Origin of the sequence: Dyella sp. C11, from assembly GCF_003121485.1 — a bacterium.
In the GTDB taxonomy this organism is placed as follows: domain Bacteria; phylum Pseudomonadota; class Gammaproteobacteria; order Xanthomonadales; family Rhodanobacteraceae; genus Dyella.
The window spans coordinates 54,874-101,110 of record NZ_QAVX01000019.1 but is presented as its reverse complement, the minus strand read 5'-3'; the positions used below and the strand labels follow the sequence as shown (position 1 = coordinate 101,110).

General features: G+C 62.0%; 42 protein-coding genes, 1 pseudogene and 2 riboswitches (1 of these 45 cut by a window edge). Of the genes and pseudogenes, 21 read left to right on the top strand and 22 right to left on the bottom strand.

All coding sequences use genetic code 11. The features are described from left to right. Positions 1-873 precede the first annotated feature (873 nt). The 6 genes from DK366_RS16690 to DK366_RS16660 all read left to right on the top strand — a co-directional run bounded on the left by DK366_RS16690 (position 874) and on the right by DK366_RS16660 (position 8,435). On the top strand, positions 874-1,251 hold the full coding sequence (locus DK366_RS16690) for a DUF2946 family protein (protein WP_109126689.1): 378 nt from the start codon (positions 874-876) through the stop codon (positions 1,249-1,251). Between the two features lie 166 nt (positions 1,252-1,417). Beyond that, entirely contained in the window at positions 1,418-2,812 is a 1,395-nt protein-coding gene (locus DK366_RS16685) for a PepSY domain-containing protein (RefSeq protein ID WP_109126704.1), read from the top strand. A gap of 193 nt (positions 2,813-3,005) precedes the next feature. Further along, the gene (locus DK366_RS16680; protein WP_198651610.1) at positions 3,006-3,968 is read left to right on the top strand and encodes a transporter; all 963 of its coding nucleotides are present in this window, start codon (positions 3,006-3,008) and stop codon (positions 3,966-3,968) included. 98 nt (positions 3,969-4,066) lie between these two features. Further along, complete coding sequence (locus tag DK366_RS16675; RefSeq protein ID WP_232821088.1) at positions 4,067-4,564, top strand: peroxiredoxin family protein; 498 nt, start codon at positions 4,067-4,069, stop codon at positions 4,562-4,564. A gap of 611 nt (positions 4,565-5,175) precedes the next feature. Continuing rightward, on the top strand, positions 5,176-7,491 hold the full coding sequence (locus DK366_RS16665; protein WP_109126702.1) for a TonB-dependent siderophore receptor: 2,316 nt from the start codon (positions 5,176-5,178) through the stop codon (positions 7,489-7,491). A 14-nt stretch (positions 7,492-7,505) separates the two neighbouring features. Further along, positions 7,506-8,435, top strand: a complete 930-nt coding sequence (locus tag DK366_RS16660; protein ID WP_232821087.1) for an alpha/beta hydrolase — start codon at positions 7,506-7,508, stop codon at positions 8,433-8,435. A gap of 156 nt (positions 8,436-8,591) precedes the next feature. Here DK366_RS16660 and DK366_RS16655 read toward each other — a convergent pair whose 3' ends face one another. From DK366_RS16655 to msuE, 3 genes and pseudogenes are all read right to left on the bottom strand, one after another. Beyond that, entirely contained in the window at positions 8,592-9,620 is a 1,029-nt protein-coding gene (locus tag DK366_RS16655; RefSeq protein ID WP_109126685.1) for a methionine synthase, read from the bottom strand. Between the two features lie 28 nt (positions 9,621-9,648). Then, positions 9,649-10,632: pseudogene (locus tag DK366_RS16650) on the bottom strand (DUF1852 domain-containing protein). A 267-nt stretch (positions 10,633-10,899) separates the two neighbouring features. After that, positions 10,900-11,481 carry an FMN reductase gene (gene msuE, locus DK366_RS16645; protein ID WP_109126701.1) on the bottom strand — a complete coding sequence of 194 codons (582 nt, stop codon included), beginning with the start codon at positions 11,479-11,481 and terminating at the stop codon, positions 10,900-10,902. A gap of 232 nt (positions 11,482-11,713) precedes the next feature. Between msuE and DK366_RS16640 the strand changes: the two genes are divergently transcribed. The 3 genes from DK366_RS16640 (at position 11,714) to metE (ending at position 16,548) form a co-directional block, all read left to right on the top strand. Then, a complete protein-coding gene (locus DK366_RS16640; RefSeq protein ID WP_109126684.1) occupies positions 11,714-12,616 on the top strand; it encodes a LysR family transcriptional regulator in 903 nt (300 codons plus the stop codon). Between the two features lie 39 nt (positions 12,617-12,655). Then, on the top strand, positions 12,656-13,573 hold the full coding sequence (locus DK366_RS16635) for a methylenetetrahydrofolate reductase (RefSeq protein WP_109126700.1): 918 nt from the start codon (positions 12,656-12,658) through the stop codon (positions 13,571-13,573). A 247-nt stretch (positions 13,574-13,820) separates the two neighbouring features. After that, positions 13,821-14,054, top strand: a riboswitch (cobalamin riboswitch). 202 nt (positions 14,055-14,256) lie between these two features. After that, positions 14,257-16,548, top strand: coding sequence for a 5-methyltetrahydropteroyltriglutamate--homocysteine S-methyltransferase (gene metE, locus DK366_RS16630; protein ID WP_109126683.1), 2,292 nt, complete (start codon positions 14,257-14,259; stop codon positions 16,546-16,548). 41 nt (positions 16,549-16,589) lie between these two features. On the opposite strand, the gene DK366_RS16625 is transcribed toward metE, so the two are convergent. From DK366_RS16625 to DK366_RS16585, 9 genes are all read right to left on the bottom strand, one after another. Next, positions 16,590-16,808: a hypothetical protein gene (locus DK366_RS16625; protein ID WP_109126682.1), complete on the bottom strand. Its 219-nt coding sequence runs from the start codon at positions 16,806-16,808 to the stop codon at positions 16,590-16,592. A gap of 30 nt (positions 16,809-16,838) precedes the next feature. Further along, a complete protein-coding gene (locus DK366_RS16620) occupies positions 16,839-17,501 on the bottom strand; it encodes an epoxyqueuosine reductase QueH (RefSeq protein ID WP_109126681.1) in 663 nt (220 codons plus the stop codon). After that, on the bottom strand, positions 17,498-18,388 hold the full coding sequence (gene mmsB / locus DK366_RS16615; RefSeq protein WP_109126680.1) for a 3-hydroxyisobutyrate dehydrogenase: 891 nt from the start codon (positions 18,386-18,388) through the stop codon (positions 17,498-17,500). Before mmsB ends, DK366_RS16620 begins: the two co-directional genes overlap by 4 nt. Further along, positions 18,385-19,566, bottom strand: coding sequence for an enoyl-CoA hydratase/isomerase family protein (locus DK366_RS16610; protein WP_109126679.1), 1,182 nt, complete (start codon positions 19,564-19,566; stop codon positions 18,385-18,387). Before DK366_RS16610 ends, mmsB begins: the two co-directional genes overlap by 4 nt. Next, positions 19,563-20,357: an enoyl-CoA hydratase gene (locus DK366_RS16605; RefSeq protein ID WP_109126678.1), complete on the bottom strand. Its 795-nt coding sequence runs from the start codon at positions 20,355-20,357 to the stop codon at positions 19,563-19,565. Before DK366_RS16605 ends, DK366_RS16610 begins: the two co-directional genes overlap by 4 nt. After that, on the bottom strand, positions 20,354-21,532 hold the full coding sequence (locus DK366_RS16600; protein WP_109126677.1) for an acyl-CoA dehydrogenase family protein: 1,179 nt from the start codon (positions 21,530-21,532) through the stop codon (positions 20,354-20,356). Before DK366_RS16600 ends, DK366_RS16605 begins: the two co-directional genes overlap by 4 nt. Positions 21,533-21,544: 12 nt before the next feature. Next, positions 21,545-23,068: a CoA-acylating methylmalonate-semialdehyde dehydrogenase gene (locus DK366_RS16595; protein WP_109126676.1), complete on the bottom strand. Its 1,524-nt coding sequence runs from the start codon at positions 23,066-23,068 to the stop codon at positions 21,545-21,547. A 128-nt stretch (positions 23,069-23,196) separates the two neighbouring features. Next, a riboswitch (cobalamin riboswitch) is annotated at positions 23,197-23,414 on the bottom strand. A 108-nt stretch (positions 23,415-23,522) separates the two neighbouring features. Further along, positions 23,523-24,557 (bottom strand): AraC family transcriptional regulator, encoded by a 1,035-nt coding sequence (locus DK366_RS16590; protein WP_109126699.1) that lies wholly within the window; start codon positions 24,555-24,557, stop codon positions 23,523-23,525. Between the two features lie 90 nt (positions 24,558-24,647). Next, entirely contained in the window at positions 24,648-25,712 is a 1,065-nt protein-coding gene (locus tag DK366_RS16585; protein WP_109126675.1) for an NAD-dependent epimerase/dehydratase family protein, read from the bottom strand. 329 nt (positions 25,713-26,041) lie between these two features. On the opposite strand from DK366_RS16585, the gene DK366_RS21305 reads away from it, so the two are divergent. Continuing rightward, the gene (locus DK366_RS21305) at positions 26,042-26,209 is read left to right on the top strand and encodes a hypothetical protein (protein WP_157956596.1); all 168 of its coding nucleotides are present in this window, start codon (positions 26,042-26,044) and stop codon (positions 26,207-26,209) included. A 290-nt stretch (positions 26,210-26,499) separates the two neighbouring features. Continuing rightward, complete coding sequence (locus DK366_RS16580) at positions 26,500-27,942, top strand: DUF1254 domain-containing protein (protein ID WP_198651608.1); 1,443 nt, start codon at positions 26,500-26,502, stop codon at positions 27,940-27,942. A gap of 42 nt (positions 27,943-27,984) precedes the next feature. On the opposite strand, the gene DK366_RS16575 is transcribed toward DK366_RS16580, so the two are convergent. Further along, a complete protein-coding gene (locus tag DK366_RS16575) occupies positions 27,985-29,391 on the bottom strand; it encodes a DUF1254 domain-containing protein (protein WP_109126673.1) in 1,407 nt (468 codons plus the stop codon). Between the two features lie 352 nt (positions 29,392-29,743). On the opposite strand from DK366_RS16575, the gene DK366_RS16570 reads away from it, so the two are divergent. From DK366_RS16570 to DK366_RS16555, 4 genes are all read left to right on the top strand, one after another. Then, the gene (locus DK366_RS16570; protein ID WP_109126672.1) at positions 29,744-30,193 is read left to right on the top strand and encodes a GNAT family N-acetyltransferase; all 450 of its coding nucleotides are present in this window, start codon (positions 29,744-29,746) and stop codon (positions 30,191-30,193) included. A gap of 113 nt (positions 30,194-30,306) precedes the next feature. Then, complete coding sequence (gene motA / locus DK366_RS16565) at positions 30,307-31,182, top strand: flagellar motor stator protein MotA (RefSeq protein WP_109126671.1); 876 nt, start codon at positions 30,307-30,309, stop codon at positions 31,180-31,182. After that, positions 31,179-32,219, top strand: coding sequence for a flagellar motor protein MotB (gene motB / locus DK366_RS16560; protein WP_109126670.1), 1,041 nt, complete (start codon positions 31,179-31,181; stop codon positions 32,217-32,219). The genes motA and motB overlap by 4 nt, the downstream gene beginning before the upstream one ends. Before the next feature lie 361 nt (positions 32,220-32,580). Then, positions 32,581-33,807 (top strand): MFS transporter, encoded by a 1,227-nt coding sequence (locus DK366_RS16555; protein WP_198651607.1) that lies wholly within the window; start codon positions 32,581-32,583, stop codon positions 33,805-33,807. 36 nt (positions 33,808-33,843) lie between these two features. Here the strand turns inward: DK366_RS16555 and DK366_RS16550 are convergent, their stop codons facing one another. Both DK366_RS16550 and DK366_RS16545 read right to left on the bottom strand, forming a co-directional pair. Further along, positions 33,844-34,305 (bottom strand): GNAT family N-acetyltransferase, encoded by a 462-nt coding sequence (locus DK366_RS16550; RefSeq protein ID WP_109126669.1) that lies wholly within the window; start codon positions 34,303-34,305, stop codon positions 33,844-33,846. Between the two features lie 16 nt (positions 34,306-34,321). Next, entirely contained in the window at positions 34,322-34,765 is a 444-nt protein-coding gene (locus DK366_RS16545; RefSeq protein WP_198651606.1) for a GNAT family N-acetyltransferase, read from the bottom strand. Between the two features lie 238 nt (positions 34,766-35,003). Between DK366_RS16545 and msrA the strand changes: the two genes are divergently transcribed. Further along, entirely contained in the window at positions 35,004-35,513 is a 510-nt protein-coding gene (gene msrA, locus DK366_RS16540; RefSeq protein ID WP_109126667.1) for a peptide-methionine (S)-S-oxide reductase MsrA, read from the top strand. Between the two features lie 206 nt (positions 35,514-35,719). Here msrA and DK366_RS16535 read toward each other — a convergent pair whose 3' ends face one another. From DK366_RS16535 to DK366_RS16520, 4 genes are all read right to left on the bottom strand, one after another. Next, positions 35,720-36,481 carry a hypothetical protein gene (locus tag DK366_RS16535; RefSeq protein WP_109126666.1) on the bottom strand — a complete coding sequence of 254 codons (762 nt, stop codon included), beginning with the start codon at positions 36,479-36,481 and terminating at the stop codon, positions 35,720-35,722. Between the two features lie 66 nt (positions 36,482-36,547). Further along, positions 36,548-37,495, bottom strand: coding sequence for a Dyp-type peroxidase (locus DK366_RS16530; RefSeq protein ID WP_232821086.1), 948 nt, complete (start codon positions 37,493-37,495; stop codon positions 36,548-36,550). 98 nt (positions 37,496-37,593) lie between these two features. Continuing rightward, positions 37,594-38,646: an alpha/beta hydrolase gene (locus DK366_RS16525; protein ID WP_109126665.1), complete on the bottom strand. Its 1,053-nt coding sequence runs from the start codon at positions 38,644-38,646 to the stop codon at positions 37,594-37,596. A 141-nt stretch (positions 38,647-38,787) separates the two neighbouring features. Further along, complete coding sequence (locus DK366_RS16520; RefSeq protein ID WP_109126664.1) at positions 38,788-39,642, bottom strand: LysR family transcriptional regulator; 855 nt, start codon at positions 39,640-39,642, stop codon at positions 38,788-38,790. A gap of 116 nt (positions 39,643-39,758) precedes the next feature. On the opposite strand from DK366_RS16520, the gene DK366_RS16515 reads away from it, so the two are divergent. Continuing rightward, positions 39,759-40,754, top strand: coding sequence for a zinc-dependent alcohol dehydrogenase family protein (locus tag DK366_RS16515; protein WP_198651605.1), 996 nt, complete (start codon positions 39,759-39,761; stop codon positions 40,752-40,754). Positions 40,755-40,809: 55 nt separating this feature from the next. Here DK366_RS16515 and DK366_RS16510 read toward each other — a convergent pair whose 3' ends face one another. Continuing rightward, complete coding sequence (locus tag DK366_RS16510) at positions 40,810-41,088, bottom strand: hypothetical protein (protein ID WP_109126663.1); 279 nt, start codon at positions 41,086-41,088, stop codon at positions 40,810-40,812. A gap of 107 nt (positions 41,089-41,195) precedes the next feature. Then, positions 41,196-41,777 (bottom strand): hypothetical protein, encoded by a 582-nt coding sequence (locus DK366_RS16505; RefSeq protein ID WP_157956595.1) that lies wholly within the window; start codon positions 41,775-41,777, stop codon positions 41,196-41,198. Between the two features lie 274 nt (positions 41,778-42,051). Between DK366_RS16505 and DK366_RS16500 the strand changes: the two genes are divergently transcribed. The 4 genes from DK366_RS16500 (at position 42,052) to DK366_RS16485 (ending at position 45,712) form a co-directional block, all read left to right on the top strand. After that, on the top strand, positions 42,052-42,882 hold the full coding sequence (locus DK366_RS16500; protein ID WP_255412604.1) for an SAM-dependent methyltransferase: 831 nt from the start codon (positions 42,052-42,054) through the stop codon (positions 42,880-42,882). Positions 42,883-43,009: 127 nt separating this feature from the next. Next, entirely contained in the window at positions 43,010-43,288 is a 279-nt protein-coding gene (locus DK366_RS16495) for a hypothetical protein (RefSeq protein WP_109126660.1), read from the top strand. 11 nt (positions 43,289-43,299) lie between these two features. Continuing rightward, positions 43,300-45,084: a GGDEF domain-containing protein gene (locus DK366_RS16490; RefSeq protein WP_109126659.1), complete on the top strand. Its 1,785-nt coding sequence runs from the start codon at positions 43,300-43,302 to the stop codon at positions 45,082-45,084. Positions 45,085-45,301: 217 nt separating this feature from the next. Continuing rightward, positions 45,302-45,712, top strand: coding sequence for a VOC family protein (locus DK366_RS16485; protein WP_109126658.1), 411 nt, complete (start codon positions 45,302-45,304; stop codon positions 45,710-45,712). A 40-nt stretch (positions 45,713-45,752) separates the two neighbouring features. Here DK366_RS16485 and DK366_RS16480 read toward each other — a convergent pair whose 3' ends face one another. Then, positions 45,753-46,237 carry the 3' portion of a DUF899 family protein gene (locus tag DK366_RS16480; protein ID WP_109126657.1) on the bottom strand. It continues 226 nt past the right edge of the window, so 485 of the gene's 711 nt are visible here — the last part of the coding sequence; its start codon lies beyond the right edge, outside the window — the gene reads right to left on this strand; the stop codon is at positions 45,753-45,755.

The following is a 46,237-nucleotide window of genomic DNA, read 5'->3' as shown; positions in this document are numbered from 1 at the left end:
TTACGGCGCATGGCCATGGGCAACACTCCTCACGCTTGCGCGTCTATAGTGTGTTGCGTTGACCGGCTGAAGTCGCAGTCGAAAGCGGACATGCTGACTGGTGACTTCATCCCGACTATATGTAAGGGGATTTGGCACGTAAGCGACCGGCCACGCCGCTTGCATCCCATCATCCGGACCGTCGATAAAGTTCAGCCCAAATTAGTCATCCTAAGTCACGCGCATCTATGCATTTGCGGTCTTCTGTTGCTCCGCAGTGGCATTTGACAAATTTGTCATATCAGGGCGCGATAAGGTCTTAATCAATGCGGGTGTCGCGGTTCAAGGGGGCAGATCATGATTTCCTGTCCCATGGAGCCCTTGCGTCTCGTCGCACGCATACTGCAGGAAGGGAGTACAGATGGCCTATCGCGGGCGCAAGCCTTGCTCGCTGGGCATATCCTCCGGGATGTAGCTCGGGCAGTGGAGGACGATAGCCATGGAGATCTGTCAGCCATACTTAATTCCATGGCTTGTGTTATGGGCGATGGAGCCATCTCACCCTCCCTGGCCTTCCTGCTAGAACGTGCTGCTCTGGATGCGCTTGTTCAAATGGATTCGCTGTCTGCGGAGGTGAGCCCGATTTCTGCTGGCTAAGAAATTCGGTGCCGTAAATGACACGGGTCCCAATCCATGACGTCGCTTGTGGCTAGCCTAGAAGAGCAACAGCAGCGAAAGTGACTCTGTTCTACTCCACCGGGGACTAAGCCCGTTTGGCTGGGGCTTCGACGCGTGAGCTAGTGACAGATTGTCTCCTGCGCGTTTTCCGTGGCCTCAGATATGGCATGATCCCTGGACCCTGGTCCAATGTTTGCCAGGTAACGGAATTCCGCTTTGCACCTCAGACGCTTCCAGCATCGGTTGATCACCTGGCTGGCCCTGGTTGCCCTGGGGTTGCTGCTGGTTGCGCCCGCGATTTCGCAGGTGCGGATGTCGATGGAGCCCATGCTGGATATGGGCGCGTCGTGTGCCGGACACGGCATGGACCACGCGCACGGCATGCCTTCCATGCCCAAGCATCCTGGCAACGGGGAGGCGTGCGGTTACTGCGTGCTGCTGGGCCAGAGCCCGGCGTTGACGGCGACGTTTGTCGCGATGGTTCATCGCGTTGGGGCAATGCTTCCCGAGCCTGCCGCCTCGTTGGCGGCTTCCCCCCTGCTCAGATCGCTGCCGCTGCATGTGCGCGGCCCTCCTGCCTTGATCCCGCTGTGACCTAAACACCGCTACGGCGGAACACAGTGCATTGAGACGGCACTCCGGTGTCGTCTGAGCGTGCGCGCTATGGGCGCGGCGTTCTTCATGGGATTGCCAACATGTATCGCCTTCCACGCCGCCTTGCGCCACGCGCGCAGAGGCGCCCTGCGTCATGGGTATGTCCATGACGCGGACCCATCGCGCTGACTCACACCGCCGCAACGCTTACCGATTGCTGTGGCGCTGGCACTTCTACGCGGGCGTATTCTGCCTGCCTTTCGTGTTGTGGCTTGCCTGCACGGGCCTGATCTATCTGTTCAAGCCGCAGGTTGAGCCCTGGCTGGATCGCGCGTATGCCCACGTCACCGATGCTCCGGCCAAACCCGCGTCGGCGCAGGTTGAAGCCGCGCTCGCAGCTGTCCCAGGCACGGTACTCAACGCGTACGAAGCTCCCGCTTCACCTCATGCGGCGGCCCGCATCCTGCTGGGTAAAGGCAGCGAGTTGACGCGCGTCTACGTGGACCCTTCCAGCCTTCGCGTGCTTCATGTCGTGCGTGAAAGCGATCGCTTCATGCGGATCATTTTCTACCTGCACGGCGAGATGATGCTCGGCACTACGGGCTCCATGGTGGTTGAGCTGGCCGCCTCGTGGACCATCCTTCTGCTGCTCACTGGTTTGTATCTGTGGTGGCCACGGGGGCGTCGTCTGGCCGGCGTGTTCTATCCGCGGCTGGGACAGAGCGGGCGCGTGTTCTGGCGCGACCTGCATGCCGTCACGGGTGTATGGGTTTCCTTCTTCGCGTTGTTCCTGCTTGTCTCGGGACTGCCGTGGGCCAAATCCTGGGGCGGGCTGTTGCGCGACGCACGCCAATACATGGCTCACGCCGCCGTGGTGCAGGACTGGACCATCGGCAGCGCGGATGAACGCAAGCGCATTGCCGCGTCGAACGCACCGCCCGACGAGCACGCGATGCACATGGGCATGGGTGCCATGCACGTTGGCGTGAGGCCGATGATCGACTACACGGCGCTGGATCGCGTGTTGCCAGCGGTGATCGCAGAGCGGCTCGCACCGCCGGTGCTTATCGCGCCGCCTTCGGCCAAGAAGCCGGTGTGGTCTGCGCGGTCGGATGCCGACAATCGCTCGTTGCGATCGGACCTGACGCTGGACCCGGTGCAAGGCCGCGTCATCCAGCGCGTCGATTTCGCGCAACGTCCGCTGTTGGATCGCCTGATCGGTTACGGCGTCGCCGTGCATGAAGGCGTGCTGTTCCCGCCACTCAATCAAATACTCAGTGCATTCACGGCATTGGGGCTGATCACCATGACCGTGAGCGCCACCGTGCTCTGGTGGCGGCGACGCCCCGTCGGGACCCTTGGCGCACCAGCCACGCAACATCCGCCGCGCTACGCAGGCGGTTTCGTCTTGCTGCTTTGTCTGCTGGGCGTCGTGCTGCCACTGCTCGGCGCCTCGATGCTGTTGGTCCTTTTACTGGAACGCGCTCTCTTGCGACGCCTGCCGGGGCCACGCCATTTCCTCGGACTCACACCCGTTGCCGAACTCAAGGCGACGCCATAGCGCGCCAGTCGCCATGAAACCATTCCCTATTGCCATACCGCCTTTGGATCACGCAACCATGATCACCCACGCTGCTTTCAACGCCAGGTCCAATCGCACGCGGATGCAACGTGCCGCGATAACCCTACCGCTTCTGCTCACCGCTGCCTTCGTGCCGCAGCTGGCCCTTGCTTGCGCAACATGCGGATGCACGTTGAGCACCGATGCTGCCACGGGCTATTCGACGGCCAGCGGATGGCGCGTCAATGTTGACTACACCTTCATCGACCAGGATCAACTGCGCCACGGCAACAGCAAGGCGACGCCTTCGCAGGTGGTCAACCAGCCGTCCGATCCGTCGCTAGGCGGCGGCGAAATCGAGAAGCAGACCATCAACCGCTACATCAACGTGGGCGCCACTTATCGATTCAACGCCGATTGGGGCGTGAGTTTCGTGGTGCCTTATGTGATGCGCGATCACGATACCTACGGCACGCAGCTGGCGCCTTACACGCCCGATGAGACGGCCCCCGATCAGGTCAGCAATGCGCACGTCGCTGGCCTTGGCGACATCAAGGTCATCGGCAGCTACCAGGGGTTTCTACCGACGCATAACCTGGGTGTGCAGTTCGGCATCAAGCTGCCGACCGGCCACTACGGCGGCGAAACTGACGATGGCGATTTCGTGGGACATCCCACGACATTCCACTCGGGTCCTGGTCTTGGTCAGTCACTGGATAGCAGCCTGCAAGCCGGCACGGGAAGCACCGATCTCATCGTCGGGGCCTACTACTACCAGCCCGTCAGCCAGAACTTCGACATGTTCGTGAATGGACAGTTCCAGGCAGCCGTGAGCGAGCGCATGGATCAGCCCGGCGCGAACTTCCGGCCCGGCAATCTCGCTTCTGCAAGCTTGGGTTTGCGCTATGAGGCGCACGCTAACTGGGTTCCGCAGGTGCAGATCAATGTCTTTCATCGGAGCGCTGACGATGGCGCCTTTGCCGATACGCCGGACACGGCCGGCACCGTGGCCTATGTGAGCCCCGGCATCAGTGCGAGCCTGACCAAGACGCTGCAGTTCTATGCATTCGTGCAGGTGCCGGTTTACAGCCATCTGCAGGGATACCAACTGTTCCCGCACTGGACGGGTACGGTCGGACTCAGCATGAAGCTTTGAAGGCGTAACGCCGTGCCAAGCCTCTCTACCTCCGTGCCACGCTGATCGATCTGACGGGTTCAATGCCGATGCGTTCCATGTACTTCTTGCGTCACGCCGTGCTTGCCTGCCTGGTGCTTCTGGCAGCGATGCCAGCTGCACGCGCCACTGATCTTCGCGTCGGTCAGCCAGCGCCCGCCATCACGCTCGACACGCTGGACGGCCAACACATTTCACTGGATGAACTACGTGGCAAGACGGTGATCCTCACCTTTTGGGCGACATGGTGCGAGCCATGTCGCGAGGAGCTGCCGCTGCTGTCCCGCTACGCGCAGGAGCACGAAAAGGACGGCCTGGTGGTGCTTGGCTTCAGCCTCGATACGCCCGATACGCTCCCTGAGGTCAAGCGCATCGCGGCGACGCTGAACTTTCCCGTGGGTTTGCTCGGCGATGCCCACGTGCCCGGATACGGCCGTATCTGGCGCTTGCCGGTGAGCTTTGTCATCGACAGCCGCGGCTTTCTCGTGCACGACGGCTGGAAGGAAAAAACACCTGAGATGACCCGGGCGCGACTGGAGAGCGTGGTCACCCCGCTCCTGGAGCGGAATTCCCCGTGAGACACCCTGGTTTATCTGCGTGCTGGCAACGATGTATGTGCGAGACCGCCTCCGCGCACGCATCTGACATGGCGCTATGCATGTTCCGCACATCCGGGCGGGTGAGTGTCCATGCGCCAGGAACGTTGCACCGGGAAGGTGCGGTTTGAACCGATCAAGCCGCGCCGGCCGGTATGTCGCATGGATGGCCTGGTGTGCGCTGGGCCTGATCGTGTTGGCGTCACCGCTCAGTCGCTTCCTCGAAGCCCATGCTGGACCGGCGATGTCGGCCGATTGCCCCATGGAGGGCATGGGCGACATGCCCAGGCCCCAGCATCCGCACACACCCGATTCGCTGGATCCCTGCGGCTATTGCGCCTTCTTTATTCATAGCCCGGCCCTCACCGGGTTCGCGGTCATCCATGTTTTGCCTGTAGATGCGCCTCACTTGGCGATGGTGTTCACGCCCTCCTCGACGCGGGCTGTGCACACGTTGCCTTGGCGCTCGCGCGGACCACCCCTGATCGGTTGACGACGGAAACAACGCAGCTTTCTTGATCGGGCTTGGCGTGCGCGTGGCGCGCACCGGCTTGGTTGGGGCACGCCTTCTCTTTCAAGTATCAGGGTTCAACATGTCTCAACCTTATTTTCCCTTGCGCACGGCATCGGCCGCGCAGCAGCTTTCTCTGGCTGATCGTTCATCGCCTTCCCATGGCACCCACCCGCCTATCTTCCGAAAGCCTGCGGCAAAAACGCTGCTGGGCCTGAGCGTCGCCGCCGCTTTGACGGCAGGCTACGGTTCCATCGTCCACGCCGCCGATGGCGTGCCTTCCGCGGACCAGACGCAACATTGCGCCTCGGCGAAAACGGACGACACCACTTGCCGGGGCAACGCGTCCACCGCCGCCAATGCACCCAGCGATAAACGGGTGAGCTGGACGAGTGAACCTGTCGTCGTCACGGCGACGGTCGGCAGCTACGCCGCGCCGGATTCCACGGCAGCGACACGCACGAACACGCCGCTTATCCAAGTACCGCAATCGGTGCAGGTCATCACGCAGTCGCTGATCGAAGACCAGGATCGCCACACACTGAGCGATGCCCTCGTCAACATCTCAGGCGTGACACCCACGCGCTCGGACGAGGTGCTGTTCATCCCGCCGATCGTGCGTGGATTTCCCGCCGAGGTTTATGTGGACGGCCTGCCGATCTTCGCCGGCAACCAGCAGGCGTTTGATCCCAATAGCCTGGTCGGCATCGAGCGGATCGAGGTGCTCAAGGGGCCCAGCGCCACGCTCTACGGCGGCGGCCTGGGTACGCCGCTCGGCGGCGTTATCAATCTGGAAACCCAACGCCCAAACGACACGCTGGGCGGATACGTGGCGATGCGCGCAGGCAGCTTCTCCACCTGGAATCCCTATGGCGACATCAACGTGCCGCTGGCGCAGAGTGTCGACGCCAGGTTGGCGGCCGACTATCAAAGCAACGACAGCTGGATCGACAAGGTCCATGGCAAGCGCTGGTCGTTGCAGCCCAGCATCTTGTTCAAGATTGACGACGCGACCGATCTGCTTCTGCAGGGACAGTTCAACCATCGCAGCGGCCTTGAATATTCCGGCCTTCCCGCCGATGAGGCGCTTCCGGGAAAGCTTGATCGCGATGCTTTTCCCGGCTCGCCGATCAACCAGCCCCTGACGAAAAACGATAGCCAGATGGGCACCGCTACGCTGCACCACGCCTTTTCCGATCGCGTGAAGCTGACCGTCACCGGGCGCTATTACACAAGCAAGGTCGATGAGAGCGGCAGCTTCGTCTACCCCGGCCTGGTGCCATCGGACGCCGTTCCGCCGATCTACGATGTCTTTCCCATATCAATGACTACCCGTACCGACGAGGCCACCCTCGACGCCAATCTCGCGGCCGAGGTCGACATGCTCGGCGGCACGCATGAACTGCTTGGCGGCGTGAACTACGACCGGACAACCTTCTACAGCGGCATGGGTCTGTTCGTCAGCGACAGCCCGTCGGGCACGATCAACCTGGCCGATCCGCAATACGATCTGAGCTATACGGCCCAGCTTCCGGTCAATTCCTTCGAGGATGATCGCTACGAAACCACTGCTGCTTATTTTCAGGATCAGGCGACGTACGGGCGTCTGCACCTGACCGGCGCCTTGCGTGTGACGTCGTTGAAATTCCTTGAAAACAGCAATATTGGCGTCGCCAACGATTCCACCTATACCCATGTCTCGCCGCGCATCGGCGCAACGTTCGACCTCGCGCGTGGCGTGGCGTTGTTCGCTGATTACGCCACTGCATTCCGCGCGCCCTTCGGGTTTATCGGCTTGCAGGTGCCCAAGCCGGAAACCTCCAGCAATGTCGAGGGTGGCATCAAACTGGCTCTCCCAGAAAGCCATCTGTCCGGCACGGTTGCGCTGTTTCGCCAGACGCACGATAACGTCGTGACGTCCGATCCCAATAACCCAGGCTTCTATCTGCAGAGCGGACGTCAAACGGCGCGCGGTGTGGAGGCGGATCTGGTGTGGGAGCCGACGCCGGCCTTCTCGCTGCTCACCAACTATGCGTATACCGACACGCGCGACGATGGGGTGGCCCCTGGTGATCAGCTCGCACGCGTGCCAAGGAACAGCGGACGCATCGCTGCGCGCTATCGGTTGCTCAACGGTCCAGCGAAGGGGCTTTCTTTCGGCATGGGCATCACTGCGTTCAGTTCGCGCGAACTGACGCTGCCCAACACCATCGCAGTGCCCGGCTATGCCGCGGTCGACGCACAAGCGGCATATGACATCGGCCGGTTCACTTGGGGTCTTTCCGTGGTCAATCTCACCGGGCGACGGGCCTGGGACCCTTATTCCTATATGGGTTACCCCGTGATCGCGCCCAATCAGCCGCGATCGGCTTATGTCACGCTCAAGGTGGGGTTCTGACGATGAAGACAATCATGAAGCAGTGGGCCGCGATGGCGAACCTCGGCGTCATCGCAGCGGTGTTGTCGACGGGAGCGATCGCGCAGACGACAAGCGATCAAGGAACGATCATTCCGCTCTACGCAAAGGGGCAAGTCACGCCGCTCGGCGTTCCGGAGACGCGGGACACGTTGGCTGAAACAGGCGAAACCATGATCTTCAACGTCAGCGACCCCACGCTGGAATTGTTCCGCCCTTCGCCGGGGCGCGCCAATGGTACGGCCATCATCATCGCTCCCGGGGGCGGCTTCGTCGGGCTGGGTTACGTGGGCGGCGGCACGGACATCGCGCGTCAGCTTGCACAGCGCGGCATCACTGCGCTGGTGCTCAAGTACCGCACGATCCGCAGTCCCAACACTGCGATGCACATGCCCGACGTCCACATGAAGGAGATGGAGACGATCATGGCCCGCGCAAAAAGCGGCCTGCCTGTGGAAGTGCCCACCTTCGCAGGCGAAAAGCATGCGGTGGAGGATGGCGAGCGTGCCATGACCATCGTGCGCAGCCACGCAGCCCAATGGGGTATCGATCCCAAGCGAGTGGGGTTTATCGGCTTTTCCGCCGGAGCGTTTCTCGCCGCCGATCTTGCCATCGGCGACAAGGCGACCCGGCCCGACGTCGTCGGTCTGTTCTATGGCGGACTACGCACGCCCGTGCCTGCCGACGCATCGCCTGCATTCATCGCAGCCGCCGCCGATGACGAATACATGCCCCACGACAGCGTGCAGATCTACACCGCGTGGCGCAAGGCAGGCGCACCTGCCGAACTTCACGTGTACGAGCACGGCGGTCATGGGTTCGAGCTTGCGTCCAAGGGAACCACGAGTGACCACTGGTTCGATGAGTTCATCTGGTGGATGCAGGCGCGCGAACTCATGGGGTTACCAGCGAATCAACCGAGGTAACGCGAAAACTATAGCGAAAGTACATCCTGGTCGGCGTTATGTCCCGGGTTGCTCCGCAAGGGTTTTCTAGCCAGTGCAATGCATCACAAATCATGGAAGCGGCATGTGATCTGCCGCTTCCATCGATTTGCGCTACTTGAAACACCGGTGGCGGCCTTAGGCCGAGAGTTCACGCCGAACAATTTCCGCACCGGCACTGAGAGCATTCAGCTTACCCCTTGCCACGCGCCGAGATAAGGGCGCCATGCCACAGTTCGTGGAGGGATAGAGCTTGTCGGCATCCACAAACCGAAGCGCCTTCCGCAAGGTATTGGCGACGTCATCCGGCGTTTCAATGCTATCGGTTGCCACGTCAATGGCACCCACCATCACCTTCTTGCCTCGAATGAGTTCGATCAGGTCGATGGGAACGTGCGAGTTGTGACATTCCAGCGAGATGATGTCGATGTTGGATTTCTGAAGCTTGGGAAATGATTCCTCATACTGGCGCCATTCGGACCCAAGCGTCTCTTTCCAATCCGTATTGGCCTTGATGCCGTAACCGTAGCAAATATGCACGGCTGTTTCGCATTTGAGGCCTTCGATAGCCCGCTCCAGCGCAGCAACACCCCAGTCATTCACTTCATCGAAGAACACATTGAAGGCGGGCTCATCGAACTGGATGATGTCGACGCCGGCAGCTTCCAGCTCCCTGGCTTCCTGGTTGAGAATTTTTGCGAACTCCCAGGCTAGCTTTTCGCGACTCTTGTAGTGGCGATCAAACAGTGTATCGATCATCGTCATCGGGCCCGGCAGAGCCCATTTGATGGGCTTTTTGGTTTGCTGCCGCAGAAACTTCGCATCTTCAACAAACACTGGCTTCTGGCGACTCACCGCACTTACGACGGTCGGCACGCTCGCATCATAGCGGTCACGAATCCGGACGGTCTCGCGCTTTTCGAAATCAACGCCTTCGAGATGCTCGATAAACGTGGTGACAAAGTGTTGGCGTGTCTGTTCGCCATCACTGACAATGTCGATGCCGGCCTGCTCTTGTTCGTGCAAGGAGAGGCGCAAGGCGTCCTGCTTGCCGTCAATCAATTCTTCGCCCTGCAATTTCCAGGGCGACCAAAGTTTTTCAGGTTGTGCGAGCCAGGATGGCTTGGGCAAGCTACCGGCCGTTGACGTGGGCAGTGTCTTCTTCACAGTGGATAATTCTTCGCAATTGGGTTGATCAGAGAGCGTAGTTCGCCGCCCATTGTTCGAGAACGCTTTTGTATGGCTTGATAAAGTGTTCCTCGGTAAACCGCCCTTGCTTGACGGCCAATTGGCTGCGCTCTTCCCGGTCGTAGACGATCTTCGTCAAGGAATAGTCCTGGTTGGTCAAGCTTGGCTGATAAACCGCGCCCGCCGCGGCGTTGGCGTTGTAGATTTCAGGGCGGTATATTTTTTGAAACGTCTCCATCGTGCTGATGATGCTGATCAGCTCGAGATTGGTGTAGTCGAAAAGCAGATCGCCAAGAAAGTAAAAGGCCAGCGGCGCGACACTGTTTCGCGGCATGAAGTAGCGAACCTGCAGGCCCATCTTTTTGAAATACTGATCCGTCGAAGAAAGCGCGTCCTGCTGATACTCAACGCCAAGGTTGGGGTGACGGTTCTCGGTGCGGCTGTAGGTTTTGCTGCTCGATGCGCTTATGCAGATAACGGGCGGCTTGTTGAAATTCTCCCTGTAGGCACTGGAATTTACGAAGTGCCTGAACAGCTTCCCATGCAGATCGCCAAAATTGCCTGGGGTGCTGAAAGTGGGCTTGCCGTTGTTGTGCTCTGGCAAAAGCACACTGAAGTCATAGTCGCGCACGTACGATGAAAAATTATTGCCGACGATGCCATCGATCCGCCCGCCGTTCTATCTATCAACGATGCTTGTCTTCAGTATCTCAATCAACGGAAACACATCATCGCCGCCGTTGGCACCGATGTTCATCTCAACGGAAATGATGTCGAGCTCGACGGCGTAGCGGTTACCTTTGGGGTTGTCCCAGTTCGCCAAGTCATTAAAGCGGTTGTCAATCATCCTGAGAGTGTTGCGCAAGTTCTCCTGGCGACTTTCGCCCCTGGCCAGGTTGGCAAAGTTGGTCGTCAGGCGTGTGCTGTCGGCCGGGCGATAGTTTTCGTCGAAACGAAGACTCTTGATGTGGAAGGCGAACTCGTTATTCATCGTGATCTGGCACCGTAAATTTCGCGAAAAAATCTGTATCCGATACCTCGTCGGATCCAGTGGCTTCAAATTTCTCCCTTGCCCTCCCGTTGGTAGTTCCAGCGGGTTCTCAAGGATCTTGCTCAGTGCTGCGCCCATTGCTCACGCGGGATGGGAGTCAGCCTTGAGCATGTCCCGAGCGCTTTGCCACCTCGACGATGGTCCGAATGCAGCGGTCTCTTATCGGCGCAGGCTGTTTGCTCGCGTCACGTTTGCCGAAACCATTTTTCAGGCCGAGACCGCGTTTTTGGCGGCTGTCGATCTTGGGTGGGGCGCCATTGGCAACATCGGCAAGGCGCGTTGAACCGCCAATTCGGCTCTCTGGATGAGCGCCTCGTTCTGCAACCGGTGTTCGACGTAATCCCTATCGGTCGCATAGACACCTAACGGCAAAGTACGAGCCTGGAAAAAACTGAAAAGCGGTCTCAACTGGTGGTCGATCATCAGGGCATGGCGCTCACTGCCACCCGTCGCCGCCAACAAAACCGGCTTGTCGATCAAGGCGTCCTGATCGATGAAGTCAAAGAAGTGCTTGAACAGCCCCGTGTAGGAGCCGCGGTAGACCGGGGTTGCCACCACCAGAACGTCGGCTTGCTCAACGGCCTTCAGCTCCTGCTCCAGTGATTCGGGCAGCTGGGAGCGCCAAACCGCCCCGGCCAGTCGTGGTGCAAGCTGTCCCAGTTCGATCAGGTGCTGTTCGCACGGGATTTCGTCGGCGATCAAGCTCAGCAGGTATTCGGCCAGGACGGCAGCCTTCGACGGCTGCTGCAGCCCGCCAGAAACAGCGACGACACGGAGGGGACGGGTCATTTTTGCTTTCTTATAGATGGATGTGCGTGGTGCCAAAACCCCAGAGGGCACCAAAGAGGCGCGGATAGAAGCGCGGTCTGTACCGACCAGGCTGATCCGCTGCGATTGCCCGAGTGGCCGAAGCTGGGTCGCTTTGGCCACTGCAACCGAGCAATCCGAATCGATCGTAGGGAGGAGCATCGATGAAGTACAATGGTTTTATTTCACCGATCCATGAATGTGAGTCATCTGAATGCTTGAGCGAATTCACCTCAGCATCGTCCAACAAGTCGAAAAGCAAGGGTCGTTGACGGCCGCGGCGGGCGTGCTCAACCTGACCCAGTCGGCCCTGAGTCACAGCATGAAGAAGCTGGAACAGCAGCTGGGTACGGACATATGGCTGCGTGAAGGCAGGAGTCTGCGTCTGACGCAGGCCGGCCAGTATCTACTGGCGGTGGCCAACCGCGTGCTGCCACAACTTGACCTGGCCGAAGAGCGCCTTGGCCAGTTTGCGCAGGGCGAGCGCGGCGCGCTGCGCATCGGCATGGAATGCCACCCCTGCTACCAGTGGCTGCTCAAGGTGGTGTCGCCCTATCTCGCGGCATGGCCCGACGTGGACGTGGACGTCAGGCAAAAATTCCAGTTCGGCGGCATCGGGGCACTCTTCGGCTACGAGATCGACCTTCTGGTTACGCCCGACCCGCTGTTCAAGCCGGGCCTGCGATTCGAGCCCGTGTTCGACTACGAGCAGGTGCTGGTCGTAGCCAAAGGCCATGCCTTGGCTTCGGAGGCATACGTAAAACCCCAGCAGCTGACCCGAGAGGTACTCATCAGCTATCCCGTGGACATCGAACGCCTGGATATCTACAGCCAGTTTCTTCTGCCAGCCGGTGTCACGCCCAGGCGCCATAAGGCCATCGAGACCACCGACATCATGCTGCAGATGGTGGCAAGTGGTCGCGGCGTGGCCGCCCTGCCGCGCTGGCTGGTCCAGGAATACGCCGTGAAGATGGACGTGGTGCCCGTGCGTCTTGGCTTGAACGGGATTGCCAAGCAGATCTTTTTAGGGGCGCGTGAGGCGGACATCGCCATCGACTACGTGCGCGCCTTCGTGGAAATGGCCCGCGAGCCTGCCGCCGCCATCGGCATCGCTTGAGGAATCGGCCTGATGAACACCCGCTTGGAACGCAAGCCCATGCCATCGCTTGGTGATGCTGATGTGGATTCTGCGGCTGCATCGACTCGCTTTGCGCGCAACATCATCGACGCGTATTCGTTAGAAGTGAGTGCGAAAAGCATCCCTGCGTTGACCGCAGTGGCTTCCCGCATCTTGCCCGCGACAGCGATTTCCATTCCCTATCTGCCGGGCGAGAGCGATGAAGCACGACTTGCCGCGGCGCGTGCCGTGCGCGAACTCGGCTTTGAGCCCATGCCCCATCTTTCCGCACGCCGTATTGCCTCTCGTGCCGAGTTCGAGCTGTTTATCGAGCGAGCGGTCGCCGAAGCCGGCGTTGAGCGTTGTCTCGTGATTGCTGGGGATTCGCCCCACCCCAAGGGGCCGTTTTCCGACAGTTCGTCGTTGATAGAAACGGGCGTGTTCGAACGCGCAGGCATGAAAGTCATCGGGATTGGCGGCCACCCGGAAGACCATGCCGTCATGAGCGCACCCGATCGCTGGAATGTACTCGAGCGCAAGTGTCACACCATCGAGAAGCGTGGCATGACGCCCCTGATCGTTACCCAATTTGCATTTGATGCTGACCCCTTGTTGGCCTGGGTGAAGACGTTGCGCGAGCGCGGCATGGAGCATCCCGTGCGGATAGGCGTACCGGGCCCCGCGGGCGTCGCAGTGCTTGCGCGCTATGCCGCGTTGTGCGGCGTGAGTGCGTGCGCTTCGATGTGGTCCAAGTACGGCATATCCATGGGCAAGCTGCTGGGAACGGCCGGGCCGGATCTGCTTGTCGATCGCCTGGCTGCCGGCCTGACAGAAGCGCATGGAGAAGTGAGCCTGCATTTTTTTCCATTCGGAGGCATCTCGCCATTCGTGAAATGGATTGAGCAATATCGCGCGCACGCCGCGCGCGCCATCGTCATGCCTACTTCCGCATCGTGACATCCTGCCAGCTGTAATCCGATAAAAGCGGCAGGCTCGGAACCGCCACGGCTTGTTGCCAGCATGATGGGCCACTTGGTTACGACCAAGCTGATGACCAAAGCTGCCTTCGCCCGCCATGCTGGCAGCTCTCTCTCGACGCCTCCAACAGGTCGGCCAGTTCCGCTCGCCATCTTTCGATTGCCTGATTGAGCGGCTTTTCAGAGGCCAATCGGGCCCCATGCTTGACGCCTCCACGCCATAGGACTATTTTCAGTTCGCTGGTGGTTAATATCTCTATATCTCGATATAGCGATATTATTAAAAGGGAAGCCGGTGCGGCCTGTATGGCCAATTCCGGCGCTGCCCCGCAGCGGTGTGTGGAAACGACCTTCGTGATGAGCACTGGCCCCTCAGGGTTGGGAAGCGACGAACAGTAGGCGAGCGGCGCGAGCCCTCATGTCCACGAGCCCGAAGACCTGCCCCAGCCAGGAAGCGAGTGCTTCCTGCTTGACTTGGAGCCTCCGCGGGGAGGCGGCCGGGGCTGAGTGCCACGCCTTCCCCGTGGTGCGATGTTCTGTGCGTCTGCCCGCCTGGCTTCGGTTCGCCCGCGGGGGCGAAGGTCGCTCGTGCGCCACGGCCCCTCCAGGCCGACGCACGATTCCTTCGTTCCTCATTCATCACGAATCGAGGAAACGCAGCAGATGACTATCGTTACCAATCTCGGCTTCCCACGCATGGGTGCCAAGCGTGAGCTGAAGCAAGCCTTGGAGGCGTTTTGGCAGGGTGACGTCCCGGCCTCGGCGCTGGAAGAAACGGCACGCGAACTACGCCATCGGCACTGGGAACTTCAGCGCAAGGCCGGCGCACACGTCGTCCCCTGCAATGACTTTTCCTTCTACGACCATGTGCTGGACACGGCCTATCTGGTTGACGCCATTCCCGACCGCTATCGCCATCTGGCCGATGCCGAACCCATCGCTGGTTACTTCGCGCTCGCACGCGGAACCCAGGGTGCGGGCATTGATCTGCACGCACTGGAGATGACCAAGTGGTTCGATACGAACTACCACTACATCGTGCCGGAGCTGCATGCGGATCAGACCTTCCGGCTGCGCACCAACAAGCCGGTGGACGAATTCCTGGAAGCGAAGTCACTAGGTTTCGACGCGCGCCCCGTACTGCTTGGACCGGTCAGTTTCCTGCTGCTCTCCAAGACCGTGGACGGCAGCGATCGGCTCCTGCTGCTGGATCGCCTGTTGCCGGTGTACGTCGAGATCCTCGCGCGTCTGAAGGAGGCCGGTGCCGAGTGGGTGCAGATCGACGAACCGTGCCTGGTGCTTGATCAGGATGGCGACGATTACGCGGCCTACCGCAAGGCCTACGCGGCCTTTGCATCGGCGGATCGCCCCCGCATTCTGCTGGCGACGTACTTCGGCGGCCTGGATGACAACCTGGCGCTGGTCAACGAACTTCCGGTCGATGGCCTGCATGTAGACCTTGTGCGCGCACCGTCGCAGATCGATGCCGTGCTGGACGCGCTGCCTGCTGACCGTGTCATTTCCATTGGCGTCGTGGACGGTCGCAACATCTGGCGTACGGATCTGGACCAAGCCTTGGCCGTGACTCGCAAGGTGCTGGAACGTGTGGGCAAGGATCGACTCTGGGTCGCTCCTTCGTGTTCGCTGCTTCATGTGCCTGTGGATGCTTCCCTCGAAAAGACGCTTTCGAGCGACATCCACTCGTGGCTGTCGTTCGCACGGCAGAAGATTGAAGAGCTGCGTACCGTCGTTGACGTCAGCAAGGGCCTGGTGACCGCCTGTGCCGCGCTCGATGTCGCCCGTGCTGCCGTGAGCGCCCGCCGCGCTTCGGCCAAGGTGCATCGTCCGGAAGTCAGTGCGCGTCTTGCCGCGCTGGCGCAGAAGGACACGCATCGCCAGTCCGCATACAAGGTTCGCCGCGATGGCCAGCAGACGCGTTTTGCCCTGCCGTTCTATCCCACCACGACCATTGGCTCGTTTCCGCAGACCAAGGAAGTACGTGAAGCGCGTTCCAGGCTGAAGTCCGGATCATGGTCGGTCACCGAATACGACGACTTCATCGCGCGCGAGACCGAGCAGTGCGTGCGTTTCCAGGAAGAGATCGGTCTGGATGTGCTGGTGCATGGCGAGTTCGAACGCAACGACATGGTCGAATATTTCGGAGAACAGCTCGATGGCTTTGTCTTCACCAAACATGGCTGGGTGCAGAGTTACGGTTCGCGCTGCGTCAAGCCGCCCATCATCTACGGTGACGTGCAGCGTCCGGCACCGATGACGGTGCGCTGGTCGGCCTATGCGCAGTCGCTGACCGAGCGTCCGATGAAGGGCATGCTCACCGGCCCGGTGACGGTGCTGCAGTGGTCTTTCGTTCGTGACGACCAGCCTCGCTCGACGACGTGCCGGCAGCTCGCCCTTGCACTGCGCGATGAAGTGCTGGATCTGGAGGCCGCGGGCATCGGCATCATCCAGATCGACGAACCAGCGCTACGCGAAGGCCTGCCGCTGCGCCGCAAGGACTGGGCGAACTACCTTGCCTGGGCAGTGGAGAGCTTCCGCATTACCGCAGCTGGCGTGGCGGATGACACGCAGATCCACACGCACATGTGCTACTCGGAGTTCAACGACATCATCGAGGCGGTTGCCGCCATGGATGCCGACGTCATCTCCATCGAGACTTCGCGTTCGCGCATGGAACTGCTGGATGCATTCGTGCGGTTCCAGTACCCCAACGAGATCGGCCCGGGTGTGTATGACATCCATTCGCCACGCGTGCCGGACATCGCGGAAATGGTGACGCTATTGGAGAAGGCCAGCGAGGTGCTCCGGCCCGAGCAGCTCTGGGTCAACCCCGATTGCGGCCTGAAGACGCGTGGATGGGACGAAACCCGCCAGGCGTTGAAGGCGCTGGTGGAATCAGCCCGGATTCTTCGAGAGCGGGTTGCGGTCGCTGCGTAACCCAAGACGAAACCGCCCTCGCCAGAGGGCGGTTTTCCTGCCTACGACGAGGCCTTGATGGCGTCGTCGAGCACCAGATGGTCTGGATACTTGCGCCTGACCAGGATGAAAGCTTCCCTTCGATTGCTGGCCCGGATGGGCTCCACGAAACCGATCTCGTTGGGATAGCCACCAGGCAATGCGCCTCGCTTGCTCAGTGCCTGATAGTCACTCTCACGTCCCTTGTGGACGACACTGACGAAATAAACGGCCTTGCTCATGTGCTCACTTCTGCTTTCGTGTCCCCTGGACTACGGCGTGCCCGGGTCATCATCGCCGTAGAACTTCACCCCGAGATGGATGCGCTCGCGCCCCTGGTCACGGCGATGGCGATTGGTGTCCCTGAGGGAATAGACGCAGCCGCAGTATTCCTGCTGATAGAAGCGCTCACGCTTGCTGATCTCGATCATGCGCTGGCTGCCGCCACCCTTGCGCCAATTGAAATCCCAGTAGACCAATCCCTCGTAAGGCTTTGCGGCGCGGTGGCCGCTGTCATTGATCTGCGCCATGTTCTTCCAGCGCGAGATGCCCAGCGAACTGGTGATCACGGGAAAGCCATGCTCATGGGCGTAGAGCGCCGTCCGCTCGAAGCGCATGTCGAAGCACATCGTGCATCGAATGCCACGCTCGGGTTCGTTCTCCATGCCCTTGGCGCGCGCGAACCAGTTGTCGGTGTCGTAGTCGGCGTCTATGAAGGGCACGCCATGCTTTTCGGCAAAGCGGATGTTCTCGTCCTTGCGCAGCAGGTATTCCTTCAAGGGATGGATGTTGGGGTTGTAGAAGAAGACCGTGTAGTCGATGCCAGACTCGACGAACGCCTCCATCAATTCGCCCGAGCACGGCGCACAGCACGAGTGCATCAACAATTTCTGGCCCGCGTTGGGCAGGACCAGTTTTTCGCGTGTCGTGCTCATTGATCCGGCGCCACCAGCTTCACCACGCTCGAAAAATCCAGGCCGCCACGCCCTGCCTTGCTGTTGAGGGCATACAGGTTGCGAGCCAGTTCGCCCAAGGGAATCGACGCGCCTACGCCCATGGCCGCTTCCGCGGCGAGACCGAGATCCTTCAGCATGAGGTCGTTGCCGAAACCGCCTGAGTAGCCGCGCGTCGCTGGCGCGTTTTCCAGCACGCCCGGCCAGGGGTTGCAAACCTCGGTGGCCCAGCTTCGACCGGTGCTGACCGCCATCATCTGCGAGAGCACGGCAGGGTCCAGGCCGTGAGCGGCGCCAAGTGCCAGGGCCTCGCCGGTGACCGCCATGATCACGCCGAGCGCCATGTTGTTGCAGAGCTTGGCGACCTGGCCGGCGCCGCTTCCACCCACATGAAACACGTTCTTGCCCATGGCCGAGAGAATCGGACGCGCCTTTTCCAGCGTTTGGGTATCACCGCCCACGATGAACGTCAGCGTGCCTGCTGCTGCGCCTGCCGTGCCGCCCGATACCGGCGCATCGAGCATCGCCAAACCACGGTCTGCTGCAGCCTTCGCAACCTTTTGGGCTGACGCAGGTGCGATGGTGCTGCAGTCAATGACAAGCGCACCGGCCGGGATGTGGGCCAGCAATGCGCCGTCGCCCAAGTAGAGGCCCTCCACATGCCGGCTGGCCGGAAGCATGGAAATGACGACTTCGGCGTTCGCTGCGGCGGCATTCGCGCTATCAGCGGCGGTCGCGCCGAGACCCACGGCCTGTTCGACGGCCGATGCCACCAGATCGAAAACGCGTACGTCGTGACCCGCCTTGATCAGGTTGGCCGCCATGGGGCCGCCCATGTGACCCAGGCCAATGAATGCAATTCGGCTCATTGTTTTTGTGCTCCATGATGTTCATTGCCGAGATTGACGAGCGGATGCTCGCCTTCCGGCCAAGGGGCTTCGAAAAAAGTGCTGGCCCATGTCGTCGTTGCCTCGGACAGTCCAACCGGGCGCCAATGAGGGTGGCGATCCTTGTCGATCAGCAGCGCCCGAATGCCTTCCGCGAAGTCGCCATGTGCTGCGCAATGAAGCGAGGCGATGTACTCCATGCGGAACACGTCCGCCAATGTCAGCGAAGCGGCACGGCGTTGCAGTTCAAAAGCCAACCGTGCCGATCCCGGAGAACCGGCAGCCAGCGTGTCGCGGGCAGAGACCAGCCAGGGATCATTGGTCGCCATGACTCGAATCGCGCCAACAACCTCGTCCAGGTCGTGCCAGGCGCACATGGCCTGGACCTGTTCCCTGTGTTGCTGCAGAGGGCCCGCGTCGAGCGATGTCGTCCGTGCTTCAAGCAACTGCGTCAGGGTCTGGGCATTGGCGGTGCTGTCGTTCGACCAGTCCGTGCTCAACAACGATGCGAACACTTCGTCACGCTTGCCGCTTTCGACATATACGTCTGCGAGGCCGGCATGGATGGCATCGCTGGCGTTGAGCGGCGCACCCGTCAGGGCAAGGAACAGACCGACGCGGCCGGGAATGCGCTGCAGCAGCCAGCTGCCGCCGACGTCCGGGTAAAGGCCAATGGTGATTTCCGGAAACGCCAGCTTGGAGCGTTCTGTCACCACGCGATGGCTGGCGCCCGCCATCAGCCCGATACCGCCGCCCATCACGATGCCGTGCCCCCAGCACAAGATGGGCTTGGGGTAGGTGTGGATACGGTAGTCGAGTCGATACTCGACGGCGAAGAAATTGGAGGCGTAGGCATTCTCACGAATGTCGCGGCAACCCGCTTCCCGATAATCGACCATGGAACGGTAGAGGCTGTGCAGGTCGCCACCCGCGCAGAACGCCTTCTCGCCCGCGCCTTGAAGGACAACCAAGGCGATGTTTTTGTCGTCTGCCCACGCGTGAAGCTTGTTGTCGAGCAGACGGGCCATGTCGAGCGACAGGCCATTGAGCGTCTTGGGCGAGTTCAGCGTGGCGATGCCAATACGCTTGCCGTTGGCGGTCTCCCGTTCCTCGAAAAGCACGGGAGCTTCGTCTTGAACGATCGGGTCGGCGGCGTTCATGCGTTTTTCCATGCCGGCGCGCGCTTTTCGAGAAACGCGTTCACGCCTTCGCGTTGGTCCGCACTGTCGAAGAGATCGACGAATGCTTCGCGCTCCTGCACCAGCGCAGTGGCATGTGTCTGGTGGCGCGTGGCCTGAACCAGCTTTTTGCAGGCCGCCAGGCTCATGGGGCTTTGCTTCTCGGCCTGGTGTGCCCAAGCGATGGCTTTCGCCTTGCCTTCGCCCTTGGGAACCACTTCCTCGACCAGCCCGATGCGCTGGGCAGTCGTGGCGTCGATGCGCTCGCCGAGCAGCATCATGCGCTTGGCCCAACCCTCGCCAACCAGCCGGGCCAGGTTCTGGGTGCCACCGGCACACGGCAGGAGACCCACTGTCGCTTCCGGCAATGCCATCTGCGCGTGTTCCTCTGCGATGCGCAGATCGCATGCCAGGGCGCACTCAAGGCCACCGCCCATGGCATAGCCGTTGATCGCGGCAATGCTGACGCCACGAAAAGCGGATAGCGTTTCAAATGCCTCGCCGAAACGGCGCGCGGCCTCGCGTGCCACCGCCTTGTCGCCATCGGCAAACTGCTTGAGATCCGCACCTGCCGAGAAGAACTTCTCGCCGTCGCCCGTGATCACCATGGCGTAGATGTTCCGGTCGGCATCCAGGTCACGCACCAGATCCCGCAATGCGGAAAGGCTTTCGCGTGTCCACGTATGGGCCGGAGGGTTGGTCAGCGTGACGACGGCGACGTGGCCGTCAATGGCCAAATGCAGTCCGGTGTAGTGCTTGCCCGCGTGACTCATCGCAGTTCCTCTTCGGTATTGAGCAGGTGGCGCGCCACGATGACGCGCATGATTTCGTTGGTGCCTTCCAGGATCTGGTGCACGCGGCAGTCGCGCAGAAGACGTTCCACGGGGTATTCGCGGATGTAGCCGTAGCCGCCGTGGATTTGCAGCGCGTCGTTGCAGATCGCGAAGCCTGCATCGGTGGCAAAGCGCTTGGCCATGGCGCACCAGATGGTGGCGTCGTGGCTGCCGGCATCGAGCTTGCGTGCGGCGGTATGCACCATCTGCCGTGCGGCGACGAGATCGGTTGCCATGTCCGCCAGCTTGAATTGCAGTGCCTGGAATTCGGCCAGCTTCTTGCCGAACTGACGACGCTCGCCCATGTAGCGGCGGGCGGCGTCCAATGCGCCTTGCGCTGCGCCCAGCGAACACGCAGCGATGTTGAGCCTTCCGCCATCCAGACCCTTCATGGCGATCTTGAAGCCATCGCCTTCTCGGCCAAGCAGATGATCTGCAGACACGCGTACACCATCGAACGAGACGCTGCGCGTCGGCTGGCTATGCCACCCCAGCTTTTCCTCGTTGCGCCCATAGCCGATGCCTTGCGCATCCGCCGGCACCGCGAACGCTGAAATGCCGCGTGGCCCGTCTTCGCCCGTCCGGGCCATCACCACCAGCATGTCCGTGGCACCCGCGCCCGATATGAACGCCTTGCTGCCCGACAGCACGTAGTGATCGCCATCCTTCATGGCGCGTGTCTTGAGCGATCCTGCATCGGACCCTGCGCCGGGCTCGGTGAGGCAATAAGAAGCAAGTGACTGACCACTGGCGAGCTTCGGCCCCCAGTGATCTCGCACAGCGCTCGTCGCATGACTGGTCAGCATCCACGTCGCCATGTTGTGGATGCTGATGAAGGCAGCGGTCGATGGATCGACGGCTGCCAATTCTTCAAACACGATGGCCGCATCGAGCCGTGTCAGGCCCGTGCCACCCGCGCGCTCGTCGGTGTAGAGGCCGCAAAAGCCCAGTTCGCCCGCCTTACGAATCGCTTCGCGGGGAAACTCGCTCTCGGCATCCCAATGCGCCGCAAACGGCGCGATTTCAGACTGGGCAAAATCCCGCGCGGCCTCGCGGAACGCCTGCTGCTCGTGCGTCAAGTCCGGAGAGGCCACCGGCATGGCTTTGATGTCCATGGCGGTGCTCCATCACTTGAGCGTGATCGTGGTGTTGACGCCGACGTGCAGCGTGTCGTCGTCGAACCAGCGCTGGGTGACGGTCTTGGTCTGCGTGTAGAACATCACGACCTGCTTGCCGTAGGGGCCAAGATCGCCGAGCTTCGACGCACGCGAACCGGTGAACGAGAACAACGGTACCGGCACGGGAATCGGCACGTTGATGCCCACCTGTCCCACGTCGATGTCTTCCTGGAAGCGTCGCGCCGCTGCGCCACTTTGCGTGAACACGGCCGTGCCATTGCCGTTGGGGTTGGCGTTGACTAGATCAATTGCCTCGTCCAGCGAATCCGCCGAGAGAATCACCAGCACGGGGCCGAAGATTTCCTCGTCATAGATGCGCATGCCGGGCTTCACGTTCGAGAAGATGGTGGGGCCGACGAAGTTGCCGTTCTCAAAGCCTGGAACGTTCGGTGAACGACCGTCGAGCTCCAGCGTGGCGCCCTGGGCAACACCGGATGCGATCAAGCCTTCAACACGTTCACGGGCACCACAGGAAATCAGCGGACCGACATCCGTGCCCACTTCTGTTCCTGCGTTGACCTTGAGCGTGCGTGCTTTGGCGACAAGCTCAGGAATCCACGACTGCGCCTCGCCCACCAGCACGGCGGTGGATGCGGCCATGCAGCGCTGGCCAGCGGCACCAAAAGCCGCGCCAGCAAGTGCATTGAGCGTCTGCTCCTTGTTCGCATCCGGCAGCACGACGGCGTGATTCTTCGCCCCCATCATGCACTGCACGCGCTTGCCGGACTGCGAAGCGCGGTGATAGACGTGCGTGCCGACGCGCGTGGAACCCACGAAGGACACCGCCTTGATGTCCGCGTGATCACAGATGGCGTTGACCACGTCTTCACCACCATGCACCACGTTGAGCACACCTTTGGGAATGCCGGCTTCCAGCGCCAGCTCCACCAGGCGCATCGTCACCATCGGGTCCTGTTCAGAGGGTTTGAGCACGAACGTGTTGCCCGTGGCGATGGCCATGGGGAACATCCAGAGCGGAATCATCGCCGGGAAATTGAACGGCGTGATGCCTGCACAAACACCCAGCGGCTGCAGCAGTGTGTAGGTATCCACGCCGGTGGCGACGTTGTTCGCCAGCTCGCCCAGTTGCAGGTTGCCAATGGCAGCGGCGTGCTCGACCACTTCGAGTCCGCGAAACACATCCCCTTCGGCATCCGGCAGCGTCTTGCCCTGCTCGGCGGTCAACAGTGCCGCCAGTTCACCCATGTGCTCACGGATGAGCTGCTGGTATTTCAGGAAAATGCGCGCACGCGTGCCAATAGGCGTCTTGCGCCAGCTCTTGAACGCTTCCTTGGCGGCAGCCACCGCCGCGTTCACTTCGTTCGTCGTCGCGAAAGGCACGCGTGCAAGCACGGCCTGCGTGGCCGGGTTGACCACATCGCGCCATTCGTTGGTCTTCGATGCGACGAACTCGCCGTCGATCAACAGTTTGACGGTCGCAACGTCCGTCGTGACGGCACTCAACTTATTCATTTGTCTGTCTCCGAATCGCACACCCGCGAGATGGGGTTGCGGAGCACAGACAAGACGACACAGAACGGCAGGCAGCCAGATCCGAATCAGCTCGCCTGGTTGCCCTCCGCAACGCCCGGGAACGACGCACCGATGCGTCGTACACAGGCCGGTCTCCGGGCTCACGAGCGAAGCGGCTGCTTCACCCCGGCACCTTCCCGCGCTTAGCGCAGTGGTTTCCTGCCGGGCTTTCTCGTCTACCGTTGCGGGGGCAGCGTCGGAATGGGGCATACCTCGCCCGCACCGACTTCCCGTTTCACCCTGCGCACCCATGGGGGGGCAGGACACCTGTGACCGGGCGAGTGTAGCGCCTGCAGCGTGACCGGCAAGCTGCAGCGCGGAATAGCTGGGCTTGTTAAATAATTGGAAGACGTTATGGCTTCGCTGTGGATCACAACTGCGTTGCACCGCCTCTTTAGACGACTCGCGAGGCGTGCCCCGAAATACGTTCCGCCCGCTCCACGCGAAACTCCCCGGGCGTGATGCCCGTCCAGCCCTTGAACGCCCGCAGGAAGGAGTTCGCGTCCTCGAAGCCGAGCAGGTAGGAAATCTGACCCGGCGAGAGTTCGGAATGCAGCAGGTAGTGGCTGGCCAGTTCGTTGCGCACGCTGTTGAGCAGGTCGCGAAAGGCAATGCATTCCTTCTCCAGTTGGCGCTGCAGGGAACGTCGGCTCATGGCGAGTCGGTGCGCCACCTGGTCGATGGATGATTGCCCGCTGGGAAGCATGTCCAACAAGGCCGCGCGAACGCGCTCACCCAACGTGGCTTCCGTGTCCAGCTTGGACAGACGCGCGCGCAGGCCGGGTTCGAAGAATTCCCACATCGCCGCGTTCTCTGTAAGGAAGGGGCGGGCGGCATCCTCCGCGGAGAATCGAACGATGTTGGCATCACCAAGCTGCATCGGGCATCCCAGGAAGGCTTCGCAGGCTTCCGCCTCTGGCGGCAGCGTCATCAGTTGGCAGAGCGTTGGGCGTATGTCGAAGCGCGTGGCCAGTCGCGCAAGGTGGGTAAGGAAGATCGCTTCGAATGCGCCCAGGCTGCTCGGGAGGGGTTCGTCCCATCCGTAACAGGTGAGCGTGACCTGCGTGAATGCCGGGGTTACTTGTACGTTGCAGGTCAGCGGTCCGATCAATCGCTTGTATTCGGCCAGCCGCGACAGCGCGACATTGAAGTTGGGGCTGCAAAGGCTGGCGAAGATCGGCGGATCAAATGCTTCCACCGACGTGGCACGCACCAGCGTCAACGCGACATTGCGACCGGCAGCCGCCGCCTCCATGCCATTCCACAGGCGGAAATATTCGTTCGGCGTGAGAGAGGCATCCTTGCGTGCAAACAGATCCGCAGGAAGCCCGGCGTAGGACAGCGCGTGTGCGACATCGATACCGGCATCGCGCATCACCAGGCGCCAGCCTGGGTGTACTGCAAAACGAGTGGCCTGTTTGCTGGTCATCACATCCCGAATCATGCCGTTGCCGAGTCACGCTGCCTTCGAGTGCAAAGCATGCGGCATTACCGTCGAAAAGGCTTGTTGCCGTGCCGGCTAGGCTTTGGTGAAAACGCCACGCTGAATCATCTGCTCGAACATGTCGTTCATCGACACGGCGAGTGGCCGGTAGGTTGTTCCAAGCTCACGCACGCTACGGCCATGGTCCGCCTTCCAGGGAAGGTTCACATTCTTCGCCACGGCCTGGCGCGTCATGCCGCCGCCTGCCAGCGGCGCGACCAGCCATAGCAGCCATTTCGGCATGGTGCGACGGGGAATGGGGTAGCGGTCGCCATACGTGGGAAGCAACAGCCTGGCGGCCTCGTAGAGGTCCGTGTTGTGGCCGCTGATGATATGCCGCCCCGACGCGCCGGGCGTGAAAGCGGCCGCCAGATGAGCCTTTGCCAGATCGCGCACGTCCACCATGCCAAAACCCCAGCGCGGCGCGCCCATGCGCAGCGTGCCATCACCCATCTGCTTCACCATCGCAAAGCTCTCCGAGGTCGGGTGATCATTGAGCGAGGGTCCCACCACCAGCGATGGATTGAGCACTACGAGCTGCCAGCGATGCTGCTTGCCGGCGATGGACCACGCTTCCTTCTCCGCCACCGTTTTGGAATACGAATACGGGTTGTGCTGCAGCGTGGAGCTGGTGTTCCAGATGTCTTCGTTGAAAACACCGGCCGGTGTGTTCAACAGATCGGCATTGTCCCCATAGATGGCGGCGCAACTGCTGGTGAGCACCACGCGCTTCACGCTGCTCGTGCGATTCGCTTCTTCCAGCACATTGCGTGTACCGAGCAACGCAGGATCGACAAGTTCCTTCTGCGCATCTTTCACATCGATCTTGAAAGGCGACGCCGTGTGGAAAACCAGCTCGCATCCAGCCATGGCTTCACCATAGGAACCCGGTTCAAGCAGGTCCGCCTTGAAGAACCGGATGGCACCTTTGGAACTGGCCGCCAACGCTTTCAGGTGCGCCACCTTCGCGTGATCATCCGGGTTGCGCACTGGCGCATGCACCGTCAGGCCGGCATCGAGAAGTTCCTTGACGATCCAGCCGGCAACGTAGCCGGTGGCACCCGTGACCATCACCGGTGCGGTGGTTTCGATGTTGACCATGAGCCATGCCTCTTCCGCGGTGGTTTTTCGCAATGATGGCGCTGAAAGGCGGTGCCGTAACTAGCAAACCGTGCCAGAGGGGATGCAAACGGTGCCAGGCGACGGGGCGGCCCCGCAGGCCGTTCTGCGCCTGGGTTGGTCAGGCCATAGTCGGCGGTTATGGCTCCATAGCGAACCAGTATTTTTCAAGCGCCAATGGCGGGAGGACACTGTTCTCCAAGGAAGGGCGATGAGTTGCTCGCTGACCGGGCAACGCGAATCCAAAGGCGCTCCTCCTCCACTTCATAGCCACTATTGAGCTAGCCGATGCGGGCTGGCGGGGAGAAGTCATGCTTGCCATTAACGAAAGCGTCAATCGCGACAAGGATCTGGCGACTGCTGCACTGTTTTCCGCAGGTGATCAGCGGGAGATGGATGTGCTGGTGATGCTGGGCGCCCTGATCGTGTGCACCTTTCTTGCCGATGTGATTTTCCTGGTCGCTTCGTTTCTGAACTGAAGATGGGAAACCATCGATGCTGGTGGCATCGCCAGCAATCGCCGGACGGCGCCCAAGCGCGTAGAAGCATGCCAGACCGTCTTTCGCGTTCGTCATGATGTCGACCCTGGTTGGGGTTTCACGTGGGTATTGAACACCCGGCAACGTGACGACTTGCGGTGGCTTGCGTTTGTACCCGGCACATCGGCCCGGGGAGTAGAAATACTTAGATTGGCAGCGTGCTTCTACGGATGCAGCCGCTTCGCCTGCGGCGACATGCTTTGCGTGTTGATTGCCCAGAGGAGGCCCCCGTGAAAACGCATCGTTTGTCGCTTTCGCTTGCTGCTGCATTGGTTGTCGGCCTGGCACAGAATCCGGTGCATGCCGAGGGAGCTCAGCCAACCCATACGTCGATGAGCCCTGAAGAGCTTACGCAGCGAAACATCGAGCGCCGCGCGGTGGATGCCTTTGTGTGGGGCATGCCGGCGGTGAACTTCCAGTTGATGCTGGATGCGTTTGTGGGTTTGGGCGGCGGACCCAACCAGGTGATCTTCTGGTCACGGCCGTTGAACTGGAAAAACCAGACGCTGACGCCCAACCCGGACACGATCTATTTCACCCCGTTCTACGACACGCGAAACGGGCCGGTGGTGCTGGAGATTCCCCCTGCCGGCGAAGGCAACATCACGGGAAGCATTGACGACGGATGGCAGAATCCGCTGGAAGATGTCGGACCGGCGGGCCTGGACAAAGGGAAGGGCGGCAAATACCTGATCCTCCCTCCGGGCTTCAAGGGCACGGTGCCGCAAGGTTATTTCCCGCTGCATTCGGCGACGTATCAGGGCTACGCCATTCTTCGTTCCAACCTGAAAAGCGGCAGCGACGCGGACATTGCCAGCGCTGTGGCGTATGGCAAGCGGATCAAGTTCTATCCGTTGCCGAGTTCGGGCGCGGTGCCGGGCGATACGCATTTCGTCGATGCCTATGACAAGCCATACGATTCGACCATTCCGTACGACTCTCGCTTCTTCGACGCACTCAATCGCTTCGTGCAGGTGGAGCCGTGGATCGAGCGCGACAAGGCGATGATCGATCCGCTGAAATCCCTGGGCATCGAGAAGGGCAAAGCTGGCGATGCGTTGGCGGCGAACAAGGCTACGTTCGACAAGGCCGGCCCTGAAGCCAAGGCGTTGATCGAGCTTTGGACGGAACACGCCTTCGTGCCGCCGTTCAACGAAGGCACGCACTGGGCATTGCCAGTGCCGGCCACGTTCCCCGGCGACATGGCCAGCAACTTCGCCGATCCCAATCGTTACCCGATAGACGCCCGCGCCGTGGGTTACGCCTTGGCGTACTTCTCGGCCAAGCACCTGGGGGCGGGGCAGTTCTATCTGGTAACGATCAAGGACAACGCTGGCAACCTGTTGTCAGGCGCCAGTACCTATCGCTTGCACGTGCCGGCCAATCCGCCTGTGAAGCTGTATTGGTCGGTGACGGCGTACGACCACGACACGCACGCACTGATCAAGGACGTGCGCTGGGCGAGCCGGGGTTCCAATACGCCGGGGCTGGTAAAGAACGCCGATGGTTCGGTCGACATCTACTTCAGTCCTTCTGCACCTGCCGGCAAGGAAAGCAACTGGGTGCCCACCGATGCGCATGGCAAGTTCGAATTGCTGTTCCGTCTGTACGGCCCCGAAAAGCCGTTCTTCGACAAGGTGTGGAAGTTGCCGGATCTTGAGTTGCAGCGGTAACGTCCGGCCCCGGAGCGAGGCCGGACGTGGGTCCGGTTTCGCTCAGTTCACGCGCTGGATAGAGGGCGTCTTCCATTGGCCATTGAGCAAGCTGGCTTTCGGCCAGTAGTAGCGCATGAAGGCGACGAACGGCCCCTTCGGTGCCGGCAGCCAGTTGGACTCCTTGTCCTTGCCCGGTGAATCGGCCTGGATGTAGATGGTCAAGCCACCATCGGCATCCGTCTTCAACTGCGGCAGCATGGGCGAATTGATCAGGTAACGATTGATCGGGTTCTTCACCAGCAACTGCTTGGGCAGGTCGTACATGGTGATGGACCAGAACGCATTCACCGGCGGCAGCTGGCCCTTGGCGAAATGCAGCGTGTAGTTGTGGGCGCTGCCATCCAGCGGCTGGCCTTGCGCATCCTTTTCCAGGATCGGGTACAAGGCTTCTTCGCGCGAGTTGGCGCCGATGCCTACCTGCGTCCCTGTGGCGCGCGCCACGTAATCGTTCTTGAGAAACGCGCGGTCGCCGAACAGCTGGTCGGTTTTTCCACCCAGCGATGCGCGACGATCATCAATGGCTTTCTGGCCGTCGAGCATGCCTTGCTTCATCGCGGCCTGCACATCGGCAGGGAATGCCGATGCATCGAACGGCTGGCCCGCTTTGATGCCGATTTGTGCAAAGCGATGGAGCAAGCCCACTTCGCTGGGATGCGGCGGTTGGCAGAACTGCAGAAGGAAGGCCAGCTCGTTGAAGAAGGCGAGGGATGTGCGAGTGTCTTCGTCTGACAGGGGCGTAATCCAGTGAATCTCGGGGGCTGGCTTGGGCGCCGCCGAACCTTCAAAGGCCGACAGCGGTTGCGCCTTGTAGCCGGCCTGGATTTTCTTGACGTTGTCCAGGTCGTCCGGGTTGAACAGCTGCGTGCGGCCAACCACGCTGACGAATTCGGTTTCCGCATGGAAAACCTTGGTGATCCCCTTGGGCGTGCCACCTTTCCACTCGGGGCCCGCAATAAGGTAGTTGCCGCCGTTGTTTCCGGTGGCGCGCGTTCCGATGTACGCAAAGTTGAACGTGTAGAGATCCAGCAGCTGGAAGACGAAGTAGCGATTCTTTTCCATCTTCGGAACGGTGATCACCATGGGCTCGGCACGCAGATCCAGGCCAATGAAGGTATAGGGCGTGTCGGAGTTCGGCGTGACAAAGGCCGTGTCATCGGGCGTGAACACGCGTGCGATGTTGAGAATGGAGTTGAACGGTCCTTTGTATTGCGGTGTGCCTTTGGCGACGGAAAAGGCGTACATGGTCTTGTATTGATCAACCAGCGGCACGCCGTAGACATACGCGTCTCGCGAAATCGCCTGTGCTTGAGAAGGGGAAATCGTTGATTCGGCCGCGCTTGCCGATAGCGTAAGCCCAAAAAGAAGCGCAACGCCGATGACGATTTTCGTGAGGGATGCGACTGACATGGGACACCCTTTGGCACGCAGCCTTGATGAACGCTTGGCTAGAGTGCGCGGCGGGCTGCTTCACGGCGAGCGCAAATTTACGCAGCAAAAGTCGGTAGTTCTACTTAGCGGCAATGCCTGGTCTGGATGGCACAGACGCGCTGTGGCCGGGGAGCAATGGAGCTATCGCGGTCCGGCGTAGACGCCGACCTGATCTCCCGTTTGCCGCGCCCTTGTACGCACCACACCGTGCGCAACCAAGCTGTCTCGAACGGTCGGTGGTGGCGATGGCGACTGCCGACAAGCCGAGGCAAGCATCTACGCCTTCGTCATGGCGCCTGCCCTATGAAAGTCGATCTTTCAGGAGGCGACCATGGCGGCAAACGTGCGCGTTGCAAATTCAGGCGACCTGGACCAGGTGGCGGTGTTGTTCGATGAATACCGGCAGTTCTATGAGCAGGATGCGAATGCCGAGCTGGCGCGCCGCTTCATGGCGGCCCGATTGTCGGAGGGTTCGTCGCTGGTACTCGTCACCGAAACCGACGACGGTGACATCGTCGCTTTCACCCAGTTGTATCCGCTGTTCGATTCGGTGGGCGCGGTGCCCAGTTTCATCCTCTACGACCTTTACGTGGCCAAGCGGGCCCGTCGACAGGGGATCGCGCGGGCCTTGATGATCGAGGCGGTGAACGAGGCGCGTCGCCGGGGTGCAGGGCGACTGGAATTGCAGACGGCCCGCGACAACGTGGCCGCCCAGAAACTCTACGAGGGATTGGGCTGGCAGCGGGACAACGACTTCTATGTCTACGCGATTCATCCCTGAGATTTACGTGTCGTAGCCTCATGGCTTGGCGTGAAAACGCTTTCTCAATTTTCTCCGGCAACCGCCGATAAGCGTCTTGCACGGAGACATCGGCTCCGTATCCCGGAGCGAATATGTTGGTCCTGATCGGAGCGGTGGTGGTGGTGGTGTGCGTGCTTGGCGGCTTTGTGCTGTCGCACGGCCAGATTGCGGCGCTGTGGCAACCGTACGAGCTGCTGATCATCGGCGGCGGCGCGCTGGGCGCGTTTCTGTCGGCCAATTCGCCCAAGGTGGTGAAGGGTGCCGTGCGCGATGCGGTGGGCCTGCTCAAGGGACCCAAGTACAAGAAGCAGGATTACATCGACCTGCTGTCGATGCTGTACGACCTTTTCAGCCTGATCCGCAAGGAAGGCCTGCTCGGTGTGGAAGAACACATCGAAGATCCGCAGAACAGCTCACTGTTCTCCGCCTATCCGCGTCTGCTGCGCGAACACCACCTGATCGAATTCACCACCGACTGCCTGCGCCTGATGGTGGGCGGCAGCATGAATCCGATCGAGCTGGAACAGCTGCTGGAAGTAGAGCTGGAAACCCATCATCACGAAGCCATGGCACCGGCGACGGCGGTGACCAAGATGGCCGACGCGCTGCCGGGTTTCGGCATCGTGGCGGCGGTGCTTGGCATTGTGGAAACCATGTCGCAGCTCGATGGCGATACATCGAAGATCGGCGCGCACATTGCGGGTGCGCTGGTCGGTACGTTCCTCGGCATTCTGCTGTGCTATGGCTTCATCGGCCCGGTGGGTGCCGCCATGGAAAACCGCGTGCAGGAAGACGGCAAGGCATTCGAGTGCGTGAAGATCGCCTTGCTCGCCAGCCTGCGCGGCTACAACCCCAAGGTGTCGGTGGAGTTCGCGCGCAAGTCGCTCGCCACGCATTCACGACCGGGCTTCCTGGATCTTGAAGAACACTTGAAGTCGGCAGCGCCCCGCGCCAAGGCGGCCACGTGAGCGAGCAGGGCGAAGGCCAGGCCCCGGCGCCTATCGTCATACGCCGCATCAAGCGGCATGCGCACGGACATCATGGCGGCGCGTGGAAGGTCGCTTATGCGGACTTCGTGACCGCGATGATGGCGTTCTTCCTGGTGATGTGGCTGATTGGCGTGGGCACGCGTGAACAGCGCGCGGCCATTTCGGAATACTTCAAGAACCCGAGCATGACGCACGGCACGGCCACCATGGCGCCTTCGGGCACGAACGGGCCGGGCGGTGCCAGCAACGCGATGATCAAGCTGGGCGGCGCGATGGATTTGCCGCATGGCCCCGGGCACGACAAGGCCAACGCCGCCGTGGCCGCCGATCCGAAGGAGATCGAGAAGGAAGCGCGCAAGCAGGAACGCGCGCGGCTTGAAGAGCTGATGCAGCAACTGCAGGCGGCCATTCAAAGCAGCCAGGCGCTGGAGCCTTTCAAGGATCAGCTGCTGCTGGACATTACGCCCGAAGGCTTGCGCATCCAGATCGTGGACAAGCAGAACCGCCCGATGTTCGACCTGGGCAGCGCGCAGCTGCGGCCATACACCACCACGATTCTTCAGGAGCTGGCGGGCTTCATCAATCGCGTGCCCAATCGCATCAGCCTGTCGGGTCACACGGACGACGCGCCGTATACCAGTGATCATCAGTACAGCAACTGGGAGCTTTCCGCCGACCGCGCCAACGCCGCACGTCGTGCCTTGCTCACCGGTGGTTTGACCGAAGACAAGATCGCGCGCGTGGTGGGCCTGGCGTCGTCGGTACCGTTTGATCGCGCGAATCCTGGCGATCCGATCAATCGCCGCATCAGCATCATCGTGATGAACAAGCAGGCCGAGGCGAATTCGCTTTCGCAGGAAAGCGGTCCGGTCGATGAAAAGGCGCCCACGGCGATGCTGCCTGCCGTTACGCCGGTGGTGGCTGCTGCGCCGGCGATCATTACGGTGTCACCGGGCCAGCCGGCGAGTGGCGGCGATGCGGACAACGTGGCGCAGAGTCCGCCGAATTCGCCTTGAGGCGGTGCGTGAAGTGATGTGCGGGGTTGGACACCAGGTTGATGATGCTTCGCTTGGCCTCGTTGCTGATTAAAAGAATTCCCCGCGGTCTTCATTTTCCTCACCGTCATTCCCGCGAAGGCGGGAGGTACTTTTCAACGGCCGCAGGGCCGGTCATCCAGTGCCTTAGTGCAGTGCGAAAAGTCACTGGATTCCCGCCTTCGCGGGAATGACGAGCAAGAGGCACGGCTTTCCAGCAGCGCTGCGAGCATTGATGACGCCCCTCAGCCACGCGCATCGGCTGGCCATCTACCCGCCCAGCCGCTATGCTGTGCATGCTGCATCGCACCAATGCGCCTGATCCCCTCGGCCGAGTCCCCTCATGTCCGCTTCTGCTCCCGCCCTCGATCCGGGCACGCCGCCCGTTCGCGTTCCCCATGTGGGGCTAGTCATCCTTGCGCTGGCTGTGGGCGGTTTCGCCATCGGCACGACGGAATTCGCATCGATGAGCATGCTGCCGCTGTTCGCGCAGGGGCTGGGCATTGATGCGCCGACGGCGGGCCATGCCATCAGCGCCTATGCGCTGGGCGTGGTGGTGGGTGCGCCGGTGATCACTGTGCTGGGCGCGCGCATGCCGCGCCGTCGGTTGCTGTTGATGCTGATGGCGATGTTCACGCTGTTCAACGGACTCACGGGCCTGTCGCCGAACTACCACTGGATGCTGGTGTTTCGCTTCCTCAGTGGCCTGCCGCACGGCGCGTATTTCGGTGTGGGCGCACTGGTGGCCAGTTCGCTGGTGCCGCCGAACCGGCGCACGCGCGCCGTGGGGCAAATGTTTCTTGGACTGACCTGCGCCACCATCGTGGGCGTGCCACTGGCCAGCTGGCTGGGGCAGGCGGTGGGTTGGCGCTGGAGTTTCGCGTTGGTGGCGATGCTGGGCGTGGCCACCATGAGCGCGGTGCTCGCCTTTGCGCCGAACACGCCCGCCGATGCGAACGCCAGCCCCTTGCGTGAGCTGGGCGCGTTGAAGCGTTCGCAGGTGTGGTTGACATTGGGCATCGGCGCCATCGGTTTTGGCGGCATGTTCGCGGTGTACACGTATCTGGCGGACATCCTGCTGAAGGTGACGCACATGTCGCTGGATGCCGTGCCGTGGGTGATGGGCGTGTTCGGCGTCGGCATGACGCTGGGCAACATGGTGATTCCGGTGTTCGCCGATCGCGCATTGATGCGTACGGCGGGCGGCCTGCTGGTGTGGAGCATGGTGTTGCTGGCGATCTTTCCGTTCACCGCGGGCAACGTGCTGACACTCAGCGCGGTGGTGTTCCTCATCGGCGTCGGTGGCGCACTCGGCACGGTCTTGCAAACGCGGTTGATGGACGTAGCCGGCGACGCGCAAGGCCTCGCGGCGTCGCTCAACCATTCCGCGTTCAACACGGCCAATGCGCTGGGTCCGTTCCTTGGCGGGCTGGCGATTGCCAACGGCTACGGCTGGACCTCGCCCGGCTGGGTGGGTAGTGGCCTCGCGTTGGGCGGACTGCTGCTGTGGTTTGTGTCCATTGCCATGGATCGCCGCGGCGAGGCAACGGCAGCGGTTGAACCGTGCTGATGCGCCGGCCCTAAGCCTGCATCCGATCCTGTGGCGTCAGATGTGTTTGACCATCGGCACACAGGTAAGCGTGACGCCCAGCGACGAGGTGTAGCTGGAGCGGCCTTCGCCTTCGAAGCCCAGTGCGCGGTAGAAGGGCGCCGCGTTCAAGGTGGATTCCAGGCTGATTTCCCGAATCCCGGCCTCGCGCGCCATCGCTTCCAGGTGATCGACCATGGCGCGGCCCACGCCGCACCGCATGTAGGCAGGCAAGACGAAGATGGCGTCGAGCTTGCCCGTGGCAAGGTCGATCATACCCGTCCCGACAATCTGCCCATCGACGATGGCAACCTGGAAATGCTCGGCCACGCGCCGGGCGAATACGTGCGACATCTCGCCGGACGTCCATACATCCAGCTCGCGTTGTGCATAGTGGCCATGGCATTGCGCGCGTATGGCTTCGCGGCGGATGGCGAAGCTGGTGGCAGCATCGTCGATGGTGGCCTTGCGGATGTGCATGGTTGCGGCCTGCTGGTCACGACTCCACGTTTGCCATGACCGGCAACGCCTTGGTCAAGGCATAGCGGGCGCCGCCAGGCGGAAAATCGGCGAGACGGCTGAACACGGTGTAGCCGCGCTTCTCATAGAACGGCAGCGCCTGAAAGCTCAGCGTTTCCAGGAAGGCATTGGCGCATCCCTGTCGCGCGGCGGCGTCTTCCACCAGCGCAAGCAGCTGGCTGCCGTAACCGTTGCCGCGCAACTCGTCGGCCAGCCACAGCGCGCTCACCTGCAGCCAGCCCAGGTAAATCGCAGCGACCACGCCGCCGACGACGGTGCCTTCCTCGTTCCTTGCGGTAGCGACCAGGTATTGCGGCGTATCACCGTTGGCCTTGCTCTGGTTGTAGGCGGTCAGGCCCTGGATGATGGTGTTGATGTCGGTGTTGTTGGGCTTTTCTTCCAGCGCGATGCGATACGACATGCCGTGATGCTCCATGCGGGTGATCGGGAACGGGGGGCCAGGCCTGCGACATCGTCGGTGGCGCTCCTTGGTGGGAGCAGGTTGCTTAAGTTTAGGCGCAGCTTGTGGTGAGAAGAGTAGGGTGGTGGCATCGCATGCCCATTCGGGTAACCCAGAAGGGGTGTCGAGCGAATAACCTGATGACCCCGCCCGGCATCCTCACCCGGGCGTCCCCGATATCAACTCCATGGGAGACACCATGACGACGCAACGCGAAAAGGCCATCCTTGCGGGCGGCTGCTTTTGGGGCATGCAGGATCTGATCCGCAAGATTCCTGGCGTGATTTCCACGCGCGTGGGTTACACGGGCGGTGACGTTCCGAACGCGACGTACCGCAACCACGGCACGCACGCCGAGGCCATCGAGATCGAGTTTGACCCGAGCCAGGTCAGCTACCGCCAGATTCTTGAGTTCTTCTTCCAGATCCACGATCCGAGCACCAGGAACCGCCAGGGCAACGACGTGGGCATGAGCTACCGCTCGGCCATCTATTACGTCGACGACCAGCAGAAACAGGTGGCGGAAGACACGGTGGCCGATGTCGATGCCTCCGGCCTGTGGCCCGGCAAGGTGGTGACCGAGATCGAGCCGGCGGGTCCGTTCTGGGAAGCCGAACCGGAGCATCAGGATTACCTGGAACGCATCCCGAACGGCTACACCTGCCACTTCATCCGTCCGGGCTGGCGGTTGCCGCGTCGGCAGGCGTGATGCTTTGGGTGCCTGCGGGGACGTAGGCTGATTTGCTGACCGTCATTCCGGCGCAGGCCGGAGTCCAGTTACCTCAGTATTTGTTCTTGCCTCTAGGCGCCAGGCGTCTAGCGCTCGGCGAAGACCGATACGAACGTCACTGGATTCCGGCCTGCGCCGGAATGACGAGAGGGGTAGGGGGTTCTCGAAATTCTTGGGCGGCGTGTTCAGTGCGCCGCCGGTTCGGCCATCATCAGAAGGCCTCGCAAGCTGTCTTGTCCCACATCGATGAATCCCGAGAAAGGCGACGTCAGGTCGGCAATCAAGGCGAGTGACGTGGCGATCATCAGGATGATCATGGTCTCGGTGAAGCCCATGCGGAAGGGCAATCCATAGGCGCCAATGGCGACCACCAGCACCGAAAGCGCCATCAGCAGCGCCCACATGTCCACGGGAATGCGCTGGTCGTTGGCCGCCCGTTGTTCCACCGCACGATTGAACATGGTGCTCAACGCCATGCCGTAATTGCCGGCGATGGGTGACGCCGATTCGTGCGCTTGCGCCTGGGCGTCGTCGAGCAGTTGCTGGCGGATGGCCAATGAACGCTGCCGTGCGGCGTTGCGCGCATCCGTGCCGGGATGCTCGGACAGCGCGATGATGCGCGCCTTCGCATAGTCCTGGAATACCGACATGGGCATCGGGCGTGGCATCAGGCGCGATTGCTCGAAAGCCGTGCGAATGGCGTTGGCTTCATCCACCACCAGCTGGCCGCGCGCGTTGTAGATGTTCAACGCCATCGACATCGAGAAACCCAACAGCAGGCTCAGCAGCAGCGCGATCTGGTTGCGCACGTCGCGCAATTCCGAATTGCGTTCCCCTTCGCTGCGATGCGTATCGCGCCGGCGAAGGCGAAAGCCCGCTTCGTGCGCGATCAGCAGTCCCACGGTGGTCGCGGCAAAAACAGCCAGCGGATAGTCGAAGAATTCCATAACCTCGCCCCTGTATCGTGATCCTGGCTGGCATGCCGCGCCTTGGCGGCGCTCGAAACGAAGCCGCTAGCTCGTTGCGCCTGCCGTGTATGACGGCGGGTTGTCGAGGAATGTCGCGGACGGCACGAAGTACAACGAGCCCGTCACCGCCTTGCTGAAATCCAGGATGCGGTCGTAGTTGCCGGGCGGATTGCCGATGAACATGTTGTCGAGCATGGTTTCGATGCGGGCAGGGGAGCACGCATAGCCGATGAAATACGTACCGAATTCTCCCTTGCCAATTTCACCGAATGGCATGTTGTCGCGCACGATCTGCAGCTGTTCGCCGTTCTCTTCGATATTGGTGAGCACGTTGTGCGCGTAGGGCGGCTTTTCTTCTTCGCGCAACTCGACGTCCGAGAGTTTGTGGCGCCCAATGATTTTTTCCTGTTGCTCGACCGGCACCGCGTTCCACGCCGTCAGGTCGTGCAGGTACTTCTGCACGACGACGTAGCTGCCACCCGCAAAGGCCGCATCCTCGTGGCCGACGATGGTGGCATCCACGGCGGCTTGTTCCGCCGGATTTTCCGTGCCGTCCACGAAGCCCAGCAGGTCGCGTTCGTCGAAATACTTGAAACCGTGCACTTCGTCGACCACGGTGGCCACGTCGCCGATGCGCGACATGATCTGCGCCGCCAGCTCGAAACACAGGTCCATGTGCGTGGCGCGGATATGGAACAGCAGGTCGCCTGGCGTGGAGGGTGCGTGGTGCACGCCCTTGATCTCGCGGAAGGGATGAAGATGGGCCGGCCGCGGATGGCCAAACAGCTGGTCCCACGCCTCGGAACCGAAGCCCATCACGCATGACAGGCGCCGCAACGGATGGCGAAAACCGATGGCGCGCAGCAGCGAGGACATGTCGCTGCACAACCCCGTCACCGTATCGCGGCACTGCGGTCCAGGTTTCAACGTTACGACCAGGAAAATGGCCGAATGGGTCAGCGTGGTGGCAACCGGTTGCGGCGGGGCAGGCACGATCCATTCCTTGCGGTGGGGTTGGACACTGGAGTGTGGCGCCAAACTACCACGCCGGCCGACAAGCCCATCTTCACGCGTGCCGGCCGGTGTGCGACTCAGAAGCGATCGACGTCAATCACGGCCTTGGCGAAGTCCTGGGGTGCTTCCTGCGGCAGGTTATGGCCAATGCCGCCGGTGACGAGACGGTGCTCGTACTTGCCGGTGAAGCGCTTCGCATAGGCCGCCGGTTCCGGGTGCGGTGCGCCGTTGTCGTCGCCTTCCATGGTGATGGTCGGCACGGCGATGCTGGGCAGCGCGGCGAGCTTCTTTTCCAGGTCGTCGTATTGCGACTCTCCCTCGGCCAGACCCAGCCGCCAGCGATAGTTGTGGATGGCGACCGCCACCTGGTCAGGATTGTCCAATGCGGCGGCCGAGCGATTGAACGTGGCGTCGTCGAACTGCCACTTCGGCGAGGCGAGCTGCCAGATCAGGCGCGCAAAGTCGTGGGTGTACTTGGCGTAGCCCGCCTCGCCGCGTGGCGTGGCGAAGTAGAACTGATACCACCACTGCAGTTCGGCCTTGGGCGGAAGCGGTGCGCGATTGGCGTCCTGGCTGCCGATCAGGTAGCCGCTGACCGAGACCAGCGCCTTGACGCGCTCCGGCCACTCGGCGGCGAGGATGTCCGCGGTGCGTGCGCCCCAATCGAAGCCGGCAACAATGGCCTTGTCGATCTTCAACGCATCCAGCAGCGCAATTGCATCTGCTGCCAGCGCCGCCTGCTGGCCGTTGCGCTTGGTGTCCGACGAAAGGAAGCGTGTGTCGCCATAGCCGCGCAGCCAGGGAATGATCACGCGATAGCCGGCGGCGGCAAGGATGGGTGCCACGTCGACGAAGCTGTAGATGTCATACGGCCAGCCGTGCAGCAGCAATACCGGCTTGCCGTGCGCGGGGCCGTCTTCTGCATAGGCCACGTCGAGCACGCCCGCTTTGACATGCTTGATGGCCTTGAACGAGGTATGGCCACCGCTGGCGGCGCGCTTGTTGTCCGCCGTTGCCGGCGTGGCGCCTTGTGCGTGGGCGAATGCGCCGAAGGCGAAGGGTGCGGTGGCGAGGCCAATGGCCGCCGCACCGAGGAATGAACGTCGCTTCTGATCGATGGGGTCTGACATGGCACGCGTCCCGGTGGTTGGAAGGCGCTTAGGAGACCATGCGGATGTGTTGGCTTTGTGTGCAGGCGGGCCGGGTTTGCAAGGCTGTGTAACGGGAGCCGGGCCAGATACACAGGGATACAAAAGCCGTGCCGGTAAGGCTCAGTCAGCCGCCAGTCGATCGATCACCAGGTCGATCAGTGCACGCAGCCGGGCCAGTCGGCGCAGGTCGCGGTGGTAGCCGATCCAGGTGTCGCGCGAAGGTGGTTCTTCCCTGGTCTCGATGCGCTCGATGCCCGGGGTTGCATCGCCCAGCGGTCGAGGTAGCACGGCCATTCCCGCGCCCTGAGCGCACAGGCGCGCGTGCACCTCACGGGCGTTGCTGCGAAACGCCACGATGGCGTTGGGGTAGTGCGCTTGAAGCCATGCGACATCCGGCATGTCGCCGAATGCCTGGTCCATGGTGATGAGCGATGCACCGGCGCCATCCCCCGCCTTCGGCGGCGGCATTCCCTGCTTGATGTAAAGCCCGTAGGGCATGCGCAGCAGCTTGCGCGACACCACGTCGGGCTCGTCGAACGGCCGGATGCGGAAGGCGAGATCGGCCTCGCGACGGGCAAGGCTGAGGAAGCGCGTGTCGGTGAGCAGTTCCAGGGTGACGCGCGGATGCGCGCGCGAAAACTCGGCAAGCACGGGTGGCAGCACGTGTGCACCGAACCAGTCGGACGAGGTGAGCCGAAGCAGGCCCTCAAGCTCCTGGTGCTGCCCGGCCAGTTCGCGCTGGAAGGCCAGCACTTCCTGCTCCATGCGCTCGGCGTGCCGCACCACCAGCGTGCCTTCTTCGGTAAGAACGAAGCCGTCGCTGGTGCGCTGGAACAGCGTTTGTCCCAGTGCCGATTCCAGCGCGCGAAGCCGCCGGCCCATGGTGGGCTGGGTCTGGCCGAGGGATCGGGCGGCAGCGCCCAGCGTCCCCTCGCGGGCGATGGCGAGGAGGATGCGCAGGTCGCTCCATTCCATGCATTGGCTCCGGCGTGGTCATGCAAATTTGCATGAGTATGGTGCATTTTCTTTGGTTTTCATGCAATTTATACTGGCGTAGCTTGTTGGTTATCCGAACCTAACGAGAGAGCGCCATGAACACCTCAGCCACCATGCAAGCCGCCGTGCTTGAGCAATATGGCAGCGATTTCCGCATCACCACCGTGGCCCGCCCGGTGGCGGGACCCGGGCAGGTGCTGGTGCGTGTAGCGGCCAGCGGCGTCAACCCGCTGGATCTCAAGATCCGCGCCGGCAAGGCGGAGCACGCCCGGCATCCGCTGCCCGTCATCCTGGGCATCGACATGGCCGGTGTGGTGGAAAGCGTGGGTGAGGGTGTCACCGGGTTCCATGCCGGTGACGAGGTGTACGGCATGACGGGCGGCGTGGGTGGCGTGCAGGGTTCGCTGGCCGAATACGCCGCCGTGGATGCGCGGCTGCTGGCCATCAAGCCGGCGCACTTCAGCATGCGCGAAGCGGCGTCGCTGCCACTGGCCTACATCACCGCCTGGGAAGGGCTGGTGGATCGCGCACAGGTGAAGGCCGGCCAGACGGTGCTGGTGCAGGGCGCGGGTGGCGTGGGCAACGCGGTCATCCAGCTGGCGCGTGCCTTCGGTGCCCGCGTGTTTGCAGTGGATGCCGCGTCCAAGTCCGCGCAGATCGAAGCCTGGGGCGCGACCGCGATCGACCGCGAGCTGCCCGTGGAACGGGTGGTCGCCGACTACACCGATGGCCGCGGTTTCGACATCGTCTACGACACCGTCGGCGGTACGGGTCTGGATGCCTCGTTCAAGGCCGTACGCCGGTTCGGGCACGTGGTGAGCGCACTCGGCTGGGGCACGCATGCGCTGGCACCGCTGTCATTTCGGGCGGGTACGTATTCGGGCGTGTTCACCTTGTTGCCGCTGCTTACCGGCGAGGGGCGCGAGCATCATGGCGAGATCCTGGGCGATGTCAGGCGGTTGGCCGAGACGGGGAAGATCACACCGCTTGTCGACCCTCATCGCTTCGGTCTGGTTGCCGCTGCCGCCGCGCACGCGCTGGTCGAACGCCGCGAAGCCAGGGGCAAGGTCGTGATGGATATCGGGGGCTGAAAACGAAACTGCCGGCTTCAGGGCCGGCAGTTCGCGTGACAGGGGAGCGGAGCGATTACTCGCCGTCTTCCTCGTCTTCTTCTTCCTCGTCGCCTTCGTCTTCGAAGGTTTCGAGTTCTTCAACGCGCAGGTAGTTGGGTGCGGCGTCGGCAAAGCTGATCTCCTTGCCATTCACCAGCATCGGGCGCACGTCACGGCGCGTGGTGCCGTTCTGCACCGATTCCACCAGCGCAAAGCACACGAGCGCCTCGGCACTCTCGTCGCCGTTCTCGTCGAACACGGCAACCCAACCCGTGGCGGGCATGATCTGGATGATGGTCTCTTGCTGGGACATGGGAACTCCGGTTGGCAAAACGCGGAAGCTTGCCCACTGCCAGCCGCGACTGCAAGCGACGTTTCAGTGACAGGAGAACGTGACGTGACGCGGTTCCGTTCGCCTGGTCATTCGCGCCACATCGCGTCTTCGTCGGCAGACACCTGCCGAAGCGTGATACCCGTGACGCAAGTGGGTAGTCCCAGCCGCTCTGAATATCCTTCGATGCCTGCCGCGAACAGGCCCCATGGCATGCGCCTGTACTTGGCGTAGCGAAAGGGAATGGGTTCGCTGGAAAGGGCGTAGCCCGCGGCAGGCGGTGCGGGCGCGGGTTCGCCATGGAAACCTGTCAAGGCGTAGCGCGAAACCAGGGCATCGGGAGCCACGCAGTGCTTCGTGTCGAGGCTGATGTGGATGCTTCCGATGGACGGGTCCTGATGGGCGTAGACCCGCAACTCGACGTGGTTCACCTGCACGCCGTCGGCGAGCTCCAGCGCGTCGCTGGACCACGACCTGCCGTCAGGCCCGGGCGAGGGGAAGCGGATGCCCGTGACTTGGAAGACGCGAGCCGGCGTGGTGGGAACCACCGTGCCAGTAGCCAACAGGCGATCGATCAACGTGGGAAGCGTGAGATCGACACGAGTGCCCGCGAGCACACCGGGCGAACACGAAAGGGCGGCAACCAGCATGGCTGTTCGAAACGTTCGCATCCGTGCGTCCTGTAGCGTGCGAGGGGACCGTGCACTGTGTCGACGGGGCGCTGCAAACGCAACCCGCCTGCATCGCCCGATGGTGGACAACATCCCTGCGTTGGGCCTGTCTCTCGGCCAGATGGCCAAGGCCTGTTTCCGACGGGCTGAACCGGCGAAACCTCAGGCGCCTCGGCACGAGCGACAGGTTGGGGAAGGCGCCGGTTCGCCAATTGGTCATATGTCTCTTGGCGCCCCCGCACGTGGGAAATTGCCCTACTATCTGCGAATGACGATGCCTACGACCCCCATGCCGAGCCGTGCCAGCCAGGGCAGCCTCGCCTGCGTCGGTTTGGGCATGACCCTGGGTTCGCATCTCACGCCGCTGGCGCGCAGTCACATCATGCAGGCGGATGTGGTTTTCGCCGGGCTTTCCGATGGCATCGTGGAAATGTGGCTGCAGCGCATGCATCCGGACGTCCGCAGCCTTCAGTCGTACTACCGCGAAGGCAAGTCGCGGTTTACGACCTACCAGCAGTGGGTCGAGCTGATGATGACCGAGGTGCGCGCCGGCAAACGCGTTTGCGGCGTGTTTTACGGGCATCCCGGCATCTTTGCGTGGTCGCCGCACAAGGTCATCGAGATCGCCCGCGCCGAAGGTTATGCGGCGCACATGGAGCCTGGCATTTCTGCCGAGGACTGCCTCTATGCCGATCTGGGCATCGATCCGGGCCGCTTCGGCTGCCAGCATTTCGAGGCCAGCCAGCTGCTGTTGTTCGAGCGCCGCATCGATCCCACTGGCTACCTGGTGCTGTGGCAGGTGGGACTGGTCGGCGACCGTTCGCTGGCACGCTTCCAGACCGGGCCGGCGTATCGGCAGGTGCTGGTGGATCTACTCAGCAAGGACTACCCGCTCGATCACGAAGTGATCGTCTACCGGGCGGCCACGTTGCCAATCCAGAAGCCGCGCATTCGCCGCGTTGCATTGCGTGACTTGCCGTCGATTGAATTGACCGCCGAGGAAACGGTCGTGTTGCCGCCGGCGCAGCGTCTGAAACCCAACCTCGCCATGCAGGCCAGACTGGCCGCACTGGACGAGCAGGAGAACGCCGGCGTGCCGGCGTAAAGCAAGGCGATCGCCGCACGCCTCGGGTTTAGAGGGCCCGCAGGCAGGCGGCGTGGTGAAAGGAACCGATGGCGACCGTCATCATGTTTCATCATGCTGTTGCATCACCAACACCACAGGGGGATGTATGACCGACACGATGGATTGGCTGGAGGCCATTGGGCAGGACGCAACGCTGCGGCATGCCTCGACGGACGAACTCACCAGCACGCTCGAAGCCGCTGAAGCCTCCGAGGCATTGCTTGCCGCGGTGGCGTCGGGCGACAGCGCGTGGCTTGCGCAGGAGTTCGGCTATCGGCCAATGATGTCGCCGCAAAGCTCGCAGACCTTTCCCGAGGACGAACCCGAGCGCGAGGACGAAGAGGAACCTGATGCCGAGGTTCGTCTGGCGCTGTCGCACGACTAAGCGGAGGCGACATGCTGCATCGCTGGCGTTGCAGGACACTGGGGCCCGCTTTGGCGGGGCTGGTGTTCTGCGCGTTCGCGCTGGCCGGCCAGGTGCGCGCGGCGAACGTCGCTACGCCTGAACCGCTGGACCCGCTTGACCAGATCGAGCGCGTGCGCACGCTCGATCATCCGCTGTTCCTGCGCATGCTCACCCAGATCCACGATCAGGCCGCCCGGCTTACAGCGGCGCAGCAGTGGCATCTGCGTTACCTCGACGCGTGGCAATCGGCCTTCCAGGGCGACACCGTCAAGGCCAACGCCATGCTGCAGGATGTCATCGACCATTCCGGTGACAATGCGCTGGCGGCCAAGGCCACCGCGCTGCTGATGAACAATCTCGGCCTGAGCGGCCGTTACGAAGATGCTTTTACGCTGGCCAATCGGCTGGCGTCCGACCTGCCCAACATCAAGGACAACCTGGCGCGCTTCACCGTGCTGGCCAACCTGTCGCAGCTCATGACGTTTTCCGGCCAGGACGACCTGGGCGTGAAGTACGCCAAGATGATGGAGGACAGCCTTCCTCCCGGGGAATCGCTGTGCAATCCGCTCTCCATGCAGGTCAGCGCACTGGAGGACAGTCATCGCATCGCATCGTCCAGTCCGCTGTTTGCGCAGGCGATCGACACCTGCCTTTCTGCCGGGCAGCCGGTGTTCGCCAACACCATGCAATTGCTTCGGGCCAACCTGTACATGGTCGAAGACCAGCCCGCGAAGGCGCTGGAATTGTTTACGCGCATCGCTCCCAGCATCGAGGCGAATCGCTATTTCTATCACCAGCGCGCTGTACAGGCGGGGTTTGCGCTGGCGTACGAAAGGCTCGGTGACGACAACAATGCGCGCAAGGCCGCGCTGGCCGTGGTCAGCATGAGCGACAAGCCCGACGTGAACTTGTGGCTGCGCGATGCCTACAAGGTGCTGTACAAGATTGAACAGCGTCGCGGTAATGCTGTCGCCGCGCTGGCGTATTACGAGCAGTACGTGGCGCAGGACAAGGGTTATCTCGACGACGTCAGCGCGCGCAATATCGCCTATGCATCGGTGCAGCAGCACCTGCTGGCGCAGCGACTGGAAGCCGAAGGGCTGAGCAAGCAGAACAGCATTCTCCGTCTGCAGCAGCAACTGGACACCAAGGCGGTGGAAACCAGTCGGCTATATATCGCGCTATTGCTGGTGGTGGTGATTTCCATCGGCTTGTGGCTGCTGCGCATCAAGCGTTCGCAGCTGCGTTTCCAGATGCTTTCCCGTCGCGACGGTTTGACCGGCATCTACAACCACCAGCATTTCGTGACCGAAGCCGAGCGCGTATTGCGTTCGCTGGAACGCAAGGCCGGTGGCGCATGCCTGATCTCCATCGACCTGGATCATTTCAAGCAGATCAACGACACGCACGGTCACGCGGTCGGTGACGAAGTGCTCAGGCATACGGTGGCGTTGTGCCAGCGCCAGCTGCGGCCGACCGACCTGTTTGGCCGGCTGGGCGGCGAGGAATTCGGCATCCTGCTGCCCGAATGCACGCGCGAGCAGGGCATGGCCGTAGCGGGTCGCGTCAGGTCGGCCATCGAAAGCTCGCCCGTGCAGGCAGAAGGTGTTGTCGTCACGTTTTCCGCCAGCATTGGCGTGGCCTGCACGGACACCTTCGGCTACGGGCTGTCGCGCCTGCGCCGCGAGGCGGATGCCGCGCTTTATCGCGCCAAGCGCACCGGCCGCAATCGCGTGATTGCCGATATGGAAAACGACGGCCTGATCAGCGTCTGACGGCCGACATCAAAACGCGTGCACGCTCGAAGCAATGCACGCAGGGCGGGTTGATCGCTTCGCCATGTCGATCCGTGAGACTCCCGTTCGTCATTCTCATGAACCATCGCGCGGCAACCTCGGCGCGGTGTTCCAAGGATGGCCCGGATGGCGATGGCGCGACAGCGCGGCACGCCTATCGAAGGCTCTCTGTCCCCACTCAGCAGGAGTAGCCCTTATGCAATTCATTCCCTATCTCGATTTTGATGGCAGCGCACGAGAAGCCTTCGACTTCTACGCCAAGGCGTTCAACGGCAAGGTCACGGCGCGCATGAGCTATGGCGAGTCGCCCATGGCCGCGCAGATGCCGCCGGAAACCCACGGCCGCGTGATGCATTCGCAACTGGAAGTGCCCAGCGGCATCCTGATGGGTGCAGACGGCCCGCCGGGCAGCACGCGCAGCACCGGCTGCGTGAACGTGAGCGTTGACAGCCCCGATGAAGCGGAACGCGTGTTCGCCGCGTTGTCGGAAGGCGGCGAGGTCACCATGGCGATCGGCGAGACGTTCTGGGCGCACCGCTTCGGCATGCTCACGGATCGGTTCGGCAAGGGCTGGATGGTGAACTGCCTGAAAACCCCGGGCCAATGACACCAGGGACGGGCCGTCCGCGGGCGGCCCGTCGCCTTGATCAGCGTTCGTAGTCCAGCTTGGGATACCAGTTGCCGCCACGGCCCTCCGGCACGCAGTCGAGGATGGTCCAGATAGGCATCAGGTCGGGCGCGCCGCGCGGGTCCTGCCCGGGGTCGGCCGTTTCCATGCCCATTTCGCCGGCCCAGAACAGCCGGATGTGGCCATCGCGCCGGGTGAACACGCAGAACGCCGGGTTGTCGCCGCCGTCGTCGCCAATGGCGTAGTAGTCGCGGCTGAATTGGCCGTTGATGTCCTGGTACAGCGGCAGGTCGTTCCAGCCGCGTTCCTTGCGGAAGGCGAGCAGCCGTTCGATGGGCGAGCGGGCGATGACGGCCAGGGCCACGCGTTGCTGGATGTCACGAGCCTCGCCGTTCCATGCGCCCAGCAGCGACGTGCACATGGGGCAGGGGCGCTCGCGTTGCGGGCCGAACATATAGCTGTAGGTCACCAGCGTCTGCTTGTCGCCGAACAGGCCTGCGAAAT

What these genes read in the sequence shown, in the direction of transcription:
- DK366_RS16685 (WP_109126704.1), top strand. Translation starts at nt 1,418, where the DNA reads ATGACGCGGACCCATCGCGCTGACTCACACCGCCGCAACGCTTACCGA.
- DK366_RS16665 (WP_109126702.1), top strand. Translation starts at nt 5,176, where the DNA reads ATGTCTCAACCTTATTTTCCCTTGCGCACGGCATCGGCCGCGCAGCAG.
- DK366_RS16660 (WP_232821087.1), top strand. Translation starts at nt 7,506, where the DNA reads ATGAAGCAGTGGGCCGCGATGGCGAACCTCGGCGTCATCGCAGCGGTG.
- msuE (WP_109126701.1), bottom strand. Translation starts at nt 11,481, where the DNA reads ATGACCCGTCCCCTCCGTGTCGTCGCTGTTTCTGGCGGGCTGCAGCAG.
- DK366_RS16640 (WP_109126684.1), top strand. Translation starts at nt 11,714, where the DNA reads ATGCTTGAGCGAATTCACCTCAGCATCGTCCAACAAGTCGAAAAGCAA.
- DK366_RS16635 (WP_109126700.1), top strand. Translation starts at nt 12,656, where the DNA reads ATGCCATCGCTTGGTGATGCTGATGTGGATTCTGCGGCTGCATCGACT.
- metE (WP_109126683.1), top strand. Translation starts at nt 14,257, where the DNA reads ATGACTATCGTTACCAATCTCGGCTTCCCACGCATGGGTGCCAAGCGT.
- DK366_RS16625 (WP_109126682.1), bottom strand. Translation starts at nt 16,808, where the DNA reads ATGAGCAAGGCCGTTTATTTCGTCAGTGTCGTCCACAAGGGACGTGAG.
- DK366_RS16620 (WP_109126681.1), bottom strand. Translation starts at nt 17,501, where the DNA reads ATGAGCACGACACGCGAAAAACTGGTCCTGCCCAACGCGGGCCAGAAA.
- mmsB (WP_109126680.1), bottom strand. Translation starts at nt 18,388, where the DNA reads ATGAGCCGAATTGCATTCATTGGCCTGGGTCACATGGGCGGCCCCATG.
- DK366_RS16610 (WP_109126679.1), bottom strand. Translation starts at nt 19,566, where the DNA reads ATGAACGCCGCCGACCCGATCGTTCAAGACGAAGCTCCCGTGCTTTTC.
- DK366_RS16605 (WP_109126678.1), bottom strand. Translation starts at nt 20,357, where the DNA reads ATGAGTCACGCGGGCAAGCACTACACCGGACTGCATTTGGCCATTGAC.
- DK366_RS16600 (WP_109126677.1), bottom strand. Translation starts at nt 21,532, where the DNA reads ATGGACATCAAAGCCATGCCGGTGGCCTCTCCGGACTTGACGCACGAG.
- DK366_RS16595 (WP_109126676.1), bottom strand. Translation starts at nt 23,068, where the DNA reads ATGAATAAGTTGAGTGCCGTCACGACGGACGTTGCGACCGTCAAACTG.
- DK366_RS16590 (WP_109126699.1), bottom strand. Translation starts at nt 24,557, where the DNA reads ATGACCAGCAAACAGGCCACTCGTTTTGCAGTACACCCAGGCTGGCGC.
- DK366_RS16585 (WP_109126675.1), bottom strand. Translation starts at nt 25,712, where the DNA reads ATGGTCAACATCGAAACCACCGCACCGGTGATGGTCACGGGTGCCACC.
- DK366_RS21305 (WP_157956596.1), top strand. Translation starts at nt 26,042, where the DNA reads ATGCTTGCCATTAACGAAAGCGTCAATCGCGACAAGGATCTGGCGACT.
- DK366_RS16575 (WP_109126673.1), bottom strand. Translation starts at nt 29,391, where the DNA reads ATGTCAGTCGCATCCCTCACGAAAATCGTCATCGGCGTTGCGCTTCTT.
- DK366_RS16570 (WP_109126672.1), top strand. Translation starts at nt 29,744, where the DNA reads ATGGCGGCAAACGTGCGCGTTGCAAATTCAGGCGACCTGGACCAGGTG.
- motA (WP_109126671.1), top strand. Translation starts at nt 30,307, where the DNA reads ATGTTGGTCCTGATCGGAGCGGTGGTGGTGGTGGTGTGCGTGCTTGGC.
- DK366_RS16555 (WP_198651607.1), top strand. Translation starts at nt 32,581, where the DNA reads ATGTCCGCTTCTGCTCCCGCCCTCGATCCGGGCACGCCGCCCGTTCGC.
- DK366_RS16550 (WP_109126669.1), bottom strand. Translation starts at nt 34,305, where the DNA reads ATGCACATCCGCAAGGCCACCATCGACGATGCTGCCACCAGCTTCGCC.
- DK366_RS16545 (WP_198651606.1), bottom strand. Translation starts at nt 34,765, where the DNA reads ATGTCGTATCGCATCGCGCTGGAAGAAAAGCCCAACAACACCGACATC.
- msrA (WP_109126667.1), top strand. Translation starts at nt 35,004, where the DNA reads ATGACGACGCAACGCGAAAAGGCCATCCTTGCGGGCGGCTGCTTTTGG.
- DK366_RS16535 (WP_109126666.1), bottom strand. Translation starts at nt 36,481, where the DNA reads ATGGAATTCTTCGACTATCCGCTGGCTGTTTTTGCCGCGACCACCGTG.
- DK366_RS16525 (WP_109126665.1), bottom strand. Translation starts at nt 38,646, where the DNA reads ATGTCAGACCCCATCGATCAGAAGCGACGTTCATTCCTCGGTGCGGCG.
- DK366_RS16520 (WP_109126664.1), bottom strand. Translation starts at nt 39,642, where the DNA reads ATGGAATGGAGCGACCTGCGCATCCTCCTCGCCATCGCCCGCGAGGGG.
- DK366_RS16515 (WP_198651605.1), top strand. Translation starts at nt 39,759, where the DNA reads ATGAACACCTCAGCCACCATGCAAGCCGCCGTGCTTGAGCAATATGGC.
- DK366_RS16510 (WP_109126663.1), bottom strand. Translation starts at nt 41,088, where the DNA reads ATGTCCCAGCAAGAGACCATCATCCAGATCATGCCCGCCACGGGTTGG.
- DK366_RS16505 (WP_157956595.1), bottom strand. Translation starts at nt 41,777, where the DNA reads ATGCGAACGTTTCGAACAGCCATGCTGGTTGCCGCCCTTTCGTGTTCG.
- DK366_RS16500 (WP_255412604.1), top strand. Translation starts at nt 42,052, where the DNA reads ATGCCTACGACCCCCATGCCGAGCCGTGCCAGCCAGGGCAGCCTCGCC.
- DK366_RS16495 (WP_109126660.1), top strand. Translation starts at nt 43,010, where the DNA reads ATGACCGACACGATGGATTGGCTGGAGGCCATTGGGCAGGACGCAACG.
- DK366_RS16490 (WP_109126659.1), top strand. Translation starts at nt 43,300, where the DNA reads ATGCTGCATCGCTGGCGTTGCAGGACACTGGGGCCCGCTTTGGCGGGG.
- DK366_RS16485 (WP_109126658.1), top strand. Translation starts at nt 45,302, where the DNA reads ATGCAATTCATTCCCTATCTCGATTTTGATGGCAGCGCACGAGAAGCC.